Annotated in this window: 49 protein-coding genes (1 of these 49 running past the window's edge); 24 read left to right on the top strand and 25 right to left on the bottom strand. The window is 73.2% G+C overall.

Translation table 11 applies throughout. The annotated features are described in order from the left end of the window. A protein-coding gene (locus tag AB0M29_RS26165; protein ID WP_365386676.1) for a BTAD domain-containing putative transcriptional regulator crosses the window boundary here: on the bottom strand, positions 1–2,795 show its 5' portion. The gene continues 991 nt to the left of window position 1, outside the view; the window shows 2,795 of its 3,786 coding nt (coding positions 1–2,795); the start codon lies at positions 2,793–2,795; its stop codon lies off the left edge, out of view. Between the two features lie 196 nt (positions 2,796–2,991). On the opposite strand from AB0M29_RS26165, the gene AB0M29_RS26170 reads away from it, so the two are divergent. Further along, entirely contained in the window at positions 2,992–3,774 is a 783-nt protein-coding gene (locus AB0M29_RS26170; protein WP_365386678.1) for a site-2 protease family protein, read from the top strand. Here AB0M29_RS26170 and AB0M29_RS26175 read toward each other — a convergent pair. Together AB0M29_RS26175 and npdG are read right to left on the bottom strand one after the other, a co-directional pair. Beyond that, positions 3,771–3,983: a hypothetical protein gene (locus AB0M29_RS26175; protein WP_365386680.1), complete on the bottom strand. Its 213-nt coding sequence runs from the start codon at positions 3,981–3,983 to the stop codon at positions 3,771–3,773. The genes AB0M29_RS26170 and AB0M29_RS26175 overlap by 4 nt on opposite strands. Before the next feature lie 79 nt (positions 3,984–4,062). Next, positions 4,063–4,770, bottom strand: coding sequence for an NADPH-dependent F420 reductase (gene npdG / locus AB0M29_RS26180; protein WP_365386682.1), 708 nt, complete (start codon positions 4,768–4,770; stop codon positions 4,063–4,065). Positions 4,771–4,872: 102 nt separating this feature from the next. On the opposite strand from npdG, the gene AB0M29_RS26185 reads away from it, so the two are divergent. Both AB0M29_RS26185 and AB0M29_RS26190 read left to right on the top strand, forming a co-directional pair. Beyond that, positions 4,873–5,454, top strand: a complete 582-nt coding sequence (locus AB0M29_RS26185; protein ID WP_365386684.1) for a hypothetical protein — start codon at positions 4,873–4,875, stop codon at positions 5,452–5,454. Between the two features lie 268 nt (positions 5,455–5,722). Beyond that, entirely contained in the window at positions 5,723–6,976 is a 1,254-nt protein-coding gene (locus tag AB0M29_RS26190; protein WP_365386762.1) for an MFS transporter, read from the top strand. Positions 6,977–6,980: 4 nt separating this feature from the next. On the opposite strand, the gene AB0M29_RS26195 is transcribed toward AB0M29_RS26190, so the two are convergent. After that, on the bottom strand, positions 6,981–7,199 hold the full coding sequence (locus AB0M29_RS26195) for a hypothetical protein (RefSeq protein ID WP_365386686.1): 219 nt from the start codon (positions 7,197–7,199) through the stop codon (positions 6,981–6,983). Positions 7,200–7,279: 80 nt separating this feature from the next. Between AB0M29_RS26195 and map the strand changes: the two genes are divergently transcribed. Both map and AB0M29_RS26205 read left to right on the top strand, forming a co-directional pair. Next, positions 7,280–8,137: a type I methionyl aminopeptidase gene (gene map / locus AB0M29_RS26200; RefSeq protein WP_365386689.1), complete on the top strand. Its 858-nt coding sequence runs from the start codon at positions 7,280–7,282 to the stop codon at positions 8,135–8,137. An 81-nt stretch (positions 8,138–8,218) separates the two neighbouring features. Beyond that, complete coding sequence (locus AB0M29_RS26205) at positions 8,219–9,205, top strand: hypothetical protein (protein WP_365386690.1); 987 nt, start codon at positions 8,219–8,221, stop codon at positions 9,203–9,205. A 21-nt stretch (positions 9,206–9,226) separates the two neighbouring features. Here AB0M29_RS26205 and AB0M29_RS26210 read toward each other — a convergent pair whose 3' ends face one another. Beyond that, complete coding sequence (locus tag AB0M29_RS26210; protein ID WP_365386692.1) at positions 9,227–9,976, bottom strand: bifunctional DNA primase/polymerase; 750 nt, start codon at positions 9,974–9,976, stop codon at positions 9,227–9,229. 187 nt (positions 9,977–10,163) lie between these two features. Between AB0M29_RS26210 and AB0M29_RS26215 the strand changes: the two genes are divergently transcribed. From AB0M29_RS26215 to corA, 4 genes are all read left to right on the top strand, one after another. Further along, positions 10,164–10,832, top strand: coding sequence for a biliverdin-producing heme oxygenase (locus AB0M29_RS26215; protein ID WP_365386694.1), 669 nt, complete (start codon positions 10,164–10,166; stop codon positions 10,830–10,832). Between the two features lie 159 nt (positions 10,833–10,991). Beyond that, positions 10,992–11,897: a dimethylargininase gene (gene ddaH / locus AB0M29_RS26220; RefSeq protein ID WP_365386696.1), complete on the top strand. Its 906-nt coding sequence runs from the start codon at positions 10,992–10,994 to the stop codon at positions 11,895–11,897. Between the two features lie 10 nt (positions 11,898–11,907). Next, the gene (locus tag AB0M29_RS26225; protein WP_365386697.1) at positions 11,908–13,512 is read left to right on the top strand and encodes an NAD(P)/FAD-dependent oxidoreductase; all 1,605 of its coding nucleotides are present in this window, start codon (positions 11,908–11,910) and stop codon (positions 13,510–13,512) included. Next, complete coding sequence (gene corA, locus AB0M29_RS26230; RefSeq protein WP_365386699.1) at positions 13,509–14,618, top strand: magnesium/cobalt transporter CorA; 1,110 nt, start codon at positions 13,509–13,511, stop codon at positions 14,616–14,618. The genes AB0M29_RS26225 and corA overlap by 4 nt, the downstream gene beginning before the upstream one ends. A gap of 8 nt (positions 14,619–14,626) precedes the next feature. Here the strand turns inward: corA and AB0M29_RS26235 are convergent, their stop codons facing one another. Next, entirely contained in the window at positions 14,627–15,598 is a 972-nt protein-coding gene (locus tag AB0M29_RS26235; RefSeq protein ID WP_365386764.1) for a small ribosomal subunit Rsm22 family protein, read from the bottom strand. Between the two features lie 505 nt (positions 15,599–16,103). Here AB0M29_RS26235 and AB0M29_RS26240 point away from each other — a divergent pair. Continuing rightward, positions 16,104–17,507, top strand: a complete 1,404-nt coding sequence (locus AB0M29_RS26240) for a sugar transferase (protein WP_365386765.1) — start codon at positions 16,104–16,106, stop codon at positions 17,505–17,507. A gap of 7 nt (positions 17,508–17,514) precedes the next feature. Here AB0M29_RS26240 and AB0M29_RS26245 read toward each other — a convergent pair whose 3' ends face one another. After that, positions 17,515–18,504, bottom strand: coding sequence for a GDP-L-fucose synthase (locus AB0M29_RS26245; protein WP_365386701.1), 990 nt, complete (start codon positions 18,502–18,504; stop codon positions 17,515–17,517). A 64-nt stretch (positions 18,505–18,568) separates the two neighbouring features. On the opposite strand from AB0M29_RS26245, the gene gmd reads away from it, so the two are divergent. From gmd to AB0M29_RS26265, 4 genes are all read left to right on the top strand, one after another. Then, on the top strand, positions 18,569–19,582 hold the full coding sequence (gene gmd, locus AB0M29_RS26250; protein ID WP_365386703.1) for a GDP-mannose 4,6-dehydratase: 1,014 nt from the start codon (positions 18,569–18,571) through the stop codon (positions 19,580–19,582). A gap of 154 nt (positions 19,583–19,736) precedes the next feature. After that, entirely contained in the window at positions 19,737–21,956 is a 2,220-nt protein-coding gene (locus AB0M29_RS26255) for a LamG-like jellyroll fold domain-containing protein (protein WP_365386704.1), read from the top strand. After that, positions 21,953–22,714 carry a hypothetical protein gene (locus tag AB0M29_RS26260; protein ID WP_365386706.1) on the top strand — a complete coding sequence of 254 codons (762 nt, stop codon included), beginning with the start codon at positions 21,953–21,955 and terminating at the stop codon, positions 22,712–22,714. The genes AB0M29_RS26255 and AB0M29_RS26260 overlap by 4 nt, the downstream gene beginning before the upstream one ends. Continuing rightward, a complete protein-coding gene (locus AB0M29_RS26265; protein WP_365386709.1) occupies positions 22,711–23,535 on the top strand; it encodes a glycosyltransferase family 2 protein in 825 nt (274 codons plus the stop codon). Before AB0M29_RS26260 ends, AB0M29_RS26265 begins: the two co-directional genes overlap by 4 nt. A 24-nt stretch (positions 23,536–23,559) precedes the next feature. Here AB0M29_RS26265 and AB0M29_RS26270 read toward each other — a convergent pair whose 3' ends face one another. After that, positions 23,560–24,705: a glycosyltransferase gene (locus AB0M29_RS26270; RefSeq protein ID WP_365386711.1), complete on the bottom strand. Its 1,146-nt coding sequence runs from the start codon at positions 24,703–24,705 to the stop codon at positions 23,560–23,562. Between the two features lie 140 nt (positions 24,706–24,845). On the opposite strand from AB0M29_RS26270, the gene AB0M29_RS26275 reads away from it, so the two are divergent. Both AB0M29_RS26275 and AB0M29_RS26280 read left to right on the top strand, forming a co-directional pair. Beyond that, positions 24,846–25,337 carry a VOC family protein gene (locus AB0M29_RS26275; protein WP_365386713.1) on the top strand — a complete coding sequence of 164 codons (492 nt, stop codon included), beginning with the start codon at positions 24,846–24,848 and terminating at the stop codon, positions 25,335–25,337. Between the two features lie 60 nt (positions 25,338–25,397). Then, positions 25,398–26,906, top strand: a complete 1,509-nt coding sequence (locus AB0M29_RS26280) for an O-antigen polymerase (RefSeq protein ID WP_365386716.1) — start codon at positions 25,398–25,400, stop codon at positions 26,904–26,906. Here AB0M29_RS26280 and AB0M29_RS26285 read toward each other — a convergent pair. From AB0M29_RS26285 to AB0M29_RS26295, 3 genes are all read right to left on the bottom strand, one after another. Further along, positions 26,875–28,143: a hypothetical protein gene (locus AB0M29_RS26285; RefSeq protein WP_365386768.1), complete on the bottom strand. Its 1,269-nt coding sequence runs from the start codon at positions 28,141–28,143 to the stop codon at positions 26,875–26,877. The two genes, AB0M29_RS26280 and AB0M29_RS26285, sit on opposite strands and share 32 nt — an antisense overlap. A gap of 389 nt (positions 28,144–28,532) precedes the next feature. Beyond that, positions 28,533–30,215, bottom strand: coding sequence for a lipopolysaccharide biosynthesis protein (locus tag AB0M29_RS26290; RefSeq protein ID WP_365386717.1), 1,683 nt, complete (start codon positions 30,213–30,215; stop codon positions 28,533–28,535). Beyond that, a complete protein-coding gene (locus AB0M29_RS26295) occupies positions 30,212–31,471 on the bottom strand; it encodes a glycosyltransferase (RefSeq protein ID WP_365386770.1) in 1,260 nt (419 codons plus the stop codon). The genes AB0M29_RS26290 and AB0M29_RS26295 overlap by 4 nt, the downstream gene beginning before the upstream one ends. A 236-nt stretch (positions 31,472–31,707) precedes the next feature. Between AB0M29_RS26295 and AB0M29_RS26300 the strand changes: the two genes are divergently transcribed. Then, positions 31,708–32,154, top strand: coding sequence for an adenylyltransferase/cytidyltransferase family protein (locus tag AB0M29_RS26300; RefSeq protein ID WP_365386718.1), 447 nt, complete (start codon positions 31,708–31,710; stop codon positions 32,152–32,154). Here the strand turns inward: AB0M29_RS26300 and AB0M29_RS26305 are convergent. Further along, positions 32,132–32,806, bottom strand: a complete 675-nt coding sequence (locus AB0M29_RS26305) for a CDP-alcohol phosphatidyltransferase family protein (RefSeq protein ID WP_365386773.1) — start codon at positions 32,804–32,806, stop codon at positions 32,132–32,134. The two genes, AB0M29_RS26300 and AB0M29_RS26305, sit on opposite strands and share 23 nt — an antisense overlap. A gap of 217 nt (positions 32,807–33,023) precedes the next feature. Between AB0M29_RS26305 and AB0M29_RS26310 the strand changes: the two genes are divergently transcribed. Together AB0M29_RS26310 and AB0M29_RS26315 are read left to right on the top strand one after the other, a co-directional pair. Further along, positions 33,024–33,824 (top strand): polysaccharide deacetylase family protein, encoded by an 801-nt coding sequence (locus AB0M29_RS26310; protein ID WP_365386721.1) that lies wholly within the window; start codon positions 33,024–33,026, stop codon positions 33,822–33,824. After that, positions 33,824–35,005 (top strand): hypothetical protein, encoded by a 1,182-nt coding sequence (locus tag AB0M29_RS26315; protein WP_365386724.1) that lies wholly within the window; start codon positions 33,824–33,826, stop codon positions 35,003–35,005. The genes AB0M29_RS26310 and AB0M29_RS26315 overlap by 1 nt, the downstream gene beginning before the upstream one ends. A 4-nt stretch (positions 35,006–35,009) precedes the next feature. Here the strand turns inward: AB0M29_RS26315 and AB0M29_RS26320 are convergent, their stop codons facing one another. The 3 genes from AB0M29_RS26320 to AB0M29_RS26330 are packed head-to-tail and all read right to left on the bottom strand — an operon-like array spanning position 35,010 to position 37,514. Then, positions 35,010–36,095, bottom strand: a complete 1,086-nt coding sequence (locus AB0M29_RS26320) for a serine hydrolase domain-containing protein (protein WP_365386726.1) — start codon at positions 36,093–36,095, stop codon at positions 35,010–35,012. After that, positions 36,061–36,258 carry a hypothetical protein gene (locus AB0M29_RS26325; protein WP_365386728.1) on the bottom strand — a complete coding sequence of 66 codons (198 nt, stop codon included), beginning with the start codon at positions 36,256–36,258 and terminating at the stop codon, positions 36,061–36,063. The genes AB0M29_RS26320 and AB0M29_RS26325 overlap by 35 nt, the downstream gene beginning before the upstream one ends. 17 nt (positions 36,259–36,275) lie before the next feature. Then, positions 36,276–37,514, bottom strand: coding sequence for a multidrug effflux MFS transporter (locus tag AB0M29_RS26330; protein WP_365386776.1), 1,239 nt, complete (start codon positions 37,512–37,514; stop codon positions 36,276–36,278). A 135-nt stretch (positions 37,515–37,649) separates the two neighbouring features. Between AB0M29_RS26330 and AB0M29_RS26335 the strand changes: the two genes are divergently transcribed. Continuing rightward, on the top strand, positions 37,650–38,660 hold the full coding sequence (locus tag AB0M29_RS26335) for a Gfo/Idh/MocA family oxidoreductase (RefSeq protein ID WP_365386729.1): 1,011 nt from the start codon (positions 37,650–37,652) through the stop codon (positions 38,658–38,660). 39 nt (positions 38,661–38,699) lie between these two features. Here AB0M29_RS26335 and AB0M29_RS26340 read toward each other — a convergent pair whose 3' ends face one another. Next, complete coding sequence (locus tag AB0M29_RS26340) at positions 38,700–39,011, bottom strand: 4a-hydroxytetrahydrobiopterin dehydratase (RefSeq protein ID WP_365386731.1); 312 nt, start codon at positions 39,009–39,011, stop codon at positions 38,700–38,702. 64 nt (positions 39,012–39,075) lie between these two features. On the opposite strand from AB0M29_RS26340, the gene AB0M29_RS26345 reads away from it, so the two are divergent. After that, complete coding sequence (locus tag AB0M29_RS26345) at positions 39,076–39,858, top strand: SDR family oxidoreductase (RefSeq protein WP_365386732.1); 783 nt, start codon at positions 39,076–39,078, stop codon at positions 39,856–39,858. An 88-nt stretch (positions 39,859–39,946) separates the two neighbouring features. Then, the gene (locus tag AB0M29_RS26350) at positions 39,947–40,801 is read left to right on the top strand and encodes a PhzF family phenazine biosynthesis isomerase (RefSeq protein WP_365386735.1); all 855 of its coding nucleotides are present in this window, start codon (positions 39,947–39,949) and stop codon (positions 40,799–40,801) included. Between the two features lie 224 nt (positions 40,802–41,025). On the opposite strand, the gene AB0M29_RS26355 is transcribed toward AB0M29_RS26350, so the two are convergent. From AB0M29_RS26355 to AB0M29_RS26385, 7 genes are all read right to left on the bottom strand, one after another. Further along, positions 41,026–42,036 carry a hypothetical protein gene (locus AB0M29_RS26355; RefSeq protein WP_365386737.1) on the bottom strand — a complete coding sequence of 337 codons (1,011 nt, stop codon included), beginning with the start codon at positions 42,034–42,036 and terminating at the stop codon, positions 41,026–41,028. A 154-nt stretch (positions 42,037–42,190) separates the two neighbouring features. Further along, positions 42,191–43,033, bottom strand: coding sequence for a hypothetical protein (locus tag AB0M29_RS26360; RefSeq protein WP_365386739.1), 843 nt, complete (start codon positions 43,031–43,033; stop codon positions 42,191–42,193). Between the two features lie 50 nt (positions 43,034–43,083). Then, entirely contained in the window at positions 43,084–43,890 is an 807-nt protein-coding gene (locus tag AB0M29_RS26365; protein WP_365386741.1) for a Rieske (2Fe-2S) protein, read from the bottom strand. Beyond that, the gene (locus AB0M29_RS26370; RefSeq protein ID WP_365386742.1) at positions 43,890–44,642 is read right to left on the bottom strand and encodes an RNA polymerase sigma factor; all 753 of its coding nucleotides are present in this window, start codon (positions 44,640–44,642) and stop codon (positions 43,890–43,892) included. Before AB0M29_RS26370 ends, AB0M29_RS26365 begins: the two co-directional genes overlap by 1 nt. 119 nt (positions 44,643–44,761) lie before the next feature. Continuing rightward, on the bottom strand, positions 44,762–45,274 hold the full coding sequence (locus tag AB0M29_RS26375; protein ID WP_365386743.1) for a hypothetical protein: 513 nt from the start codon (positions 45,272–45,274) through the stop codon (positions 44,762–44,764). After that, positions 45,271–46,272, bottom strand: a complete 1,002-nt coding sequence (locus AB0M29_RS26380) for a metallophosphoesterase (protein WP_365386746.1) — start codon at positions 46,270–46,272, stop codon at positions 45,271–45,273. Before AB0M29_RS26380 ends, AB0M29_RS26375 begins: the two co-directional genes overlap by 4 nt. Beyond that, entirely contained in the window at positions 46,269–46,772 is a 504-nt protein-coding gene (locus tag AB0M29_RS26385; RefSeq protein WP_365386748.1) for a cupredoxin family copper-binding protein, read from the bottom strand. Before AB0M29_RS26385 ends, AB0M29_RS26380 begins: the two co-directional genes overlap by 4 nt. Positions 46,773–47,047: 275 nt before the next feature. On the opposite strand from AB0M29_RS26385, the gene AB0M29_RS26390 reads away from it, so the two are divergent. Together AB0M29_RS26390 and AB0M29_RS26395 are read left to right on the top strand one after the other, a co-directional pair. Further along, positions 47,048–47,473 carry a nucleoside deaminase gene (locus AB0M29_RS26390; RefSeq protein ID WP_365386778.1) on the top strand — a complete coding sequence of 142 codons (426 nt, stop codon included), beginning with the start codon at positions 47,048–47,050 and terminating at the stop codon, positions 47,471–47,473. A 38-nt stretch (positions 47,474–47,511) separates the two neighbouring features. Beyond that, positions 47,512–48,078, top strand: a complete 567-nt coding sequence (locus tag AB0M29_RS26395; RefSeq protein WP_365386749.1) for a histidine phosphatase family protein — start codon at positions 47,512–47,514, stop codon at positions 48,076–48,078. Between the two features lie 51 nt (positions 48,079–48,129). Here the strand turns inward: AB0M29_RS26395 and AB0M29_RS26400 are convergent, their stop codons facing one another. Beyond that, positions 48,130–48,702 (bottom strand): hypothetical protein, encoded by a 573-nt coding sequence (locus tag AB0M29_RS26400; RefSeq protein WP_365386751.1) that lies wholly within the window; start codon positions 48,700–48,702, stop codon positions 48,130–48,132. A gap of 144 nt (positions 48,703–48,846) precedes the next feature. Continuing rightward, positions 48,847–51,075 carry an RICIN domain-containing protein gene (locus AB0M29_RS26405; RefSeq protein WP_365386752.1) on the bottom strand — a complete coding sequence of 743 codons (2,229 nt, stop codon included), beginning with the start codon at positions 51,073–51,075 and terminating at the stop codon, positions 48,847–48,849. Between the last annotated feature and the right edge of the window lie 220 nt (positions 51,076–51,295).

A 51,295-nucleotide genomic window follows, 5' to 3' on the forward strand; every position in this document is an offset into this window, starting at 1 on the left:
TGGCGGCGGCAGCTCTCGACGGTGTCGTCCATCATCTCGTGCAGCCGGTCGAACTCCCCGGCGAAGAAGACACCGTAGGCGCGCAGGATGCCCGGGGTGCGGGCGGACTGCGGCAGATGCGGCGGGTAGGTGTCCATCAGCGCGCGGCCGACCTGCGCGAGCGACGGCTCCGTCCACCAGTCGTTCTCGCTCTCGAAGGCCGCGAGTTCCACCACGCGGGCCCAGCGGCGGGCCTCCAGCAGGCGTTCGCCCTCCAGCGGCGGCGGGTCGTCGAGCGGGCCCCGCTCCAGCGGCACCAGCGCGGACGGCTCGGCGAACGGGTCCGGACCCATCGCCGCCACCGTGCCGGGCCAGTAGCGGCGCTCCGAGGCGTAGTTGCGCACCTCCCAGAACCACGCGCAGCCCAGCACCAGGACCAGCGCCTCCTGCTCGTCGCCCGCGTCCACCGCCCGGCGCAGCGCTGCCCGCAGGTTCTCGTGCTCCCGCTCCAGCCGTTCCAGCCACACCAGTTGGCCCGCGCCGCGCAGCCGGGCGTCGGCGGCGCGGACGTACTCCCGGAAGTACGTCATGTGCCGCCGCTCGACCGCCGCGCGCTCCACCGACTCGTCCAGCCGCTCGGCGGCGTACTCGGCGATGGTCTCCAGCATCCGGTAGCGGACGCCGTCGCCGTCGATGTCGGCGAGCACCAGCGACTTGTCGACCAGCGAGGCGAGCAGCGGGGCGGCATCGGGCGCGTCGATCCGGTCGTCGGGGCCGGGAGCGGGAGCCAGGGTCACCGGGCGCGGGCCGGTCGCGGCCGCGCCGGTGGTGGCGGCCGAGTCGGCCATACCGGCCGCATGCGTCGTACCGGTCGCGCGAGCCGCACCGGCCGTATGCGTCGTACCGGTCGTGCGAGCCGTACCGCCCGTGCCAGCCGCACCGGCCGCGCCAGCCGCACCGGCGGCCTGGCCGGAGCGCGGCGAGCCGGGCGGGAAGGGCGCAAGCGGCGTGCCGGTGTCGGCGGCGACTGCCTCGACGGCTTCCAGGGTCCAACCGCCGCGGAAGACGGCCAGGCGGCGCAGCAGCACGCGCTCGGCGGGTTCCAGCAGGTCCCAGCTCCAGTCGACGACCGCGCGCAGGGTCTGCTGGCGGGGCAGCAGCGTACGACTGCCGCCGGTCAGCAGCCGGAAGCGGTCGTCGAGCCGGTCCGCGAGCTGGCGCGGCGACAGGCTGCGCAGCCGGGCCGCGGCCAGCTCGATGGCCAGCGGCAGTCCGTCCAGCCGGCGGCACAGCTCGGCGCAGGCCACCGGGTCCTCCTGCGGCGAGAAGCCGGGCCTGGCGGCCGCGCCCCGGTCGGCGAGCAGCCGCAGCGCGGTCGGGTCCGGCAGCGGGTCCAGCGGCCGTACCAACTCGCCCGGTACGCCCAGCGGTTCACGGCTGGTGGCGAGCACCGCGATGTCGGGGCACTCGGCGAGCAGCTGCTCGGCCAGGGCCGCGGCGGCGTCGATGACGTGCTCGCAGTTGTCCAGCACCAGCAGCAGCTTGCGGCCCACGCAGTAGTCGGCGAGCTGGCGTGCCGGGTCCTTGCCCTTGGTCTCCACCGCCATCGCCGACTCGGCGCCGCCGCCGGAGTGCAGCAGCGTCTCGCGCAGCCCGAGCGAGCTGATCACCGCCTCCGGCAGCGTCCGCGGGTCGCTGACCGGCGCCAGTTCCGCGTACCAGACGCCGTCCGGCCACTGACCGGCCAGCAGATCGCCGGTCTCCTGCGACAGCCGGGTCTTGCCCGTGCCGCCGGGGCCGGTGATCGTCACCAGCCGGGCGCGCTCCAGGTCGCCGCGGACCGCCGCGAGATCGGCCTCCCGGCCGACGAAACTGGTCAGCCGCGCCCGCCCGTTGCCGGGTGCGCGGGCGGGCGGCCGGTGGTCGCGGTGGCCGTCGCGGGCGGCGTCACGGTGTGCGCCGGGATCCGCGCCGTGGTGGCCGTGCCCGTCGGACAGGGCCGCGGCGGCGGGCGCGCCGGAGCCCGCCGCGGCCGCGTGCCGTCCCGGGCCGCCCGTCACCGCGGCCGACGGGTCCGCCGAAGTCGGCTGCCACGGGGCCGGGTTGAGCAGTTCGGCGTGCAGCGCGCGCAGTTCGGGGCTGGGGTCGGCGCCCAACTGGTCGGCGAGGTCGCGGCGGACGGCCTCGTAGGCGTGCAACGCGTCGGCGGTACGGCCCGCGGCGCGCAGGGCGCGGATGTGCAGGGCACGCAACGGCTCGTCGAGGGGGTGGGCGGCGGCGAGTTCGGCCAGCTCCGGCAGGATCTGCCCGGCCCGGCCCAGCGCCAACTCGGCGGTGAGCCGCAGCCGTTGGGCGTCGGTCCGCAGCGCCTCGCTGCGCACCGCGGCCGTACCGCGGTCGGGCAGGTCGGCCAGCGCCGGGCCGCGCCACAGCGCCAGCGCGTCGCCCAGCAGCCCCGCCGCCTTCACCGGGTCGCCGTCGGCCAGCGCCCGCGCCCCCTCGTCGGCGAGCCGCTCGAAACGGTAGAGGTCGACGTCGTCCTGGACCGCCTCCAGCCGGTAGCCGCCCTCGACCGAGCCGACCGCGTCATGACCGATGGCCCGCCGCAGCCGCCCGACCAGCGCCTGGAGGGCGCCCGTCGCCCCGGCGGGCGGGTCGCCGTCCCACACCTCGTCGATCAGCGCCTCGGCGCCGATCACCCGGCCGGGCCGCAGCGCGAGCGCGGTCAGCAGCGCGCGCAACCGTCCACCGGCGAGCGTGGCGGGCGTACCGTCGTCGCGCAGGGCCTGAGTGGTACCGAGGATCGTGTATCGCACCGCCCCATTCTTACGGAGCCGGGCCGCTCGCGGCGCCGTGGCCGCCGACGCGTGGAACCCGTTACCCGCGCCGGACGTTTTCCCGGCACGACCTGTGCCGTCGGCGTCCCTGATGGCATGATCGGGCGGCCGGTCCCGCCAGGGCCGTGACCGGACACCGCCGGGGTCACCCACACCATCCAGCAGGAGCCAGTACATGAGCGTCACACCGATCCGCAGGACCCGTCACGGGGACAGCAGGATCAGCCCGATATTCCTCGGCATCGTGGCGGTCATGGCCGTGTCCGGCTGGGCGGTGTGGACCGAGTTCGCCTCGGACCACGGATTCGCGGTGTTCCTGTTCGTGGTGTCCGGCTGGGTGGTCTCGCTGTGCCTGCACGAGTACGCGCACGCCCGCAGCGCCCTGCACAGCGGTGACATCTCGATCGGCGAGAAGGGCTATCTCACCCTCAACCCGCTGAAGTACACACACGCGCTGCTGTCGATCGTGCTGCCGGTGGTCTTCGTGATCATGGGCGGGATCGGCCTGCCCGGCGGCGCGGTCTTCATCGAGCGGGGCCGGATCCGCGGCCGCTGGCGGCACAGCCTGATCTCCGCCGCCGGTCCGCTGGTCAACCTGCTCTTCGCCGTACTGCTGATGCTGCCCTTCGCGCTGGGCGCGGTGGACACCTGGCCGACCGAGTTCCTGGCGGCGCTGGCCTTCCTGGCGATGCTCCAGGTGACGGCGGCGGTCCTCAACCTGCTGCCGGTGCCGGGGCTCGACGGCTACGGCATCGTCGAGCCGTGGCTGTCGTACCAGACGCGCCGCCAGGTGGAGCCGTTCGCCCAGTTCGGCCTGCTGGCCGTCTTCGGTGTGCTGTGGATCCCGTCGGTGAACGTGAAGTTCTTCGACGCCGTGTACACCGTGATGGGCTGGTTCCACGTGCCCGAGGACTACATCCGCTTCGGCTACACGCTCTTCCGGTTCTGGAAGAACTAACGGTCCGCGGTGGCCGGACCCTCGGCGGCGGCCGCGCGGGCCCGGGCGTCGATCCTGCCCTTGCGCACGTAGTACCAGCACATGTTGCTCGTCAGCCCGGCCAGCAGCACCCAGACGATGCCGAGCAGGCTGCCGTTGACGAAGGACACCACGGCGGCGGCGACCGAGAGCAGGCACACCGCGAAGGCGTAGAGGGCGAGGCGGGGCATGGGGGGTGGCTCCTGTCCTGACGCGGAAACGGTCGTCGTCCGGACATTGTCCCCCATGCCCCGGGGCCTTCCGTACGGCTCAGACGTCGGTGACGCGCAGGCCCGCGTGGGCCTTGTAGCGGCGGTTGACCGAGATCAGGTTGGCGACGAGGGACTCGACCTGGTGGGCGTTGCGCAGCCGCCCGGCGAAGACGCCGCGCATCCCGGGGATGCGGGCGGCGAGCGCCTGGACGATGTCGGTGTCGGCGCGGACCTCGCCGAGCACCATCACGTCGGTGTCGATCTCGGCGACCTCGGGGTCCTGCAGCAGCACCGCGGACAGGTGGTGGAAGGCGGCGGTGACGCGGGAGTCCGGCAGCAGGGCGGCGGCCTGCTGGGCGGCGCTGCCCTCCTCGGGCTTGAGCGCGTACGCGCCCTGCTTGTCGAAGCCCAGCGGGTTGACGCAGTCGACGACGAGCTTGCCCGCCAGCTCGTCGCGCAGGGACTCCAGGGTCTTGGCGTGGCCGTCCCACGGCACGGCGACGATCACGATGTCGCTGCGGCGGGCGCACTCGGCGTTGTCGGCGCCGTCCACGCCCAGGCCCAGCTCCGCGGCGGCGGTCTGCGCGCGCTCGGCGTTGCGGGAGCCGATGATGACCTTCTGGCCGGCCCTGGCCAGCCGGTAGGCGAGGCCGCGGCCCTGGTCGCCGGTGCCGCCGAGCACGCCCACCACCAGGCCGGACACGTCCGGCAGCTCCCACGGGTCCTTGGCGGGCGCCTTCGTCTTGTCGTCCTCAGGGGTAGTCATACCGGGGATCCTGCCAGGTCGGCGGGGTCCTTGGCAGCGCGCGGCGGTGTTCGACGGCGTTCGGTGGCGCGTATCACTCCGGGCGCGGGAGGATGCCGTGCCATGGACGCCTTACGGGTCGCGGTGCTGCGCGAGGTGCTGGCCGGTTCCGAGTGGCTGCGGGCCACCCGGGACTTCGGCGGGACGCTGCGCGCGGCGGTACGGCGGGGGTCCGGGGGGCTGCTGCTGGTGGGCACCGCGGAGTACGAGCCGTGGCATCTGGCGGCGCACCTCGACGAGGAGGCGGCCTGGAGCGGCCTGCCCGAGCTGGCCCCCACCCTCGTCCGGCACCGGGTGCCGCCCGGCGCCCCGCGCCACCTCGCCGTCGACGTCGCCCGCCTCACCGCCGCCGGCCGCGGCGAGACGCTCCTCGTCGTCGCTCCCGGCCCACCCGCCCCCGACCTCCTCGAACGTCTCGCCGACGCCCGCCGCGCCGGAGCCACCCTCCTCGCCCTCGACGCCTCCCCCGACGCCACCGACCTCCACTCCCTCACCCACACTGCCCTCACCATCGCCCCCACCGACCACCCCCTCACCTTCGATCTCGCCCAACACCTCATCTCCACCACCCCCACCACCCCCCCACCCCCCACCCGCCTCACCGACGTCACCACCCACTTCACGACACCCCCACCTCGCTGGTAGGCGGGCGGGGAGGGGGCGCCGCTGGCCGGGGCGGGGGGACCGGGATGTGGCGCCGAGCGGGAGCGGGGGCGGAGGGGGAGGGGGTCGGAATGCTGCCGGATATTTGTGGGCCGCCAGGCACGTAAATATCCGATTCCGACCCCCTCCCCCGGAGGCCCCGCGACCCACCGACCGGCCCGGCCGACGCCGAAAACGGGTTGCTGAGGTGCGCCGGAGGCGGGGAGCATGCGGGGCCGTGAGCGGTGTGGCGCGGCGGGTGTTGCCGGATATGGGTGCCTGGCGGAGTTCGGCGGACTTCCGGCGGCTGTGGCTGGCGGGGGTGGTCACGAACTTCGGCAGTTTTCTGACGTTCGTCGCGGTGCCGGTACAGCTCAAGGACCTGACCGGGTCGGCGGTGGCCGTCGGCGCGGTCGGCGCCGTGGAACTGGTGCCACTGATCGTCTTCGGGCTGTACGGCGGCGCCCTGGCCGACGCCATGGACCGCAAGCTGCTGATCAACGCCACCGAGGCGGCCCAGGGCCTGCTGGCGGCGGCACTGCTGGCCAACACGCTGCTGCCGCACCCGGCGGTGTGGCCGCTCTACGTGGTGGCCGCGCTGTCGAGCGCGCTGACCGGCCTGCAACGCCCGGCCCTGGACGCGATCGTGCCCCGCATCGTCCCCCGCGACCAGCTCGCCGCCGCCGCGGCGCTGAACTCCCTGCGCTGGCAGGTCGGCGCCATCGCGGGCCCGTCCGTGGCCGGCCTGGTGATCGCGTACGCCGGCCTCTCCTGGGCGTACGCCGCCGACACGGCGACCTTCGTGTTCTCCGTCGCCGTCGGCCTCGGCCTGCGCCGCTCCCCCGCCGCCCACGACGCGAAGCCGCCCTCCCTGCGCTCGATCGCGGAGGGCGCGGCGTACGCCTGGAGCCGCAAGGAACTGCTGGGCACGTACGTGATCGACCTGGCCGCGATGTTCTTCGCCTACCCGGCGGCGATCTTCCCGTTCCTCGCCGACGACCTGCACGCGCCCTGGTCACTAGGCCTGATGTACGCCGCCGGGTCGATCGGCTCGCTGGCGGTGAGTGTGACCAGCGGCTGGACCTCGCGGGTGCACCGGCACGGCCGGATGGTGGTGTACGCCGCGGTGGGCTGGGGGGTGGCGATGGCCGCGGCGGGCTGGGCGGACGAGATCTGGCTGGTGCTGCTCTGCCTGGCGGTGGCGGGCGGCTGCGACATGATCAGCGGCGTGGGGCGCTCCACGATGTGGAACCAGACGATCCCCGACGCCCTGCGCGGACGGCTCGCCGGGATCGAGCTGCTGTCGTACTCGGTGGGCCCGCAGCTCGGCCAGCTCCGCTCCGGCAGCGTGGCCGCGCTCGCGGGCGTCCGCGCCTCGGTCTGGTCGGGCGGCCTCGCCTGCGTCGCCGCCGTCGCGGCACTGGCCACGGCGCTCCCGAAGCTGATGTCCTACGACGCGCGGACCGCGCCCCCGACGGACCCCACCCCGAACCCGAGCCCCCTCACCGACCCCTCCGCCGTCTGACCGGTCAGTCGCCGGTCCTGTCGTTCCACCGCGGATCGGTGTCCCACTCGAGATTGCGGTCCGCGACCTTCTCCATCGCGTGCTCGGCCGCCTCCCGTGACGGGTACGGGCCGAAGCGGTCCTTGGAGGCGCACTCGGGCCCCTCCTCCGCCTTCTTGTGCTTGAGGCAGTAGAACCACTCGCCCGGTTTGCCCACCGGCTTCTTCACCCTGAACACCGCCATGATCGTCTCCCTGGTCGGGCGCCGCGAAAGCGGCTCCCTCCCGCCAGCTTGCCCGATCGGCCGCGGATACACTCGTCGGCATGTCTGGTCAGTCGCTGCTCGTCCCCGGCAAGCTCTCCCCCACCCGGCACGTACCGGCCGCGATCCCGCGTCCCGAGTACGTGGGAAAGCCGGCGCCGACGCCGTACACCGGGCCCGAGGTGCAGGACGCGGAGACCGTCGACCGGATGCGGATCGCCTCGCGGATCGCGGCCCAGGCGATGGAGGCGGCCGCCAAGGCCATCGCACCCGGTGTCACCACCGACGAGCTGGACCGGATCGCGCACGAGTACATGGTCGACCACCGGGCGTACCCCTCCGACCTCGGCTACCGCGGCTTCCCCAAGTCGCTGTGCACCTCGGTCAACGAGGTGATCTGCCACGGCATCCCCGATTCGACGGTCCTGCGTGACGGCGACATCGTGAACCTGGACGTGACGGCGTACATCCACGGTGTGCACGGCGACTGCAACGCCACGTACTTCGTCGGCGACGTGGACGAGGAGTCGCGGCTGCTGGTGGAGCGGACCCGCGAGTCGCTGGACCGGGCGATCAAGGCGGTACGGCCCGGGCGGCAGATCAATGTGATCGGCCGGGTCATCGAGTCGTACGCGAAGCGGTTCGGCTACGGCGTGGTGCGGGACTTCACCGGCCACGGCATCAACACCTCGTTCCACTCCGGGCTGATCGTGCCGCACTACGACGACCCGCGGGCCACGACGGTGATGCGCGAGGGAATGACCTTCACCATCGAGCCGATGCTCACCCTGGGCACCCACGAGTACGACATGTGGGAGGACGGCTGGACGGTGGTGACCAAGGACCGCAAGCGCACGGCGCAGTTCGAGCACACCATGGTCGTCACCGCGAGCGGAGCCGAGGTCCTCACGCTCCCGTGACCGCGGGCTCCCGGTAGGGTTGCGGCGTTTCCGCACCACTCCCCCGCGCCCCGCCGCCGGTACCGAAGGAGCCAACGCGCCATGAACCGCCGCACCTTGTGCCTCGGGGCCGCCGCGGCCGCGCTGACCCTGCCGCTGGCCGGCTGCGTGACGGTGCACGGCGAGCGCGCGGACATCCCGTCGGTGACGTCCGCGGAGGCCGCCCGGGCGCTCGCCCACTTCGCCTCGGTCAACAACGACGCGACGCGGGTGTACGACCCGGCGCTGATCACCCGGATCGAGGGCGGGCCGCTCGGCGCGATAGACGAGGCGGGCGTGCGGGCCAAGCACGCGAGCCATCCGGACGGGAACCCCGCCTTCTCGGCGCTGGCCTTCTCCGACGCGCACTTCGTGATCCCCCAGCAGCGCGGCTGGCCGAAGTTCTTCGTGGCGGACACCGCCACCAACCGCAGCGGGGACGCGCGCTGGCTGCTGGTATTCCGGCGGTTCGCCGCGGGCCAGCCGTGGAAGGCGGACTTCCTGGCGGTGGCGGCGAAGAACGAGGTGCCCGCCTTCGCCACCGACAAGGACGGCCACGCGGTGGCGCTGCCCGTGGCGGGCACCGATCTGCTGGTGCAGCCCGCGCAGTTGAGCGCCACCTACGCGTCGTATCTGCAGAAGGGCCCGGCGGCGACCCGGGTGTTCGCGAGCGGCGAGGCCACCTCGGCGCTGCGGGCGACCCGCGCGGCCCACACCCGCTCCTCGGTCTCGGTGACGCAGTACGCCGACCAGGCCGCGGGGGGCGGTGAGTTCACGCCGGTGGCGCTGCGGACCAAGGACGGCGGCGCGCTGGTCTTCTTCGCCTCGCACCACCAGTCCCGCGCCACCTACCGGGCGGGCTACCGGCTGACGGTCGACGCGGACACCAGGGCGCTGATGACCGGGACGCCGCAGACCTCGGTGACGCTCTCGCACACCGGCCAGGAGGCGGTGACGGTGCCCGCGGGCGCCGACGGGAGCGGTCTGGGCGGCGGCAAGGTCGTCTTCGTCAGCCGGCTGGTCGGGCTGGTGTCGGCGAAGGGCGAGTGACCGTACCCCAGGGGACGGGCCCTAGCGGCTCCAGGCCGGGGTCTCCGGCTCCGGCTCGTAGTCGAACTGGGCGCAGGCGTCGGTGAGGACGTCGAGCACCGGCAGCGGGTCGGGCAGCGGCAGGTCGGGGCCGAGGCCCGGGAGCCAGTCCACGCTGCTGCCGGACGGCAGCACGGCGGGCGGCAGCAGGACGTAGCTGCCCCGGCAGTGCCAGCGGATGCCGGGGTGCTCGTCGCGCGTCTCGGGGTTGCAGTCCAGCGCGCAGGGCCACCATTCGTCCTCGTCGGCGGGGGTGCCGCGGGTGGCGGTGAAGAAGAGCAGCCGGTCGGCGCCCTGGGCGGCGACCGGGCCGACGGTGGCGCCGTCGGCGGTGAGCCGTTCGAGCGCGAGGCGGCCGGCCTCGGCGGGGACGTCGAGCACGTCGTGGTTGATGCCGGTGGCGGTGATGAAGTTGGCCCGCGGCTGGCCGCGCAGCCACCGGTCGATCTTCTCCCGGTCGGTGCTCGCCTGGGTCTGCCAGGCGAGTGAGACCGGGTGGAGGCCGGGGATCGGACAGCCGATCCGGTCGCACGAACAGCCGAAACCCTCGGGATGAGCGGCGGGAGCGACGGGGAACGAGGCGGCGGCCGCCGCGTGGATCAGCTCGTCACGCAGGAGGTCGGCGGCGGCTGCCGCACGCGAGGCCCGGGTGGCGCGGGAGGCGCGGGCGGTGCCCGAAGCGCCCTCCGGACGGCGGCGCAACCAGTCGGACAACCTGCTCTTGCCTGCCATCGAGCTCCTTCCCTCGTCCCCACCCGTCCCGCTGACAACGGTACGCGGGTGGTGGAGGACATCCTCCCTCTTGCCAGGAATGAACACCCACCCGGGGTGGAAGTCTTCCCACGGGAGGGATTCCGACATTGTGTCGGCAACCGTGTACGCTCGCGTGCGCCCGCCGACCCCGCACACGGAGGTTCCGTTGGCCCCGACCCCTTCGACGACGGCCCCCTTCTCGGCCGTGATCCGCGCCGCCAGCCAGGACCGGCACCTGGAGGCCGAGAGCTCCGCCTTCATGGGCGACATGCTCGGCGGGCGGCTCGGCGTGGCGGCGTACGCGCGCTACACCGAGCAGCTCTGGTTCGTCTACCGGGCACTGGAGGACGGCGCCGCGCGGCTGGCGGGCGACCCGGTCGCGGGGCCGTTCCTCCGCCCCGAGCTGGCACGGGTGGCGGCGCTGGAGCGGGATCTGGGCCATCTGCTCGGCGCGGGCTGGCGGGCGCGCGCCACCGCGCTGCCGTCCACCGCGCGGTACGCCGCCCGCGTCACCGAGCTGGCCGCGAGCTGGCCCGCCGGATACGTGGCCCACCACTACACCCGCTACCTCGGCGACCTCTCCGGCGGCCAGGTGATCCGCGGCATCGCCGAGCGCACCTGGGGCTTCCGCGGGAAGGGCGACGGGGTGCGCTTCTACGTCTTCGAGGCCATCGCCAACCCGGCCGCCTTCAAGCGCGAGTACCGCGCGCTGCTGGACGGGCTGGCCGTCGACGGGCCGGAGAAGCGGCGGGTGGTGGACGAGTGCCGCAACGCCTTCGCGCTCAACACCGCCGTCTTCGCGGACCTGGGCGCCGCCTTCCCGCTGACCGGCTGAGAGCGGGGCCCGAGAGCGGGGCCTGAGAACGGGACCGCACCGGGGCCGCACCCGGTTCGCGGCGGGGTCCCCACCGGCGCCACCCAAGTCCGGGCACGAGCCCGCGCATAACCCGCGCGCGAAAGGCGTGTCGCGGCGCACAATGCAGCTGAAGACCCTGTGTCCTCCCGGCGGGCCGACCGTCCCCCGGGGGGACACGCGTCGTGCGAGTCAGGCACTCAACCACCCTCCGAGGAGCCCCCTTTGCGCATCGCGACACCCCGCCGGTACCTGATGTGCCCGCCGGCCCACTTCCGCGTCACGTACTCCATCAACCCGTGGATGGACCCCACCAAGCCGGTGGATCCGGCGCTCGCCCTCTTCCAGTGGGAGGACCTGCGCGACCGCTACCGGGCGCTCGGCCACACCGTGGAGATCCTCGACCCGGTCGCGGACCTGCCGGACATGGTCTTCGCCGCCAACGGCGCCACGGTCGTGGACGGCCTGGTGCTCGGCGCCAGGTTCGCCAACCCCGAGCGGGCCGCCGAGGCACCCGCGCACCTCGCCTGGTTCCGGGAGCACGGCTTCACCGACGCCCGCGAACCGGTGCACATCAACGAGGCCGAGGGCGACTTCGCCGTCACCTCGAACTGGATCCTGGCCGGGCAGGGCTTCCGCAGCAGCACCCTGTCCCACTCGGAGGCCCAGGAGTTCTTCGGCCGGCCGGTGATCGGGCTGGAGCTGACCGACCCGCGCTACTACCACCTGGACACGGCGCTGGCGGTGCTGGACGACACCCGCGAGGAGATCATGTACTACCCGGGCGCGTTCTCGCCCGGCAGCCGGTCCGTGCTGGCCCGGCTCTTCCCCGACGCGCTGCTGGCCACCGCGGAGGACGCCGCCGCGCTCGGCCTGAACGCGGTCAGTGACGGGCGCAACGTCCTGCTGCCGCTCACCGCGGGCGGCCTGCTCGCGCCGCTGCGGGAGCGCGGCTTCGAGCCCGTCCCGGTGGACATGTCCGAGCTGCACAAGGCAGGCGGCAGTGTGAAGTGCTGCACGATGGAGCTGCGCCCGCCCGCCACGTAGGGTGCGGCGCATGGTCAAACCAACGCGCGCTTCGTACGACGCCGTGATCGTCGGCGGCGGCCACAACGGACTGGTCGCCGCCGCCTACCTCGCCCGCGCGGGCCGCAGCGTCCTGCTGCTGGAGCGGCTGCCCGCGACAGGTGGCGCGGCGGTGTCCACCCGGGCCTTCGCCGGGGTGGACGCCCGGCTGTCCCGCTACTCGTACCTGGTCAGCCTGCTGCCCCGGCAGATCACCGACGAGCTGGGGCTGCGCTTCGCGGTCCGCCGCCGCCGGATCTCCTCGTACACCCCGCAGGGCGACACGGGGCTGCTGGTGGACGCCGGGGACGCGGGCCGCACCCGGGAACAGTTCGTCCGGCTGACCGGCTCCGACCGGGACTTCGACGCCTGGGAGCGGTTCTACGGGATGACGCAGCGGGTCGCCGAGCGGGTCTTCCCGACGCTGACCGGGCCGCTGCCGTCGCGGGCCGAGCTGGAGCGGACGGTGGCCGACAGCGCGGCCTGGGAGACGCTGTTCGAGCGGCCGCTGGGCGAGAGCGTCGAGGCGGCCTTCGCCGACGACCTGGTGCGCGGTGTGGTCCTCACCGACGCGCTGATCGGCACCTTCACCCATGCCCACGACCCGTCGCTGCGGCAGAACCGCTGCTTCCTCTACCACGTGATCGGCGGCGGCACCGGCGACTGGGACGTGCCGATCGGCGGCATGGGCGCCTTCACCGACGCGCTGGCGCAGGCGGCCCGCGCCGCGGGCGCGGAGATCGTCACCGGCGCCGAGGTGACCGCTGTGGCGGCGGACGGCGCCCGCGCGGAGGTCAGCTACGACGACGGCACGGGCTCCGCCACGGTCGGCGCCCGCCACGTCCTGGTGAACGCCGCGCCGCACACCCTGGCCGGGCTGCTCGGCGAGCCGCGGCCGGAGGCGGAGAAGCCCGAGGGCGCCCAGCTCAAGGTCAACATGCTGCTGCGCAGGCTGCCACGGCTGCGGGACAGCGCCGTCGACCCGCGCGAGGCGTTCGCCGGGACCTTCCACATCGCGGAGTCGTACCGGCAGCTCCAGACGGCGTACGAGCAGGCGGCGGCCGGGCGGCTGCCGGACGCCCCGCCGTCGGAGATCTACTGCCACAGCCTGACCGACCCGTCGATCCTCTCCCCCGAGCTGGCGGAGCAGGGCGTGCACACCCTGACCCTGTTCGGGCTGCACGCGCCCGCCCGGCTGTTCGCCGCGGATCCGGCCGGGGCGAAGGACGCGCTGCTGAAGGCGACGCTGGCGCAGCTCGACGCGGTGCTGGCCGAGCCGCTGGAGGACTGCCTGGCGCTCGACGCCGACGGCAGGCCGTGCCTGGAGGCGAAGTCGCCGCTCGACCTGGAGCGCGAGGTCGGCCTGCCCGGCGGCCACATCTTCCACCGCGACCTGTCCTGGCCGTACGAGGAGCCGCACGGCGGGACGGTTACGCAAGCGGAGGACGGGGCAGTGAGCTACGCCACAGGGCGCTGGGGTGTCGGCACCCCGTATGGGAACGTCTTCCTCTGCGGCGCGGGCGCGGTCCGCGGCGGCGGCGTCAGCGGCATCCCGGGGCACAACGCGGCCATGGCGGTACTGGAGAGCGAACGATGAGCACACGGACACACCACCGGCCGGTGATCGGCCGCCAGTGGCGGCGCGGCGGCGGCAAATGGCACACCCTCACCGAGGACGGCAAGGCCGAGCAGCCGCAGCGCTGCACGGCGGACGTCGTCGTCGACTGCGCGGTGTACACCGACGGCCGGCGGACCGCCTCGCTGCCGCCGCGCGAGGCGCTGGAGGAGGCCAGGAAGCAGCCGGGCGGCTTCGCCTGGATCGGGCTGCACGAGCCGGAGGCGGAGCATCTGGCGGAGATCGCCGAGGTGTTCGGGCTGCACCCGCTGGCGGTCGAGGACGCGGTGACCGCGCACCAGCGGCCGAAGCTGGAGCGGTACGGCGACACGCTCTTCCTGGTGATCAAGACCATCGTCTTCGTCGAGCACGAGAAGCTGACGGCGACCAGCGAGGTGGTCGACACCGGTGAGCTGATGATCTTCCTCGGCGCGGACTTCGTAGTGGTCGTACGGCACGGCAGCGCGCCGGGCCTGTCCAGGGTCCGCAGGTCCCTGGAGAGCCGCCCGGAGATGCTGGCGCACGGCCCGGCGGCCGTGCTGCACGCCATCACCGACCAGGTGGTCGACGACTACCTGGACGTGGCCGACGCGGTCGAGCTGGACGTGGACGAGCTGGAGTCGGACGTCTTCTCGGCCTCGCACGGCGACGACGCCGAGCGGATCTACCAGCTCAAGCGGGAGCTCATCGAGTTCAAGCGGGCGGTGCACCCGATGGCCCGCCCGCTGCAGCGGCTCAGCGAGGAGCCCGACCAGCTGATCGGAGCCGAGGTCGGCCGCTACCTGCGCGACGTCGCCGACCACCTCACCCAGGTCCGCGAGCGCCTCGCGGGCTACGGCGAGCTGGTGGACGGCCTGCTGGCGGCGAATCTCAGCCAACTCGCGGTCCAGCAGAACGTCGACATGCGCCGCATCAGCGCGGGCGCCGCGATCCTCGCCATCCCCACGATGATCGCCGGCTTCTACGGCATGAACTTCCGCCACATGCCCGAACTGGGCTGGTCCTTCGGCTACCCCCTGATGCTGGGCGTCACCGCGACCCTGTCGGTGCTCTGCTACCGCGCCTTCCGCCGCTACGGCTGGCTGTAGAAGGGGGGTTATCCCTCCCAGGTGTCGCCCCAGTTGGTGTCGCGGGCCGCGCGGTAGCGGTCGCCGTGGCGTTTGGTGACGGTCTCGCGGGTGAGGGCGTTGTCGGGGGTGCACAGGTCGAGGAGGACCTGGCCCTTGCGGATCTGGGGGTGGCGGACGACGCGGGCGGGAGCCGGGGCGGCCGGGAAGCGGGCGGCGGCGACGTAACTGAACTTCTCGTCCTCGTAGTTCAGCGAGCCGCCCTTGACCTGGCGGTGCAGCGAGCTGCGCGGCACCCGGGCGGCGAAGTGGCACCAGTCGGTGCCGGTGACCGGGCAGGTCCCGTCGTGCGGGCACGGGGCGAGGACGGTGTACCCGGCGGCGAGCAGCCGGGTACGGGCCTCGATGATCCGGGCGTAGCCGTCGGGGGTGCCGGGCTCGGCGACCACCACCGCGCCGAGCGCCGCTCCGGCCGCCGCGTCGACCAGCGACACCCGGTCGGCGGCGGTCAGTTCGCCGAGCACGTACGAAATGGTGACCAGATCGGCGGCGGGCAGCCGGGGCGCGCCGCCGAGCGGCGCCCGCATCCATCGCGCGCCGCGTACGGCGGGTGCCCCGGCGCCGCGGGCCAGCTCCCGGCCGAGGTCCAGCGCGGGCTGCGCCCAGTCGAGGACGGTGCTGTCGTACGCCGCGTCCGGCCACGCGTCGGCCACCGCCCAGGTGGCCGCTCCGGTGCCGCCGCCGAGGTCGAGATGCGTGCCCGGAGTCCACTCCGGAGCCCGCAAGCGGAATGCCGCAAGTGCCGTACGGAAAGCGGCATAGGTGGCGGGCATACGGTACGCGGCATAGGCCGCGACGTCCGCCGCGTCACGCAGGATGGGCGCCGCGGTCGGTGTCGTACCGCGGTAGGTCTCGATCAGCCGGTCGACGGCCGCGGCCGCCCGGCTCGGCGCGGTGGCGGCGAGTTGCCCGGACAGGGCGCCGCGCAGGTCATCGGGGATGTGGACTGTGGACACAAGCGACCACTGTAAAGGCGTCGGCCAGCGTAGCCGCCCCGTTACACCCTGTGGCCATCTTCGCGCCATAGGCGTGTTAACTCGGTCATAACATCGGCTCGACTATGCGTAAACCGCAGCGCAGAACCACCCTTTTGGCCTAGCGTTCGCTGATATCACGGGCGCACTACCACTTGGGGAAGTGGTAGACCGCCCAGTCGGTCGCGATGTGCCTGGGGGGTCCATGCGGCGTGTCGGAGAAAACCCGGCAATACCGGTAGTACCGAGAAGCACGGAGGCGAGACCCGAGCGGAGCACGGCTCCGCACGCTCACAGCGCAAAGGCATCGGGGGCCACCGGTGCCTTCCGTGTGCCCGGAACCCATACGGTCTCCGGAACCCCGTCCGTCGCCGGGAACCACCCAGCTCCCGGCGGCCGTCCCGTATCCGGAACCCAACCCGCGCCGCCCGCCGCCCACGGCAGGCACGCCACGCACGGCGGACACGGCGCCCTGAGCGACAAGGCGCGGTGGTACCTGCCGTTCGCCCTCGCCGTCGACCTGCTCGGGATCGCGGTCCCGGTCGCACTGGTCTTCCGCTCCACCGGCCAGCCGCACCCGCTGGTCTGCGCGGTGGCCGCGGCGATCGCCTGGATCGCCGTGCGGGCGTCCCGGCACCGCTACGGCGCCGACACCCTGGGCGAGTCGCAGGGCGCCTCGCCCGTGCTCTCCGACTGGCTGGTGCTGCTCGGCGTGCTCGCCGTGGCCAGGGCCGCCTTCGACGAGATCTCGGAACCGTCCGTGGCGCTCGCCGCGCTGACCGCCGCACCGGTGCTGACCGTGGTCTGCCACAAGGTCACCCACCGCCATCTCGTCCGCGCGCGCCGGGAGGCCCAGGCGGTCCGCCGGGTACTGGTGATCGGCGAACCGAGCGCCGCCGACCATGTCGTGGGCCATCTGGCGGCCAGGACCGAACACGCCTACGTGGTGGTCGGGGTGGTGCCGGTGGGCAGCGCCAAGCTGGAGTGCGGGGCGCCGGTCAGCGCGCGGCTGCGCTCCGTCGACCCGGAAGGGCTGTCCGAGGACGCCGGGATCGTGCTGCGCGCGGCCCGCGACCTGGGCGCCGAACTCGTCCTGGTGGCCCCGGGACCGCGGCTGTCGGCCGAGCGGCTGCGCCGGCTGTCCTGGTCGCTGCACGACGCGGGTCTGCCGCTCGCGGTGCTGCCCGGCCTGATCGACGTGGCGGTCCGCCGGGTGCAGCTGGACGCGCCCGCGGGGCTCACCATGCTGCACATCGCCCCGCCCACCCGGCACGGCCTCCAGGTGGCCCTCAAATCGGCCCTGGACCGTACCGGCGCCGCACTCGGACTGCTGCTGCTCGCCCCGGTGTTCGCGCTGGTGGCCCTCGCCATCCGGTGCACCACCCCGGGTCCCGCCTTCCACAAGCAGATCCGCTACGGCCAGAACTGCGAGCCGTTCACCATGTGGAAGTTCCGCACCATGGTGGTGGACGCGGAGGCCCGCAAGGCCGAGTTGACCGGTGCCAACGAGAACGACGGCCTGATGTTCAAGATGCGCCGCGACCCCCGGGTCACCCGGATCGGCTTCTGGCTGCGCCGCGCCTCGCTCGACGAACTCCCGCAACTGTTCAACGTGCTGCGCGGCGAGATGTCCATGGTCGGCCCGCGCCCGCCGCTGCCCGACGAGGTCGCGCAGTACGACGAGATCGAGGTGCGGCGGCTGTCGGTCAAGCCGGGCATCACCGGGCTGTGGCAGGTCAGCGGCCGCTCCGAGCTGTCCTGGGACGAGACCCTCGCACTGGATCTGCGCTACGTCGACAACTGGTCGTTCACGGGTGACGTGGACGTGATGGCCCGCACCCTGCGCGCCGTGGTGGACGGGCGCGGGGCGTACTGATGGTTTCCTACGAGTGAGTGGTGATACCGGCGCGATCGGCCGCGGCCTCACCGGCCTCGGCTCCGGCTTCCGCGCGCCACTGCGTGTAGACCGCCTCGATACCGTCCCGCAGCGCGATCCGCGGCTTCCAGCCGAGCGCCTGCAGCCGGGAGACGTCGAGCAGTTTGCGCGGGGTGCCGTCGGGCTTGCCGGTGTCCCAGCCGATCGCGCCGCGGTAGCCGACGACGTCCCGTACGGTCTCGGCGAGTTCGCGGATGGTGAGGTCCTCGCCGCAGCCGACGTTCACCGGCTCGTCGCCGTCGTAGGCCCGCAGCAGCAGCGCGCAGGCCGCGGCGAGGTCGTCCACGTGCAGGAACTCGCGGCGCGGTGTGCCGCTGCCCCACAGGGTCAGCTCCGGCACACCGTCCCGCGCCGCCTCGTGGAAGCGCCGGATCAGCGCGGGCAGCACATGCGAGGTCGCGAGGTCGAAGTTGTCGCCCGGACCGTAGAGATTGGTCGGCATGGCGGAGATGTACGAGGCGCCGTACTGCCTGCGGTAGGACTGGATCTGCACGATCCCGGCGATCTTGGCCAGCGCGTACGCCTCGTTGGTGGGCTCCAGCGGGCCGGTGAGCAGCGCGTCCTCGCGGATCGGCTGGGGCGCCAGCTTCGGGTAGATGCAGGAGGAGCCGAGGAAGAGCAGCCGGGCGACGCCCGCCTCGTGGGCTCCGGCGATGACGCTGAGCTGGATCCTGAGGTTGTCCTCCAGGAACTGCACCGGCTGGGTCGAGTTGGCCATGATGCCGCCGACCTTGGCCGCGGCCAGCACCACCGCGTCCGGCCTGGCGTCCCGCAGATACGCTGCGGTGGCGGCCGCGTCGCGCAGATCCAGCTCGGCGCGCCCGCGGGTGAGCACCTGGTACCCGTCGGAGGTGAGCCGGCGGGCCACCGCGGAACCGACCAGACCGCGGTGCCCGGCGACGAAGATCCTGGCGCCGGTCTGGAGTAGCTCAGTCATGAATGGCATTGTGCCAGGACACATCTACGCACTACAGCGCAACCAGAACAGTGGGGGGAATCGCGTGGGCAAGATCGCGCTCATCACCGGCGTCACCGGTCAGGACGGTTCGTACCTGGCCGAGCTGCTGCTGGCCAAGGGCTACACCGTGCACGGCATCGTGCGCCGCTCGTCGACCTTCAACACCGAGCGGATCGACCACATCTACCAGGATCCGCAGGAGCAGAATCGTTCCTTCGTGCTGCACCACGCGGATCTGGCCGACGGTGTCGCCCTGGTGAACCTGCTGCGCGACCTGCAGCCCGACGAGGTCTACAACCTGGGCGCCCAGTCGCACGTCAGGGTCTCCTTCGACGCGCCGCTCTACACCGGCGACGTCACGGGGCTGTCCACCCTGCGGCTGCTGGAGGCGGTCAGGGCCAGCGGCAGCACCGCGCGCATCTACCAGGCGTCGTCCTCGGAGATGTTCGGCGCCGCCCCGCCGCCGCAGAACGAGCGCACCCCGTTCCACCCGCGCAGCCCGTACGGCTGCGCCAAGGTCTTCGGCTACTGGGCGACGGTGAACTACCGCGAGGCGTACGGGATGTACGCCGTCAACGGCATCCTGTTCAACCACGAGTCGCCGCGCCGCGGTGAGACCTTCGTGACCCGCAAGATCACCCGGGCCATCGCCCGTATCCAGGCGGGCCTGCAGGACCGGCTCTACCTGGGCAACCTGGACGCGGTACGCGACTGGGGCTACGCGCCGGAGTACGTGGACGCGATGTGGCGGATGCTGCAGCGCGACGAGCCCGAGGACTACGTGGTGGCCACCGGGGAGGCGGCCACCGTACGGCAGTTCGTCGAGGTCGCCTTCGCGCACGCGGGCCTGGACTGGGCCGAGCACGTCCGCTACGACCCCAAGTACGAGCGGCCCAGCGAGGTGGACGCGCTGATCGGCGACGCGAGCAAGGCGCGCGACCTGCTCGGCTGGGAGGCGCAGGTCAAGGTGGCCGAACTCGCCAGGATCATGGTCGACGCGGACATTCGTCAGGTCGCGGACCAACTGGCGGGGGCGAACGTCCGCATCGACCGCTGACCCGTGCGGTGGCGCCGGCGGCCGGGCCGCCGGACCGCCGCTCTCCGTTTTCGACAAAAGGGCAGACCGGGGGGCGTGGATACGCCTAATCTGCCCGTCATCACGACGGCGGAAGTGACCCGTCGCGAATCATCAGGTGCCTGGGGGGCAACTCATGCGTAAATTGCCGGTGTTCTCGGCTGCCATCGCTCTGGCGGCCGCGACGCTGGGGGTGATGGCGTCGCCGTCGGCGACCGCACTCCAACCACCCGTCGGTCTCACGGCGGACAATCTCAGCACCTACCAGACCAACGGGGTCGTCTGGGCGATGGCCCAGTCGGGGGGCACGGTCTTCACCGCGGGAACGTTCTCGGCGATCCGGCCCGCGGGGGCGGCCGCCGGAACCAGCGAGACGCCGGTGGCCAACTTCGCGGCCTTCGACGCCGCGACGGGCGCGCCGACCGGCTGCAACCTCAGCTTCACCGTCGGCTCCGCCAACGCCACCGTACGGGCGCTCGCGGTCTCTCCCGACGGCCGCACGCTCTACGCGGGCGGCTTCTTCAGCCAGGTCAACGGCGTGAGCGCGAACAGCCTCGCGGCCATCGACATCGCCACCTGCACACCCATCGCGTCGTTCCACCCCGCGGTCACCGCGACGGTGCGGACCATCGCCGCGAGCGCCGGCGCGGTGTACTTCGGCGGTGACGTCACCGCGGTCAACGGCCAGGCCAGGGGCCGGTACGCGGCCGTCGCCACCGACGGCACGCTGCTGCCGTGGGCACCGGACGCCGACGAGCCGGGCCGGGCGCTGGCGCTGACACCCAACGGCCAGGACGCCATCCTCGGCGGCGACTTCGACACCGTCGACGGTGTCGCCTCGCACTCGCTGGCCGTCGTCGACACCACCACGGGCGCACTGGTCAAGGCGTACCCGCCCGGCTTCATCGACCCGACCTCGGTCACCAAGACCATCGTGGTGGACCCGGCGAGCAACAGCTTCTACACCGGCAACGAGGGCACCGGCGGCGGGGTCTTCGACGGCCGGATCGCCTTCAGCCTCACCGACTTCCAGCAGATCTGGCGGGACACCTGCCTGGGCGCCACCCAGACGGTGGCGGTCTACCGGACGGTGCTCTACAGCGGCAGCCACGCGCACGACTGCTCCAGCATGGGCGAGTACCCGGACTCGGTGCGCAAGCACCTGCTCGCGGAGTCGGTCACCGACCCGCACCTGCTGTCCTGGTTCCCCGACACCAACGACGGCATCGGCGAGAAGATCGGCCCGCGGGTGATGGCGCTGGCCTCCTCCGGCGGCACCGACTACCTGTGGGTGGGCGGCGAGTTCACCACCGTCAACGGCGTCGCCCAGCAGGGCCTGACCCGCTTCGCCAGCGGCCCCGACACCGGCGCGCCCTCGCTGCCGCAGACCTCGGTGACCAGCATCGGCCCGGGTTCGGTGAAGGTGAGCTGGCAGTCCAGCACCGACCTCGACGACGGCCTGCTGACCTACCGGGTCTACCGCAACGGCGGCACCACGCCCGTCTATACCACCACCGGCAGCTCGCTGCCGTGGGTGCGCCCGCAGCTCACCTACACCGACACCAATGTCACGCCCGGCGTGAAGTACACCTACCGGGTGTCGGCGAGCGACGGCACCAACACCAGCGCCCTGTCGCCCAACGCCTCGGTCACCGTCCCCGCGACCGCGGAGGCGTACCCGACGCAGGTGCTCGCCGACGGCGCCGGCCTGTACTGGCGGTACGACGCGGCCTCCGGCTCGTACAACGCGGACTCCTCCCCCGGTGACGACAGCGGCATCAGCGTCGGCGGCCCGCTGCACGGCGTCACTCCCGGCGCGGTGCCCGGCTCGAAGGCGTACACCTTCGACGGCTCCTCGCAGTGGACCTACAGCGACCGGCTGCACCCGACGCCGAGCACGTACAGCATCGAGACGTGGTTCAGGACGACCACCACCACGGGCGGCAAGATCATCGGCTTCGGCAGCAACTCCACGCATGTGAGCGGCAACTACGACAAGCACGTCTACATGACGGACGCGGGCCGGCTGATCTTCGGCGTCTACACCGGCGCCACCCGCATCGTCACCACCCCGGGCACCTACAACGACGGCGGCTGGCACCACGTGGTGGCCACCCAGGGCGCGGACGGCATGAAGCTGTACGTGGACGGGGTGCTGCGGGCGTCCGACGCGTCGGTCACCACCAGCCAGAACTACCAGGGCTACTGGCACGTCGGCTGGGACAACCTCAACGGCTGGCCGTCGGCGCCGTCCAGCGCGTTCTTCGCCGGGTCCGTCGACGAGACCGCGGTCTACCCGTCGGTGCTGTCCGCCGCCCAGGTCGCACAGCACTACGCGCTCGGGAGCGCCGGGTGAGGCTCGCCTCGCGCGGGGCACGCCGCGGCCGCCGTACGGCCACCGCCACCGCCGTCCTCGTGACGGCGGCGGCGGTGCTGCTCGGCGGCTGCGGCGGCGGAAGCGGCGGCGCCAGCGGCGGGGCGGGCACACCGCACGGCCCCGGCGCCACGGTGTCCGCCCCTGCGTCCCCGGGCGCCGCGCCGAACGGCGGCACCGAGGCGCCCGGTTCGGCCGCCGACGCGCCGAAGGTGCCGGACGCGCAGCTCACCCCGCCCGGCGGCGGCCACTTCAGCGCCGTCCAGAAGTCGTATCTGTCCGGCCGGGTACCCAAGGGCACCGATCCGGCGGCGGTGCTCGAAGGCGGCCAGGAGATCTGCGACCGGCTGGCGCGTACCGCGCGGACCGACAAGGACGCGGCGGCGAGCGCCGTCGTGACCGGGGACATCAGCATGGCGGGCGCGGCGCCGGCCGTCGCCGCCCTCTGCCCGGCGCAGCAGCCGGTGATCGACGCCGCCGCCCACGGCTTCGCCGACGGCGGCTTCACGGTGGCGGCGAAGGCCGTGCCGGGCACCTCCGTGGCGCCGGGCGTCTACCGCGCGCCGCACCCGTCGCCGTCCTGCACCTGGCGGGTCACCGGCGCGAGCGGCGCCGTCCTGTCCTCGGGCCGGTCCACGGGCACCAACGGCGCCACGGCCCAGCTGACCGTCACCGCCGCCGCGCGCGGCGTCACTTCCAGCGGGTGCTACGCCTGGCTGGCGTCCGGAGGGACCCGATGAGCACACTCCCCATCGTCGTGGCGATACCGACCAAGAACGAGGCGGAGAACATCGCCCGTACGGTGTCGTCGGTCATCGACCACGTCCAGGCCGTGGTGGTCGTCGACTCGGCGAGCACCGACGACACCTGCAAGATCGCCGCCGGGCTCGGCGCCGAGGTGGTCGAGTACGCCTGGGACGGCAAGTACCCCAAGAAGAAGCAGTGGTGCCTGGACCATGTGCGGCCGGAGATCCCGTGGCTGCTCTTCCTCGACGGCGACGAGACACCCAGCCCGGAGCTGCTGGCCGAGCTGCGGACCGCCTTCGCGGCCGGGCCGCCGTCGGTGGCGGCCTTCGACATCCCGCTGGGCTACTGGTTCGCCGGGCGGCGGCTGCGGCACGGCTACACCATCGTCAAGCGGGCGCTGCTGGACCGCACCCGCTGCCACTTCCCCGAGGTCGGCGACCTCGACGCGCCGGGCATGGGCGAGCAGGAGGGCCACTACCAGCCGGTCGCCCCGTCGGCGGCCCGGCTGCGCTCCCCCATCGAGCACGAGGACCTGGACCCGGTGCGCACCTGGTTCGAGCGGCACAACCGCTACTCGGACTGGGAGGCGTGGCTGGAGCTCAACCCGGCGGTCAAGGAGGAGATCCGGCAGGTCAAGACGCGCCAGGGCCAGCTCTTCCACAAGGCGCCGTTCAAGCCGCTGGTGTCGTTCGCGTACGCCTACGTCTACAAGCGCGGCTTCCTCGACGGGCGGGCGGGCTTCGACTACGCGCTCGCGATGAGCTTCTACCGCTGGCAGATCGGGCTCAAGACGCGCGAGCAGCGGCCGTCCTGAGCCCGTTCCCCGGAGCCGGGGGTGTCACCGTGCGCGGGTGACGCCCCCGTACACCTGCATCAGGGTGTCCACGACCGCGCCGATGGAGAAGCGGTCGCGGATCAGGTGCCAGGCGGCGTCCGACGCCTCCTCGTTGGCGGCCGGGTCGAGCAGTTCCAGGATGGCCTGGCCGACCAGCGGGCCGTTGTCCGCGTCGGGGTCGCTGTCGGTGAGCCGTCCGGCGCCCGCCGCCTCGACCTCGGGCGACAGCCCGCCGGTCCGGGTCACCACCACCGGCAGCCCGACCGACATCGCCTCCAGGATCGACACCGCGAACGGCTCGACGACGGACGGCAGCACGTAGACGTCGGACCGGCGGAGCTGTTCCAGCACCTCGTCGTGCCCGAGCGCGCCCACGCACTCCAGCGCGTCGGACACCCCCAGCTCCCGCGCCAGCTCCCGCATCGGTCCGGTCAGCCCGCCGGTGTCGGGCCCGGCCAGGACGAAGCGCGCGTCGGGGTACTTGGCCAGCACGGTCGGGATCGCGCCCACGAAGTCCTCGGGCCGCTTGCGCTCCTGCACCCGGGCCAGATAGAGCACGGTCGGCGGGCGGTCCTCGCGCTTGGGGCGGCGGTACTGCAGCGTCACGCCGTTGACCAGCCGGTGGAAGGTGTCCAGCGGGGTGTCGGGCACCACGGCCTGGACCCCCTCGCGTTCCATCTGCGTCAGGTGCAGGATCGCGTCCGCTCTGCGCAGCACGCGCTTCATGCCGAGGACGTCCACGGCCTTGGCGAACACCTTCTCGGTCGGGTCGATCATGCCGTGCGTCTGGACCACCAGCGGCACCCCGGCCTCCAGCGCGATCAGCGCGAACGGCAGGGTGATCAGGTCGCGCATCAGGTGGACATGGACCACGTCCGCCGACTTCACCATCCGCCGGGCGCGGGCCAGCAGCCCCGGCGAGGTGATCCCGCTGACCTCGAACGGCAGCACCTGGCGCGCCTGGTGGACGAAGGCGGGGACGCCCTCCACCTCGGTCGGCAGCGGTCCGGTGAAGCCGTTGCCCAGCGTCACGATCCGTGCGTCCACGCCCTTGGCGCGCAGACCCTTGGACAGATTGAGCGCCACCCGCGTAGGACCGCCGAAGTCGTTCGTCGGCGTGTGCAAGGTGACCACGTGCAGAACCCTCACAACCGCATTCCCCTCCCCTTGAGGCGCCCCCCGGCACCATCCGCGCAGCTTATCGGGACCTGGCCGGGACCGATGAGTTTCGCGCCCGGGAGCGGTCTGCACCCGTGTACACCACCTACCAGTCACCTGTGGAGGCGACGATGGCGACCAACGGATTCACCACCTGCCTGTGGTTCGACGGACAGGCCGAGGAGGCCGCGGACTACTACGTGTCGGTGTTCAAGGACACCGGCTCCGAGCGGGGCAGGCTCAGCCGTGTCACCGAGGCCGGGCCCGGCGAGCCCGGCTCGGTCCTCGCGGTGGAGTTCACCGCCAACGGGCAGCGCTTCCTGGCGCTCAACGGCGGCCCGCAGTTCACCTTCAACGAGTCCGTCTCCTTCCAGATCCACTGCGCCGACCAGGCCGAGGTCGACCACTACTGGCGCACCCTCACCGAGGGCGGCGGCGAGGAGAGCGTCTGCGGCTGGCTGAAGGACCGCTACGGCGTCTCCTGGCAGGTCATCCCCGAGGCGATCATGGACCTCATGGTCAACGGCTCCGACCGGGAGGCGGCCGCGCGCGCCACCACGGCGATGCTGTCGATGCGCAAGCTCGACATCGCCGCGCTGCAGAAGGCGTACGACGGCGGCTGACCGCGGGCCCGGCGCCGACGGCGAGGTCATAGACTCTCGCCAGGGGAAAGGGGCGGGGCGATGGCGGTCGAGGTGCCGGGAGACATACGCGCCGGGACGGCGGACAGCGCGCTGCCGCCGGTCGCGCCCTCCGGGCCGAGTGTGCCGCGGGCCGCGCTGTCCCGGGCGCTCGCCGTACCGCTGGTGGTCGCGCTCGTCGGCTTCCTGCCCGCCTATGTGACCGCCCAGCCGGGCACCGGCGTGCGGGACGCGGCGTACTGGCTGCAGCTCACCCTGACCGTGTACGCGGGCGGCCGGCTGTCCGCGATGGTGCTCACCCGGCGCCGCCGCCTCATCCAGGGCGCCTTCTGGCTGTTCGTGTACGTGGCGATGGGCGTGGCCCCGCTCGCCCAGGACGTGATCGGGCAGGTGCCGACCCCGGTGGTCGGCGACCGGTCGGACACCACGACGGCCGTCACGCTGATCCTGGTCGGCTGTGTCGCCTTCGACGTGGGGGCGCTGCTGGCCAGGCACCGCCCCTCGGCGCGGACGCGCAGGGCAAGGCCGCCCGCCTCGGTGTCGCGGCGCAGGCTGTGGCTGCTGATCGCGGTGGCGTATCTGGGCAGCGCGCTGTGCATCGTCAAACTCGGCGGCCCCGCCGTCTTCTTCACCAGCAGGCAGAGCATCAGCGCGTCGGTGCAGGCCAGCGGGCTCACCGGCAGCAGCGGCGACAGCCATGTCGGCTCGGCGTTCATCCGCGGCTTCGGCACCGTACCGGCGCTGCTGGCGCTGCTGTTCCTGGTCCGCTGGATGGTCACCTCGCGCGTCGCCCGCCGCAGGCCGACGGCGATCGCCGCGCTCGCGGGTCTCGTGGTGGTCAACCTGATCGTCAACAACCCGATCTCCAACCCGCGGTACTGGTTCCTGACCGTGGTCTTCTCGCTGCTGTTCACCGCCTTCCCGCGCAGCCCGGTGCTGTACCGCGCGGCGCTGGTGACGGGCGTGATCGGGGCGCTGCTGCTCTTCCCGTTCCTCGACCGGTTCCGCTACGACTCCGGCGGCTACCACCCGGTGCAGACCACCTCGGTGCTGGAGCCGCTGACGCTCAAGGACTACGACCAGGTGGGGATGTTCGCCAACACCCTCACCTTCGTGCACTCCGGCGCGGGCCACTCCGACGGACGGCAGCTCGCCGCGGACGTCTTCTTCTTCGTGCCGCGCTCGGTCTGGCACGGCAAACCGCTGGACTCCGGGGTGCAGGTCGGCCAGTGGATGGGCATGACCAACACCAACCTGTCGTCACCCCTGTGGGCCGAACTCTGGCTGGACTTCGGCCCGGTGGGCATGACCGGCGGGTTCCTGCTGCTCGGCTACGCCTGTGCCCGCGCGGACCGCAGATACGCGCAGCGCACCCTGGAGGACGGCCGTCCCGGCACCGTGATGGCCGTGGTGATCCCGCTGGTCTCCGGCTACTCCTTCATCCTGCTGCGCGGCCCGCTGCTCCAGGCGTCGGGCCGGATCGGCATCGCGGCGGTGTGCCTGGCGCTGGTGACCACCTTCAGCGAGGACCGGCGGAAGATCCTGCGGTGACGCCCTCCTCGGCGGCGCCGGGCGCCTGCTGACCCGCGCCGGCCCCCGTCCCGCGCCGGACCGCGGCGATCCGCAGCCACAGCGCGGTCGCCTTGAGGGCGGAGCCGAGGAAGAGGCCCCAGGCGGCGCCGAGCACGCCGTCCGCCGCGTAGCCGACGAGCATGAAGACCACGGACGCCAGCGAGAAGACGACCTGGATCGGCAGGGTCGCCCGGGGGCGCAGCACCCGCAGCGTGAGCAGCGCGCTGGTGCCCAGCGCGATCCCCGCGTACTGGCTGCCCGAGGCGGGCAGCAGCGCCGAGGAGGACGCCCAGGTGGCGCCGAGGAGCTGACGGCCGACGTGGTCGGGCAGCAGCATCAGCACCACCGTCCACGCGACGGCGACCCAGGCCAGCGCGATACCGAGCACGGCGGTCGCGCGGACCTTGTCGTCGGTGCCGCGGACCCGGTTGAGCAGCGGCGGGCCGAAGGCGGTGGCCGAGTTGAACAGCACGTTCATCGGGCCGAAGAGCGTGGTGGCGCCGCGCAGCGCGCCGACGGCCAGCGGGGCGGCGAAGAGCCCGAGGCCGACCACCGCGAGCTGGCTGGTGGCGTTGCCGACGCCGAACTCGATGACGAAACGCTGCCCGAGGTGGCCGCGGCGGACGTACGCGCGCAGGTCGACGGGCGCGTGCCGCACCTTGGGCCACAGCAGCGCGGCCCCCACCAGCAGCGCGGGCACCGCGGAGATCCCCCACACGGCGACCAGGCGTACGGCCCCTGCCCCGTGCGGCTGCACGGCCAACGCCGGTACGGCCACGGCCAGTCGTACGGTGTCGGCGGCCAGTGCGTAGTGCGGCAGGCGCAGGGCGGAGAAGCAGTAGCGCATGCCGTCCTGGGTGAGCACGATCGGCAGCACCAGGCCCAGCACGGCGAGCCCGCCCGCCGTCCCCCCGGGGACGAAGGACAGCGCCCCGGCCATGCAGAGCCCGATCACCGTCGACGCCACCGCGGTGAAGGTCGCCGCGGACCGGCACGCCGCCCGTACCCGGCCCTCTCCGCGCTCCAGCACCAGCGCCTGTCCCACGTAGGACACACCGATGCCGAGCAGCACCGTGAAGACCATGTAGACCATCGAGAAGACCGCGAACCCGGCGGCGGTCGACAGCCGGGCGGCCACGACCAGCACGATGATGTTCGTGAACGCGGCGACGCCCTGGTCGGCGACGGAACTGGCGATGGCCGCCTTCGCCCCCAGGCCCCCGGTGGGCGGGGGTTCGGCGGGGCGGCCGGGGTCGTCCGGCGCGTCCTCGGCGGCGGAACCGCTGTCGTCCGGACCCTCCTCGTCGGAAGCGGTGTCGCCGAATCCGGCGAACCGGCCTCCGATGTAGAGGGTGAGGGTGTCCGCGTCGAGGCTGGCCGCGGCGTCCACCCGGGCCCGGGCGTAGCGGTACTCGACCACCGGGTCATGGCCGGTGGCCGCGGCGTCGCGCGCCGGCGCGCCGGTGTCCGGTGCCGGGGTGTCGGGCGTGGTGTCGATGGGCGTGGTGTCGATGGTCCGTGGGCCTGGGGGTCGTGGGGCGATGGGCGGCGGGACGGCCCCGGGGGCCGCGGCAGGAAGGGGTGAGGGCCGCGGGGCGGGGCCGGTCAAGGGACCGGGTGACGCTCCGGGGCGGGGAGAGGGGCGGCGGTGGAGGAGGCGGCCGGAAGGTCGGTGGGGTCGAAGGCCGCGGGCGGCGCGGTGTCGCCCGAGCCGCGGCGGCGCAGACCGAAGCGGCGGCGTCCGCCCGGCTCCGCGGCGTGCAGCACCACGCCGAGCACGGCGCCACCGGCGGCGTGCACGAGTTCGCGTACCCGTACGAGATCGGCCCGGTGCACCGCGCGCGGGTCGCAGACCACGACCACACCGTCCACCCGGTCGGCCAGCGCCAGCGCGTCCGCGTAGGCCAGCACGGCGGGCGCCAGCACCACCACGGCGGCGCCCGGCTCGTCGGCCTCGGCGAACAGCCGGGTGGCCGGGGCGGAGGTCAGCGCGCGGGCCACATTGCGCACCCGGCGCCCGGGGACGAGGTCGAAGGAGCCCGCCTCGCCCGCGTCGATGGGCAGTTGCAGCCCGGCGGGCCAGCCGCCGTCGCCCAGGCCGGGCGAGCGGGCCCAGCCGGGCCGGGCGCCGTCGGCGGTCCGCAGCCGGGCCGTCAGTGACGGGGTGCGCAGATCGGCCTCGACCAGGAGCACCTCCATGCCCATCTCGGCGAAGGACGCGGACAGGTTGACGGCGACGGCCGCCGCGGTCTCGCTGGAGCCGCGCGGTGCGACCACCAGGAGCCGCCGCCGGTCGGCGAATCTCTTGTCGTGGGCGAGCCGGAAGCCCACCGAGCGGTACTCCTCGGCGAGCCGCCCGCCGCCCTGCCCCTCGGCGAGCAGCGGCAGCGGCCCGCTGCCCTTCCCGCCGCGCCGGGCACGCGGCAGCGTACCGAGCACGGGCGCGCCGAGCGTGCGCGTCACCTCGCCCTCGGAGCGGACGGTGGGGTCGAAGACCAGCCGCACCCAGGCGGCGAGCAGCCCGAGCGCGATGCCGACGCCGCCGCCGAGGCCCAGCATCATCGCCAGTCCGGGGCCGGACGGCGCGGTGGGCTCCACACCGGGCTTGATGACGAAGCCCGGGTTGGTGTCCAGCGCCTTCAGGCCGCCGATCTCGCCGTCGAGTTCGGAGATGCGGCCCAGCAGGTTGGTCTGCACCGACACCAGGGTGCCGACGACCTGCGGGTCGGTGGCCCGCTGGATCTGCTTGAGCAGGTCGTTGCGCTGCTTGACCACCGGGCTGAGCTGCGACTGGTAGCCCGAGATCATCCGGGCGATGATCCCCTTGGTCTGCGCCTCGCGGTAGTTGAGATACGCCTTGGTGAAGGCGTTGACCCCGGTGGCGGCGTCCGACGCGCTGCCCGCGCTGCACGTGAAGCGCAGCACCAGCGTGTTCGGCGGGTTGGTCACCTGGACGCACTTCTGCAGCGACTCGACCGGCCGTCCGGCGATCGCCGCGGCGGCCTTGGCGACGGTGCTGCTGACCGCGGTCTGCCGCTCGGAGCCGATGTTGATGCCCTTGTCGGCGGTGGCGCCGGTCGCGAAGGGGTCGACGGTGGCGGCCCGTACCAGCACCTCGCTGGTCGCGGAGTAGGTGTCCGCGCCGGTGAGGCCGACCCAGGCGCCGCCCAGCAGGCCGACCAGCAGGCCCGCCGCGAGCAGACCGCGGTAGCGGACGAGCTGCCGGAACTGGTCGCGGAGCAGATCCGGTTCGTCGGTCGCCTCGTCCGCGCGCGTCGTGTCGCTCACTTGCCCACTGCCCCCTCGGTCTGTCTGCCGCCCCGGGTGCCCCCGGTCGCGCCGCGCGGCCCGGCGTCCAGCGCCTCGGCGAGCAGCGCGTCGATCCGCGCGAGACCCGCCTCCCGGCTGAGATGCGCGTCCGCGTACTCCGGGCCGCACGCCCCCAGCGCGTCGGCCCTCCCAGGATCATCTGCCAGCGCGCGCACGGCGTCCAGCAGAGCGCGCGGATCCTCCGGTGTGACCACCACTCCGGCGCGCGAGCGGGCGACTTCCTGCGCGGTGCCGCCGTCGGCGGCGACGGAGGCGACCACCGGCCGCCCGGCGGCGAAGTAGGAGGTGAGCTTGGAGGGGATGCTCATGTCCAGCACGGAGGCGCGCTGGGTGACGGCCAGCGCGTCGGCCGCGGCGAGCACGTCGGGGAACTCCTCGTCGTCCGCGGGCGGCGCGAAGTCGAGGTTGGGCAGGCCGCCCGCGAGGCCGCGCAGTTCCTCGCGCTGGTTGCCGTCGCCCATCAGCACCACCCGCAGCTCGGGGTCGAGTCTGGCCGCCTCCACGAGCACTTCCAGGCCCTGCTTGAGGCCCATGTTGCCGGAGTGCAGCAGCACCGTCTGGCCCGGCCGCCAGCCGAGCCGGGCGCGCATCTCGTCCCGCGGCCGCGAGGGGCGGCGTACGTGCGACCAGTTGGGCACCAGCCGGATCCGGTCCTCGGGCACGCCCATCGCGGCGACCTTGGCCAGGAAGGTCTCGTGGATGACGCCGACGAGGGTGGCCCGGCGCAACGCGTACGCCTCGATCGCGCCCGCCACCGAGGCCACCCGGGCGCCGCCGCGGATACCGCTCTGCGCGGCCGCCGCGCCCATCAGGTCCTGCACGACGGGGATGTACGGCACGCCGTGGCGCCGGGCCAGCCGGGCGCCGAGCACGCCGCCGGCCAGGCTGGGCATCTGCGCGACGACGGCGTCGGGGCGTTCCATCGCGGGCGGTGCGAGCAGGCCGTGGCCGAGCACCGTGGCCTCGAACAGCGCGCGCCTGACGGCGGTCTGCCGCGGCGGCACGGTGTGCCTGCGCCGGTGGACCCGCACCCCGCCGCGCTCCTCGGTGGTCCGCCACACCCCGGCGTACCCCGTGTCGAGCTTCCACGACGGGTAGTGCGGCATGCCCGCCAGCACATGCACCTCGTCGCCGGCTTCCGCCCAGTGCTCGGCGATCTGCGTCGCGTACGGGCCGATCCCGGCGTGTTCGGGCGCGTAGTTGGTGGAGACCAGCAGCAGACGGCGGCGCGCGCCGGACTCAGCCACCACAGACGTGTTCCTTCCCCCCAGAGTTGAACAGGTGCATACCCTAGTCGTTCACCCGAACGGCACCGACAGGGCCACTGGTCGTCGCTCTTCGGCAAACGTCGGCACCCTCGCGACGCCTGCCGTTATCGTGTGAGACTCTGCAGCGCTGGGGAGCGTTGTACGCGAGTAGTACGCAAGTTGTACGGCTGGGGGGTCGTCGCATGGCACATCGGGTCGGTTACGCGCCGGGGGTCTACGACCTCTTCCACGTCGGCCACCTCAACATCCTTCGGCATGCCCGCAGCCAGTGCGACTATCTGGTGGCGGGCGTCGTCTCGGACGAGATGGCCGCGCTCGCCAAGGGCCGCCGTCCTGTGGTGCCGCTGGTGGAGCGGCTGGAGATCGTCCGCAGCGTGCGGTTCGTGGACGCCGCGTTCGTGGAGACGGTGCCGGACAAGCTGGAGACCTGGCAGCAGGTCAGGTTCGACGTGCTGTTCAAGGGCGACGACTGGCGCGGCACCGACAAGGGGCTGCGGCTGGAGCGGGACTTCGCCGCCGTCGGGGTGGAGATCGTGTACTTCCCGTACACCGTGCACACCTCCAGCACCCAGCTGCGCCGGGCGCTGGACACGCTCGCCGAGCCGGTCACACCCTCCGAAGCGCTCTGAACCACTTGGTGAGGAACGCGGCGAGGAACACCGCGTGCGCCGCGAAGAGCAGCAGATAGCCGGTGCGGAAGGCGCGCTCGCTGCCCAGCAGCAGGAAGACCAGGCAGAAGACGCCGTAGTCGACGGGCAGCAGGGCGGCGGCGCGCAGCCGTGACGGGGCGGGCGCGGCGGCGCCCGGCGTCTTCGGGGTGAGCTTGTCGGTCAGCAGCCCGCCGAAGAAGATCAGCACCGCGGCGAGCTGGAAGCCGAGCGGCAGCAGCAGCCAGCCGTCCGACGGCAGGGGGAAGTGCCGGTAGAAGGTGATGAGGACGGCCGCGTGCACCGCGGTGATCTTCGCGCAGTCGACGACATGGTCGAGCCACTCCCCCGCCGGTCCGCCCGCGCGCAGCAGCCGGGCGAGCTGCCCGTCGGCGGAGTCGAAGGCGAAGCCGACGGCCAGGCCCGCCCAGACCGCGACGGCCAGCGGCCACGACGGGCGGCAGACCGCGAGGGCGGCGATGGCGGCCCCGCTGAAGGCGGCGCTGACCAGGGTCACCTGATTGGGGGTGAGGTGGAGCCGGTACGCGGCCGCCGCCAGCACCCGGCCGACGGGCCGGTTGACGTACCGGGAGTAGAGCGAGACCCCCTTGGCGGTCTTCTGTGCGGCGCGCAGTTCCCCGAGCGCGGCGGTGAAGCCCGCCGGGCGCCCCGGTGCGGCCGCCACTACCGTCCTTGCCACGCAGCCCCCCACGCAGTTCCCTGGCGGCGCCGCCGCGCGGCGCCGTGTGGGGACCCATGATGACAGGCGGCTTCGCGGGGCGGCGCACCCGTGGCACAACGGGCCTGCCACCTCCCAGAGATCGGGACATTACGCCTTAAAGTGATCCGTGATGTCCATCTCCCGCCGCACCCTTCTCCAGGTGACCGCCGCCTCCGCCTCCGGGTCGCTGCTGGCCGGTTGCGCCGACGGCCACCCCTCGGGCGTCGCGCCCGCCACGTCCGAGGACGCCACCGGATCGCCGGGCACGGCCGACCGCGCGGCCTCCCCCGCCGCGTCCGCGCCGCCCGGTCCGCCCCCGCTGCGCCCGGGGCTGCCGGCGCAGATCGCGCACGGTCCGCGCGACCGCCCGCAGCTCGCCCTGACCTTCCACGGCCAGGGCGAACCGGCCCTGGCCACCGCCCTGCTGGCCGAGGCCGAGCGGGCGGGCGCCCGGGTGACGGTGCTGGCCGTCGGCAGCTGGCTCGACACCTACCCGCAGCTCGCCCGGCGCGTGCTGGACGGCGGCCACGAACTGGGCAACCACACCCAGACGCACGCCGACATCGACGCGATGGACGCCGCCGCGGCCACCGCCGAGATCGAGGGCTGCGCGCGGCGGCTGCGCCGGCTGACCGGCTCGCAGGGCCGCTGGTTCCGTCCCTCCCGCACCCGGAACGCCACCCCGCTGGTGGTGAGCCTGGCGAGACGGGCGGGCTACCCGCACCTGCTGTCGTACGACGTGGACCCGCTCGACTACACCGACCCGGGGGCCGCGAAGGTACGGGCCGCCGTCGCCGCCGCCGCGGGCCCCGGCTCGGTGGTCTCCCTGCACTTCGGGCACGCGGGCACCGTCGCGGCGCTGCCCGGAATCCTCGACGACCTGCACCGCCGCGGTCTGCGCGCGGTCACGACCTCGGAGCTGCTGACCTGATGCGACGCACCCTGAACTCCGTTCTCCCCGTCGCGGTTGCCGCTGTCGCCGCCGCTCTGACCGCCGGCTGCGGTGCCGGGGGCAGCCACGCCGCACCGGCCCACACGACCGCGAAGGCGACGATCAGGGCCGCCCGGGCGCAGGTCCCGCAGGGCCTGCCCGGCATGCCGCCGCCGCTCGACCCGAAGGACGTCTACGCCGCGGACCGCCCCAACGCGCTCTCCCCGGTGGTACGGAACTTCCCGTCACGGGTGTACGTGCCCAACACCAACTCGAACACCGTCACGATCATCGACCCGGCGACGTACAAGATCATCAAGACCATCCCGGTCGGCACCCAGCCGCAGCACGTGGTGCCGTCGTGGGACCTGAAGACGCTGTGGGTCAACAACGACCGGGGCAACACCCTGACCCCGATCGACCCGGCCACCGGCAAGGTCGGCAGGACGATCCCGGTGCACGACCCGTACAACCTCTACTTCACGCCGGACGGCAAGTACGCGGTGGTGATGGCCTCGCTCGACCGGCAGCTCGTCTTCCGCGACGCGCACACCATGGCCGTCAAGAAGGCGCTGCCGGTGAGCTGCTACGGCGTCAACCACGCCGACTTCTCCACCGACGGCAGGTACTTCATCGTCTCCTGCGAGTTCTCCGGTGAGCTGCTGAAGGTCGACACCGCGAAGATGGAGGTCGTCGCGCAGCAGAAGCTGCCCTTCAACGGCGCGATGCCGCAGGACGTGAAGATGTCCCCCGACGGCAAGGTCTGGTACATCGCCGACATGGTGGCCGACGGCGTCTGGACGATGAACGGCGACACCTTCTCCAAGCCGGTGCTGATGCGCACCGGCAAGGGCGCCCACGGCCTGTACGTCTCGCGCGACTCGAAGTACATGTACATCTCCAACCGCGAGGAGGGCTCCGTCTCGGTGCTCGACTTCGCCACCGGCAAGCTCGTCAAGAAGTGGCACATCCGCGGCGGCGGCAGCCCCGACATGGGCGGCGTCTCGGCCGACGGCCGGGTGCTGTGGCTGTCGGGGCGCTACGACGCGGAGGTCTACGCCCTGGACACCACCACCGGCGCCACGCTGGCCAAGATCCCGGTCGGCTCGGGCCCGCACGGTCTTGCCGTCTACCCGCAGCCCGGCCGCTACTCGCTCGGCCACACCGGGATCTTCCGCTAGACCGTCACGCTCCGGCGGGCAGTGCCCGGGCCAGCCGGGTCGCGGCGGCGGCGCGGGGGGCGCTGCCCTCCCGCCAGGTCCGCGACGGGTGGACGGAGTTGGTGAGCAGCACCAGGAAGCTGTCGCTCGCCGGGTCCAGCACCAGGCTGGTCCCGGTGAACCCGGTGTGCCCGACCGCGCCCCGGCCCGCCAACTCGCCCATGAACGACGGCTGATCCACCTCGAAGCCGGGCCACGGCCCGCCCTCGTCCAGCAGCGCGCGGCACAGCAGTGCCAGGTCCCACGCGGTGGAGAACAGCCCGGCGTGACCGCTGACGCCGGCCATCGCGTACGCGTTCTCGTCGTGCACCACCCCGTGCACCATGCCGCGGTCCAGCCGCCCCCAGGGCCGCCGCTGGTCCTCGGTCGCGGCGATCCGCGGCAGCATTCCCGGCGGCGGGTTGAAGCAGGTGTCGGTCATCCCGTACGGGCCGGTGATGTCCGATCTGACCAGGTCGTCGAGGAGCCGTCCGGTGGCCCGCTCCAGCGCGTACTGCGCGGCGATCAGGTTGAGGTCGGAGTAGATCCGCGCGGTGCCCGGCGGGTGCAGCGGCGCCTCGTCCCACAGCAGCGCGGCGCGGGCGGCGGCCGTCGGCTGGTCGTAGAAGGGCGCCTCCGCGCGCAGCCCCGAGGTGTGGTCGAGGAGCTGGCGCACGGTGACCGCCTCCTTGCCCGCGGCGGCGAACTCGGGGATGTACGACGCGACGGCGGCGTCCAGGTCGAGATGGGCGGCGGCGAGCCGGGCGGTGAAGAGCTTGGTCAGCGACGCCAGGTCGAAGACGGTGTCGGGCCGGGCGGGCACCCACCGCTCGGGCGGCAGCTCGCGGCCGCGGTCGGCGTCCTCGTCGTAGCCCTCGTAGCGGACGGCCCAGCCCAGGGCCTCGTGCAGCGCGACGGTACGGCCCCGTCCGGCCAGCACGACGGCGCCCGCACACCACGGGTGCCCGGGCGCCGGGCGCACGAACCCCGCCAGCTCGGGGACGATCCGGCTCAGCTCGGCGGTGTCGAGACCCGCCTCAGGGCAGGTACCTCTCGACAGCGGCGGCGCCATGTTCCTCCAGTGTCTTGCGGGCCTTCTCGATCAGCTCGGGGCTGGGGTCCCGGCCGGACAGCATGACCAGGTCCTCGGGGTCGACCACGCCTTCCGCCCCCGTGTGCAGCGCACTGTCGGCGGTCTTGAACCCCCACGTGCGCTCGTCCGCGGTATCGGACATCGCTTCCTCCTGATGGCCTACGGTCCCTCCACGGTACGTCGCCAGGGCCGACAGAGCCCGACGAAGCACGCCACGGCGACAAGTGCGCAGGTCAGCTGGGTTACGGCCATGGGTACGGCGGTGCCGTCACCGGCGATGCCGGCCAGCGGCGAGGCGATCGCGCCGACCAGGAAGGAGGAGGTGCCGAGCAGCGCGGAGGCGGAGCCCGCGGCGTTCCGGGTGCGCATCAGGGCCAGCGCGTTGGTGTTGGGCAGCAGCACGCCCATCGCCGACATCAGCACGAAGAGGGCGGTGGCGACGGCGGGCAGCCCGGCCCGCCCGAACACCCCGGTGGTCAGCGCCACCAGCGCGGCGGCCGCCAGGGTGACCACGACGAGCCCGGCGCCGAGCACCTTGTCCATGCTGACCCGGCCGATCAGCACCCGGCCGTTGAACTGGCCCATCGCGACCAGTCCGACCGAGTTGACGCCGAACAGCAGCGAGAAGGTCTGCGGCGAGGCCCCGTAGATGTCCTGGATCACGAACGACGACGCGGAGACATAGGTGAACAGGGTGGCGAAGGCGAAGCTGCCCGCGAGGGTGTAGCCGGTGAAGACCCGGTCGGCCAGCAGTCCGCGCATCGCCCCGAAGGTCTGCGCCATGCCGCCGCCGCGCCGGCTCTCCGGCGGCAGCGTCTCGCTCAGCCAGCGCCACACCACCAGGGTGAGCAGCAGGCCGATCACGGTGAGGACGGCGAAGACGCCGCGCCAGTCGGTGAGGCGCAGGATCTGGCCGCCGATGACCGGGGCGATGATCGGCGCGACCCCGGAGACCAGCATCAGGGTGGAGAAGAACCGCGCCATCTCCACCCCGTCGTACAGGTCGCGGACCACCGCGCGGGCGATCACTATCCCGGCGGCCCCCGCCAGGCCCTGGACCAGCCGGAAGGCGATCAGCAGCTCCGCGGACGGCGCGAAGGCGCACACCGCGGTGGCCAGGACGTAGACCGCCATACCGGTGAGCAGCGGGCGGCGGCGCCCCCAGCGGTCGCTGAGCGGGCCGACGACGAGCTGGCCGAGGGCCATGCCCAGCAGACAGGCGGTGAGCGTGAGCTGTACGGTCGCCGCGGGACTGTGCAGCGCGTCGGTGACCTGCGGCAGAGCGGGCAGGTACATGTCCATGGAGAGCGGCGGCAGCGCGGTGAGGCCGCCCAGGACCAGGATGACGAGCAGTCCGGCGCGGCGTCGCGTGGCGACGGTGTGCGGGGAGGGAGCGATGGTCGTGCTGTCGGTGGTGTGCGCGGGTGTGTCCGCCCCGGCGTCCTGCACGGCACTCTCCCTCATAAGTAGTTGAATTGCTCGCCTATTCTTTCAGCGATCGCCTACCGCCGGGACCGATATGAGGGCTGACCGATGAGTGACGGCACACAGACCATCCGCTGGGGCATCCTGGCGACCGGCGGGATAGCCGCCACCTTCACCGAGGCGCTGCTGACCATGCCGGACGCGGAGGTCGTGGCCGTCGGCTCGCGCACCCTCGACGGCGCGAAGGCGTTCGCCGAGCGCTACGGCATCCCCCGGGCCTACGGGAGCTGGGCCGAGCTGGCGGCGGACGACGGTGTCGACGTGGTCTACGTGGCCACCCCGCACTCCGCGCACCGCGCCGCCGCCGGGCTCTGCCTGGAGGCGGGCCGCGCGGTGCTGTGCGAGAAGGCGTTCACGATCAACTCCCGCGAGGCGCACGAGCTGGTGGACCTCGCCCGCGACCGCGGCCTGTTCCTGATGGAGGCCATGTGGACGTACTGCAACCCGCTGGTACGCCATCTGCTCGCGCTGATCGCCGAGGGCGTCATCGGTGAGGTGCGGGACGTCTCGGCCGCCTTCGGGTTCGCCGGGGAGTTCCCGCCCAGCCACCGGCTGCGCGACCCCGCGCAGGGCGGCGGCGCGCTGCTGGACCTCGGCGTCTACCCGGTCTCCTTCGCCCAGCTGCTGCTCGGCGAGCCGGACGCGATCCAGGCGTGGGCGCATCTGACACCCGAACGGGTGGACGACAACACCGGCATCGTCCTCGGCTGGAACGACGGCGCCGTGGCCACGCTGAGCTGCTCCATCACCGCCGACACCGGCGCCCCGGCGACCATCACCGGCACCACCGGGCGGATCGAGATCGCCGAGGGCTTCTTCCACCCCGAGCGCTTCACGATCCACCGCCAGGGCGAGACCCCGGTGACCGTCCGGCTGTCCGAGGTCACCTCCGACCACGACCGCGGCACCCTGCGGCACGAGGCCGCCGAGGTGATGCGGGCGCTGCGCGCGGGCGAGACGGAGTCCCCGCTGGTGCCGCTGGCGGGCACCCTGTCGGTGATGCGCACCCTGGACGCGGTCCGCGAGCGGATCGGCGTCACCTATCCGGGCGTCGACTGAACGGCGGGGCCCGTACGCCTCGCGGGCGGCCTTTATGGGTCAGGCCGCGCCGTGGCCCGCCGAGACCGCCTCGATCCTGGCGGCGAGGGTGAAGTCCTTCTCCGTCAGCCTGGCCCCGGCGGCGTGGGTGGTGATGGCGACGGTCAGGGTGTCGTAGCCGAGGGTCAGATCGGAGTGGTGGTCGAGTTCCGCCTGGATCCCGGCGATGTGCAGGGCGAAGATCGCCGCCGGCAGATGCGCCAGCCGGTAGGTGCGGGTGAGCGTCGTGTCGTCGTTCGTGAGGGACCAGCCGGGGAGTTCGGCGAGCCGGTCCTCGATCTCCTTGCGGGACAGCGGGTCGGCATAGGCCATCGAGGTGCCTCCTGGTGCGGGGCGGACGGTGGGCTCATCGTCGCACCGCATACCCTGCGGTGCCATGAGCGAGAACGAGCGGGTCGGACGGGTCGCGGTCGTCACGGGAGCGGGTTCCGGCATCGGCCGGGCCGTCGCGGTGGAGCTGGCCGCCGCCGGATGGACGGTGGCGCTGGCCGGTCGGCGGCCCGGACCGCTGGAGGAGACCGCGGCGCTGGCGGCGGACGCGGCCGCCGCCCCGGCCGGGGGCGGCGCCTTCGCCGTACCGTCGGATGTCACCCGGCCGGAGGACGTCACCCGGCTGTTCGCCGCGGCCGGCGAGCGCACCGGGCGGCTGGACCTGCTCTTCAACAACGCCGGGATGTTCGGCCCCGCCGTACCGCTGGAGGAGTTGTCGTACGAGCAGTGGCGGCTCGTCGTCGACGTCAACCTCAACGGCGCCTTCCTGTGCGCGCAGGCGGCCTTCCGGATGATGAAGGGGCAGGACCCGCGGGGCGGCCGGATCATCAACAACGGCTCGATCTCCGCGCACACCCCGCGCCCGCAGAGCGTGGCGTACACCGCGACCAAGCACGCCATGACCGGCCTGACGAAGTCGCTGTCGCTGGACGGGCGCCCGTACGGGATCGCCTGCGGGCAGATCGACATCGGCAACGCGGCCACCGAGATGACGGCGCGGATGCGCACCGGCACCGCGCAGGCCGACGGCACGACGGCCGTCGAGCCGGTGATGGACGTCCGGGACGTCGCCCGGACCGTGCGCCACATGGCGGAGCTGCCCCTGGAGGCCAACGTGCAGTTCGCGACGGTGATGGCGACGGCGATGCCGTACATCGGGCGGGGCTAAGCCCTTGGGGCGGGCGGCCCTAGGGGGGTGCCCGGGGGCGGGCGGGGTGGTGGGAATACGGGGCCGATCGGGGCGGGTTGGACCGGGCATGACGACGAACCCGCTTCCCGAAGTCCTGCGGTACACCGCCTTTTCCGCCGACCCCGAGGGCGGCAACCCCGCCGGTGTGGTCCTCGACGCGGCCGGACTCGACGAGGCGGCGATGCTCGCCATCGCGGCGGAGGTGGGCTACTCGGAGACGGCGTTCGTGACGGCCGCCGACGGCCGCGACCTCACCGTGCGGTACTTCAGCCCCAAGGCAGAGGTGTCGTTCTGCGGCCACGCCACCGTCGCCGCCGCGGTGGCGATCGCCGAGCGCACCGGGCCCGGTGACCTGCTCTTCCGTACTCCGGCGGGCGAGGTCCCGGTGACCGTCGCCGCGGGCCCCACCGGCACCCTGCGGGCCACGCTCACCAGCGTGGAACCGCACATCGAGGACGCGACGCCCGACACCCTCGCCGAGGCGCTCGCCGCGCTGGGCTGGTCGGCGGGCGACCTCGACCCGGCCTTCCCGCCGCGGATCGCCTACGCGGGCGCCCGCCATCTCGTCCTCGCCGCCGCGAGCCGTGCGCGGCTGGCCGACCTGGACTACGACTTCGAGCGGCTGGCGGCGCTCATGACCGCGCTCGACCTCACCACCGTGCAACTCGTGTGGCGCGAGAGCCCGTCGGTCTACCACGTCCGTGACCCGTTCCCCGTCGGCGGTGTGGTCGAGGACCCCGCGACCGGCGCCGCCGCGCTAGCCTTCGGCGCCTACCTCCGCGACCTCGGCCTTGCCACCGCCCCCGCCACCCTCACCCTCCACCAGGGCGACGACCTCGGCCGCCCGGGCGTCCTCACGGTCGAGCTCAGCGCGGGGGACCCGCGCGTGCGGGTGAGTGGGGAGGCGACGGTTATCGCCTGAAGGTCGCCCTTTCGGGCGCGCGCGTCACCACCGGGCCCGGAGGGGCGGATCGGTCGCTCCCGGGCTTCCGGGCCCGGTGGGGGCTGATCGCGCAGTTCCCCGCGCCCCTACGGGGCACGGTCCTCCGCGGCGGGTGCCTGCCGTCACCCCCGGCCCCAGAGGGGCGGATCGGTCGCTCCCGGGCCCCCGGCCGGACCGGGCTGGTCGCGCAGTTCTCCGCGCCCCTACGGGGCACGGTCCTCCGGTGTGGCGGGGTCGCGCGGTGTGTACGGGGGGTGGGTCGTGAGGTCGGTGTCGGCGTCCTTCCAGCGGTGGCGGAGGGTGGTCGCGACGCGGCGTGACCAGGTGGTGAGGTGCGGGAGGGCGCGGTGGGTGGTGGCGGTGCGGGCGGCTGATTCCAGGGTGGAGACCATCTGCGGGCGGCTGGGGTCGCCGGGTGGGCGGGCGTCGAGCGTGGTCAGGCGGTGGAGCCGCTCGACCGCGGTCGCCATGCACGCCGCGGCCAGGCCGTCGCCGAACAGCCGGTCGTCCGCCGCCTGCGGGACCGTACGGGCGAGGGCCCGCCGGTAGTGGTCCTGGGCGCCGGACGCGACGGGGTCGCCCACGGTGAGCCAGCCGGGGCCGGGCACGTGGAGGCAGGCGGCGCTGGTGAGCGCGTGCCGGTAGCCCGCGAACTCGAAGTCGATGAGCCGCCCTTCGCCCGCCGCGACCAGGAAGTTGTTCGCCTCGGGGTCGCCGTTGGTCAGCGCCAGGAAGGGGCCGGGGTCGGCCAGTTGGTCGAGCACCGCCGTCCATTCGGCCGCGGCGGCACCCGGCATCGCGGCGCCGAAGTCCGCGGCGAGCCGTACCGTCTCCCGCCAGGAGCCGAAGACCGCGCCCTCGCGGTCGGCCCGCGGGTCGACGGGCCCGAGCGCGCGCCGCCGGGCGTAGTAGCGGTCCGCGTGCCCCGCGGTGGCGGCGTTCAACTCCCCCAGCGCCGCGGCGAACGCCATGAGCGCGGCGGGCGGCGGGACGGCACCGTCGCGGCGCAGCACCTGGTCGAGCGCGACCCGCGGCGCCAGGTCCTCCAGTACCAGCACATGCGGCCGGGGCGCACTCGCCAGCACACGCGGTGCCAGCGCCACCCCGAGATCGTCGGCCAGGAACCGAAGTGCGGCCTCCTCGGTCAGCGTCTGCCGCGGGTCAGCCCGCGCCGCCGTGTCACGCAGCCACTTCACGACGACGGAGGTCGGCACGCCGGTCCCCTGCGCCGCGTCCACGGACGCCCGCAACACCGCCCAGGGCGCCAGCCGTTCGCACCGCGTCACCGTGACGGGTACCCCGAAGGCCCCGGTCAGCAGCCCCGCGACAGCGGCCGGACCGGGGACGGCCGGGTCGGGGGCGGGACCGTCAATGACTTCCCGCCGACGACATGAGCGTCATCAAGTGACGCATCGTCGTGGGCAGTTGCGGCGCGAGCGCCGTAGTGTCGGCGACAGGGGGAAGGGGCCGCGACCCGTCGGCGGAGGCCGTGCCGGTGTCCTGCCATTCGTTGCCGCCCTGGAGCGTCAGGGTGAAGACGGCGCCGCCGTGGCGCACGCTCAGCGACTGCCGGGTGGCGCTGCTGCTCAGATACGCGCTGTCGCCGATCCCGGGATACGGGCGCGTGGTCCCGCCGTCGTCCGCGGTGGTGACGAGTCCGGCGCCGTCCTGCTGGGCCGGGGCCAGGGTGGAGAGCACCGCCTTCGTGGTGTCCTCGAACTCGGCGCGGGGATCGGTCTTCTTGTGCAGGTCGAGGGTGAAAGTGACGGTGTACGTGGTCTGCCAGTGGTCGTTGGCGGGCCGGTAGCCGACCATGTCGCACGAGACATGGTCGAGGGCCGGCCCCCTGCTGACCGAGGCCGGGAGGGCGAGGAAGCCCTGCGCGGCGAGCGCGTCGGTGAGCGGCTGCAGGTTCTGGCCGGTGCACGGGTTGTCGGTGATGTGGTAGCCGTGCAGGTCGGGGGCGGCGGTGTGACCGTAGCCGGTGCCCTGGAGCACGGCGACCCAGGCCACGGAGGCCGCGGCGACCCCGCCGACCGCCCATGTCCACGGCCGGCGGCCCACGGGCCCGGAGGGGGTGGCCAGTTGGTCGCCGAGCCCCGGCTCCAGCCCCGCGTCCGGGCCGGGTTCGTGACCCGCTTCCGCTCCCGGCTCCGGGCCCCGCTCGGGTTCCGGCTCCCCGCCCGAGGACAGCTCCGGCTCAGTGATCACTTCCGCTCCCACCTGTCACGTAGGCGCTTACTCTACGGACGGGGTGAGGGTCACACCGTGCCCGGGTCGGTGGGACGGTGGTCGGTGGGGCCGCCTTCGGCCAAGGGGTGGTCGGCCGGGCCATAGACCTGGATCTGGCCCTGGTGTTCGCGGACCGCGAGCCGGGGCAGTGGCGGCAGCGGGTGGTGGGAGCGGAAGTTGTGCAGGGGCGCGCCCTCCAGGGCGAAGGTGGCGCCGTGGCAGGGGCAGACCAGGGTGGTGCGGGCGTCGTCGAGCCCGAGTCGGCATGCCTGGTGGGTGCAGACCGCCGACACCGCGCGCAGCCTGCCTCCGGTGCGGTGCACGACGCCGACCACGGCGCCGAGGTCGAAGTCCCGTACCGCGCCCTCGGGGAGGTCGGCGGCGGCCACGACGGTCTGCCACGCACCGGTCGTCGGCATGATCTCGCCGCCCCCGGCGCCGTCCGCTGCGGCGGGCGCGTCCGAGGACGAACTCGGGCCCAGGCAGCGGTCGGTGGCGAATCCGGCGGTGAAGGCGGAGGCCGCCACCGCGCCCGCCCGCAGGAACCGGCGGCGGCCCGGTGTGAGCGTCACGTTCCACGGCCGTACGACCGCGGGAGCTGCCGCGGGCTGCTCCGACTCCCGCTCCGCGGCGGCCTGTTGGGCGGCGATCCGGCCGCGCAGCTCGTCGATGAACTCCTGCCGCGGCCGGTCCGCGCCGGGGCGCGCGGCCACCAGCTCGATGGCCGTCCGCACCACGGCCACGTCCTCCTCGGTGGGGTCGAAGGCCCGGGACTTGCGGCGGCGCAGCAGTCGGTCCACGAAACGGTCGGCTCCCCGGCCCCTCGCACCTCTCATCACGCCTCCCCTCCTTCTCCGCGGTCGCCCCGCGCCCGCCGGTCGTGCTGATCCTGTCCGACCTCGTCGTCCGAGCGGGCCGGTGGGGCCTGATCGCCTCCTTCGGGCCGGAGCCCGGCCGCCCGGCGCAGTGCCCGGTGCTGGAGCACCTTCGCGTTGGCGACGCTGATGTCCAGTTCGGCCGCCGCCTCGCGGATCGAGTATCCCCGCAGGAACCGCAGGGTCAGGATCCGGCGGTAGCGGTCGGAGAGCCCCTGCAGTATCCGGCCCGCGCGCTCGGGGGCGTCCCCGGGTGGCGGCGGTGCGCCCGGTTCCGGGAAGTCCTCCAGGCCGCCCTCGCCCAGGTCGATGACGGTGACCTGGCGGCCCAGGGTGCGCTGCCAGTGGCCCGCGAGCACCGTGCGGGCGGTGGCCAGCAGATACGCGCGGACCTCGCCGACGGTCGCGGTGGGCCGCAGCGACGGCAGCGCGGTCAGGAAGACCTGCGAGGTCAGGTCCTCGCTGTCCTGCCGGTTGCCGACCTTGCCGAACATCAGCCGGTAGATCCGGTCGACGTTGTCGGCGTAGATCGCCTCCCAGTCCGGGTAGGCGGCGGTCGGCAGCCGCCGCGGCCGTGCGCCGACGGCGGCCTCCGCCGGGGACCCCCCCGTTCTCCTCAGGTCCCCGGCGGCCCCCGGGGCCGCGGCCGAATGCGGCTCCCCGGTGGTCGTCGGCGCGCCCGCCGCCGCGCTCCTACGCGAGGCCGTGTTCACACCACGCCTCCGCGTCCAGGGCGCTCTGCGTGCGGTCATGCCTCATCCTGAATGCCATTGCTCGCCCGTCGCCAGAGGGGGTGGTCACCGATGCACACATGGAGGAATAGCCACCCGGGTTACACCCGGCGCCAGCCCCGCGCCGCCCACCCCGCGCGTTCCTCGGCCCGCGCGGCCCGTTCGGTGCGCGCGGTGACGGCGCCGTACACCCACAGGGCGGCCAGCAGGACGAGCGTGGCGGACTCGGCGAGCACGCTGAGCAGGGCCTGCGGGTGCGGCTGGAAGCCGTGTTCGGTGAACCCGAAGACGCCGACGGTGCGGGAGGCGACGAAGCCGGTGAGCGCTCCGGCCGCCGTCCCGGCCGCCACCAGCCGCAGCACCGGCGGCCCGCCGAGCAGCAGCAGCGCGGCGACCGCGAAGGAGACGCTGGCCTGGAGCAGGAACATCACGCCGACGTCATGGATGAAGCGGTAGCCGTCGACGTAGAGCTTGGCGTGCAGATAGCCGCTCTCGGTGAGGGTGGCGGCGGTCGCCACGCGCAGCGCGGGGGCGACGAGCCGCCCGCTCATGGCGCGATCGCCGCTCACGCGTGCGCTGTTCGTCCGGTCACCGCTCGTGCGTGCGCCGCTCATGCCAGCCTCACGTCCTTGACGGCGAGCGCCTGGCCGCCGACGCGGTAGTCGACCGTACGGATGCCCAGCGCGTCCTTGAGCCGTCCGGCGGGCAGCACCTGCGGGGTCGGCGCCGGGCCCTGGCCGGGCTTGGGCAGCGGATAGGCGGTGGTGGTCGCCGAGTGGAAGGTGATGTTGCCCTCGGTCTTGGTGAAGAGCTGGTGCACATGGCCGTTGAGGCAGGTGACCGAGGAGAAACGCCGTAGCAGCGCGATGACCTGCATCGCGTCGTCGGTGCTCCACCCCCACTTGGGGTACATCGCGAACAGCGGGATGTGGCTGAAGACCACCACCGGGGTGTCGGACTTCACGGCCGCCAAGTCCCTGCGGACGAAGGCGATCTGGTCGACGCCCAGGTGCCCGAGCTTCTCCAGGCTCAGGGTGTTGACCAGTGCGAGGAAGTGCACGCCGTGGGTGTCGAAGCTGTACCAGCCGTCGCCCGAGGTGTTGCGGCCGAACGCCTGCCGGTACGCGCGGCCGTTGTCGCTCACCGAGTCGTGTTCGCCCGGCACCGTGAAGACCCGGTCGGTACGGGCGGCGGTGAGCATCTGCTTGACCTGGTCGAACTGTTCGGGCGTGGACAGATGCGTCAGGTCGCCGGTGTGCATGACGAAGTCGGGCCGGAATCCCAGGGAGTTGATCTGGGTGATCGCCTCGGTGAAGGAGCCGGTGACATCGGTGTTGGCCGGGCCGGTGAAGCCGATGTGGCTGTCGGAGACCTGGACGAAGCGCAGCGCGTTCGGGTCTGCGGCCGTACGTGCCGCCGAGGCCGCCGCGGCGCTGTCGTGGTCGTGCGCGACATGGCTGATCACCTCGCCGCCCGCGACAGTGAGCACCACCGCGCCGCCGAACCATCCGGCGTGCCGCACGAGTTGACGACGCGTCATGCCGTGCTCGGTCTGCTCCGGCTGCCCGTCCCCCGACGCCGGCCCGCCGGACGTCGAGCGCGCCCCCGTCACGCGGTCACCGTCACGGTGGCGGTCATGAACGGGTGGATGGTGCACAGGTAGTCGTACGTGCCGGGCTTGGTGAACGTATAGCTGAAGGTGCCGCCGGTCCCCAGCGCCGCCGACTTCAGCGGGCCGCCGGAGCCAGTGCTCGTCACGGTGTGCGCGTCGGTGTCCTGGTTGGTCCAGGTCACCGTGGTGCCCACCTTGACCACCAACTTCCCCGGCGCGAAAGCGAAGTTCTTGATCGCCACCGTGTCACCGGCCACGGGCGCGGACGGTGCTCCGGTGACGGGCGCGGTCATCGTCATGCCCGGCATCGTGCTGGTCGCCGGGCTCCCCTTCCCGGCGTCACCCGGCACACCCGCCAGGCTCTGCCCCGCGCCCGGCCGCAGCGAGGGGTCGGCCCCGGCGGCCGAGTGCGACGAGCCGCAGGCGGTCAGCAGCGTGAGCGCGCCGAGCACGACGAGGCTCAGCCCGGCCCCGGCGCGCGGTTTGATACGCGGATGCATGGTGGTCTCTCTCCTGGCTTCCGGCCCGCCGCCCCCGGCGGACTCCGTGCGGCGCCGGTCGGCCCTTGCGCGACCGGCGTTCACCGAAGAGATAGGAGGGGGCGTTACACCCGCACACCCGCCGGTCGTCGTCGGCGCGGCCGCGAGTCTCCCCTCGGCGTACGGCGGTGCGCGTTGCGAGGGCGCGCGGCCGCGCGGAGAGTGGGGGTATGACGCGACCGACGGCGGCCGAGGGATCCGGCCAGGACCCGGGTTCCGGCCCCGACCCCCAACTCATGCTGACCGTGGCACTCGCGGAGGCCCGTACTGGGCTCGCCGAGGGCGGGATCCCGATCGGCGCGGCGCTGTTCGGGCCCGAGGGCGAACTGCTGGGCCGGGGCCGTAACCGCAGGGTGCAGGACGGCGATCCGTCGGCCCACGGCGAGACGTCGGCGTTCCGGGCCGCCGGGCGGCTGCGCGGCTACGGGCGGACGACCATGGTGACGACGCTCTCGCCGTGCTGGTACTGCTCGGGCCTGGTACGGCAGTTCGGCATCGGCCATGTGGTGATCGGCGAGGCGCGGACCTTCGAGGGCGGCCACGCGTGGCTGGCCGAGCACGGGGTACGGGTGACGCTGCTGGACGACGCCGAGTGTGTCGCGCTCATGACGGATTTCATCGCCGCTTCCCCCGAACTCTGGTTCGAGGACATCGGGCGGTAACCACCCCGCAGGCTGGGCATGTGCAGGACACTGGGAGCATGACCGCTGCCGAGCCCGTCCGTCTGATCGTCCTGCGTCACGCGAAGTCCGCGTGGCCGGACATGGACGACCACGAACGCCCGCTCGCCCCCCGCGGCCACCGGGACGCCCCGGCCGCCGGACGACTCCTGCGCGAGCTGGGCCGGCTCCCCGACTTCGTGGTCTGCTCCACCGCGCGGCGGGCCCGCGAGACCTGGGAGTCGGCCACCTCCGCCTGCGGCTGCGCGGCCCCGGTGGTGTTCGACCCCAGGATCTACGACGCGAGCGCCGCCGAACTCCTCGACGTCGTACGCGAAACCCCGCCGCGGGTACGGAACCTGCTGCTCATCGGCCACCAGCCGGGCCTGCAGAACCTGGTACTCGGCCTGGCCGACGACCGCCCGGCCGACCGCACCACCGCCACCGCCACCGCCACCGCCACGGATCCCGACGCGCTGTCCCGCGCCCGCGAGAAGTTCCCCACCTCCGCCTTCGCGATCCTGGAACTCCCCGCCCCCTGGTCCGCCCTCGCCCCGGGCGCCGCCGCCCTCACCCACTTCGCCGTCCCCCGCGGCCGCCGCCTCTGATCCCCGTCCCACCGGCCGGGGCGCCTTCCCCACTCTCCCGTCCCGGCGGAGTCAGTGGCTCAGCACGTTCGCGGCCACGATGAACAGGCCGATCAGGACGTCCATCCCCCCGACGCGGCAGGCCGCGGGCCAGTTCTGGCCCGCCACTCGCGCCGCCCACAGCCCCCATCCGAACAGCGCCGCGGTGTTGATGACCAGGGCGACGTCGACCCCGCTCGGCTCGCTCCACCACCCGGCTGCGGCGCCCAGCAGCGCCGCGACCGTCGGCACCGCGGCCAAAACCAGCGGCCACTCGGTGAGCACCGACCGCAGGACCTCGACGGTGACCTTCTTCTGGCCGGCCTCCGCGCCCTCCTCCCCCGCCGTCCAGTGCGCGACGGCGTGCGCGTAGCCGTGCGCCGCGGCCGCCGCGAGGACGGCCACCAGAATCCACAGCGCGTCGTAGCCGGGGTCCTGCTGCTCGCCGTCGTGATCCAGCGCAGACGCCAGCGCGCTGGCCAGCACCGTCCCGTAGACACCCCCGAACAGCAGCCGCTGCAGGTGCCTCCTCGGCCAGGTGGCAGTCACGCCACGGCCGCCCGAGTCGCCCCGCTCGTCCGGCACGCTGTCCCGCTCGTCCGCCAAAATGCCGCCTTCCCACCGGAACACACCGTTTGCGCACGATGAAACCGTATGCGGCGGTGTCCGCCGCGTCGGCACGCGGAGCACCGGACCTTCGGAGGTCGTCCGAAGGCCCGGTGCCGTCAGGGGGTGGTCGTCGGCGAGCGGCTAGCCGATCGTCCACCTCTGGAGTGCGGAGCCGGTGTCGGCCTGCTGGGTGACCAGGGCGCCGTCGGTGGTGGAGGCGGTGGTGAGCAGCAGTCCGCTCTTCACGGAGGCGACGGTGTAGGCGCCGCCGGACTGCTGGGTGACGGTCCAGTGCTGGTTGGTGCCCGTGGTGCAGGTCCACTGGATGACCTGGGCGCCCGCCGTGGTGGAGCCGCCGCTGACGTCGGCACACAGTCCCGACTGGGCGTTCTTGAGCTGGTAGGAGCCGTCGGCCTGCTGGGTGAACTGCCAGCTCTGGTTGGTGCCGCCGTTGGCGGTCCAGGTGATGAGCTGAGTTCCGGCGGTGGTGCTGTGGTTGGGGTCGTCGAGGGCCTTGCCGCTGGTGGTGAGCGTGTGGGTGCCGTTGAGGTTGCCGGACGAGGTGCCGACCGCGGTCATGGTCAGGGTCTGTTCTGCGGCGCTGCGGGTGCCGCCGACGCTGTTGCCGGTGGAGTTGGTCCAGGAGCGGGCCGGGGTGGTCTCGGCCAGGCGTCCACTGGTGGCGGACAGCCCGACGACCAGGCCGCTGTAGCGGTTGACCAGCTTGTACGTGCCGTCCGCCGTACCACTGGTGGTGGTGCCGGGGACGATGAACCACTGCTGCCCGACGGTCGGTCCGCCCGCCGGGGCGGCGGTCACGGTCGGCGCGGTGCCCCAGGCGCGGGTGGCGGAGGAGGTGGCGGCCACACCGAGCAGCTGGCCGGTGGAGGCGTTGGCGATCCGGTACGAGCCGTCGCCGTCGGCCGTGAACGACCAGGCGTCGAGACCGGTCCCCGAGGCGGTGGCCAGCGAGGTGGTGGCGGAGCTGCCAGAGACCTGGGCCAGGACGCGGCCGTTGCCGCCCGCGATCTGGTACGTCTTCGCCGGGTCGAACGGCGCCGCGGCGGGTGCCGAGGAGTTGATGGTGACGTTGACGTACTCCGAGGAGGATCCGCCGGAGCAGCCGAAGGAGCAGTAGGTGCGGAAGTCCTTGCCGACGATGGTGGAGCTGGTCTTGTTCGCACTGTCGAGGAACATCCGGTACCAGGACGCCGTGTGGTAGCTGCCGGTGTCGCCGAGCAGGGTCCACTTCTGCGTGGCGAGGTTGTCGGTGGCGTAGTACTGCTGCGGCGCGTTGCCCGACTGGTCGACCGCCTGCGGTTCGCCGATGTACAGGCCCAGATAGGCGTTGTACGTGACATCCATGACGAACAGCGGTGAGGTCGGCGGGGTCTTGCCCGCGGCGACCTGCTGGTCGACGGTGCCGGTGCTGGCCGGGCTGTACTCCTGCGAGGTGGGCGTGTAGCCGGTGGTGCTGCCGGAGCCCACCGGCACCATGTTGCTTTCCTTGCCGCCGACTCCGGGCTGCGTCCAGGCGCCGTCGTACCACTTCTGCCAGGTGCCGGCCGCCATCTTGCCCGACATCGGGGCGCGGGCGGCGTGTTCGTAGAACGCCTTCCAGCCGCCGTTCTTGTCCACCAGGCGGGCGCCGTAGAAGACGTAGAAGTACCCCGAGGCGGTGTCGGCGAACAGCCGCTGGTCACCGTCGCCGTAGTAGTAGGTCTGCTGGGGGAAGGCGGTGGTGTCGCCGCGGGTGGTGGAGTACGGGGAGGTGATCGCGTGGTTCTTGATCGTCCACGTCCTGCCCTGGTCGGTGGAGACCGCGTAGTCGATCGCGTCGTAGTGCAGCCCGTCGCCGAAGGGCTGCGGGGTGAACTCGTTGTGGACCAGCCCGTACCAGTCGCCGGTGTCCGGGTCGACCCACACCCCTGACAGGTCGCAGTAGTTGCGCTGCGCGTAACCCGACCCGGCCGGTGCGTTGCTGGAGGTCAGGCCGGTGGGGCTGTTGTTGCACCGCCACGTGGTGTCGTTGTTCTTGTCGTTGGCGTTCGCCGGGTTCACCGCGTCACTGATACCGCTGCGGGTGGCACCGTCCAGGTTCGCGCCGGAGTAGAACGTCCACGCCCGCCCGTCGGACGCGCCGTAGAGGGAGTGCGCCTCCTGGAAGTAGAACGTGCCGTCCTTGTCGGTGTACGGGTTCGGCGGGGTGTCGTCCGGATGCGTCCACGATCCCTTCGCCCCCACCGTGACCGAGTACGAAGCGGCCGCCGGGGCCGCCGAAGCCCCGGGCACCACCGCCAGCGCACCGGCCACCACCGCCAACGCGGCAGCGGCGACGACACCGAGAAGTCTGACCCGAGGAGGTGACATGGGGGGATCCGCCTTCGACTAGGAAACGCGATCGTGGTGGACCGGCGTGCCGACCGGCCCATGACCTCGGGGTGCGCGCTAAGTGCTCACAGATGCTCAATATGAATGAGAAGCAAACAGTTTCGCTCACCCCTGATGGTGGAACATGGTGGGACTCGTCGGCGGCCGTGTCAACCAAGACGACACAAGACCGGTCGGGCCGGGCTGAACGCCCGGCCCG

Origin of the sequence: Streptomyces sp. NPDC051976, from assembly GCF_040680795.1 — a bacterium.
Lineage (GTDB): Bacteria > Actinomycetota > Actinomycetes > Streptomycetales > Streptomycetaceae > Actinacidiphila.

Excerpts from the sequence above, each read along its gene's own strand:
- AB0M29_RS26185 (WP_365386684.1), top strand. The coding sequence starts at position 4,873 with ATGGACGCCTTACGGGTCGCGGTGCTGCGCGAGGTGCTGGCCGGTTCC.
- AB0M29_RS26385 (WP_365386748.1), bottom strand. The coding sequence starts at position 46,772 with ATGCATCCGCGTATCAAACCGCGCGCCGGGGCCGGGCTGAGCCTCGTC.
- AB0M29_RS26405 (WP_365386752.1), bottom strand. The coding sequence starts at position 51,075 with ATGTCACCTCCTCGGGTCAGACTTCTCGGTGTCGTCGCCGCTGCCGCG.
- AB0M29_RS26205 (WP_365386690.1), top strand. The coding sequence starts at position 8,219 with ATGAACCGCCGCACCTTGTGCCTCGGGGCCGCCGCGGCCGCGCTGACC.
- corA (WP_365386699.1), top strand. The coding sequence starts at position 13,509 with ATGAGCACACGGACACACCACCGGCCGGTGATCGGCCGCCAGTGGCGG.
- AB0M29_RS26335 (WP_365386729.1), top strand. The coding sequence starts at position 37,650 with ATGAGTGACGGCACACAGACCATCCGCTGGGGCATCCTGGCGACCGGC.
- AB0M29_RS26255 (WP_365386704.1), top strand. The coding sequence starts at position 19,737 with ATGCGTAAATTGCCGGTGTTCTCGGCTGCCATCGCTCTGGCGGCCGCG.
- AB0M29_RS26365 (WP_365386741.1), bottom strand. The coding sequence starts at position 43,890 with ATGAGAGGTGCGAGGGGCCGGGGAGCCGACCGTTTCGTGGACCGACTG.
- AB0M29_RS26315 (WP_365386724.1), top strand. The coding sequence starts at position 33,824 with ATGCGACGCACCCTGAACTCCGTTCTCCCCGTCGCGGTTGCCGCTGTC.
- AB0M29_RS26310 (WP_365386721.1), top strand. The coding sequence starts at position 33,024 with ATGTCCATCTCCCGCCGCACCCTTCTCCAGGTGACCGCCGCCTCCGCC.
- AB0M29_RS26195 (WP_365386686.1), bottom strand. The coding sequence starts at position 7,199 with ATGGCGGTGTTCAGGGTGAAGAAGCCGGTGGGCAAACCGGGCGAGTGG.
- AB0M29_RS26210 (WP_365386692.1), bottom strand. The coding sequence starts at position 9,976 with ATGGCAGGCAAGAGCAGGTTGTCCGACTGGTTGCGCCGCCGTCCGGAG.
- map (WP_365386689.1), top strand. The coding sequence starts at position 7,280 with ATGTCTGGTCAGTCGCTGCTCGTCCCCGGCAAGCTCTCCCCCACCCGG.
- AB0M29_RS26390 (WP_365386778.1), top strand. The coding sequence starts at position 47,048 with ATGCTGACCGTGGCACTCGCGGAGGCCCGTACTGGGCTCGCCGAGGGC.
- AB0M29_RS26345 (WP_365386732.1), top strand. The coding sequence starts at position 39,076 with ATGAGCGAGAACGAGCGGGTCGGACGGGTCGCGGTCGTCACGGGAGCG.
- AB0M29_RS26350 (WP_365386735.1), top strand. The coding sequence starts at position 39,947 with ATGACGACGAACCCGCTTCCCGAAGTCCTGCGGTACACCGCCTTTTCC.
- AB0M29_RS26395 (WP_365386749.1), top strand. The coding sequence starts at position 47,512 with ATGACCGCTGCCGAGCCCGTCCGTCTGATCGTCCTGCGTCACGCGAAG.
- AB0M29_RS26320 (WP_365386726.1), bottom strand. The coding sequence starts at position 36,095 with ATGGCGCCGCCGCTGTCGAGAGGTACCTGCCCTGAGGCGGGTCTCGAC.
- AB0M29_RS26190 (WP_365386762.1), top strand. The coding sequence starts at position 5,723 with ATGGGTGCCTGGCGGAGTTCGGCGGACTTCCGGCGGCTGTGGCTGGCG.
- AB0M29_RS26280 (WP_365386716.1), top strand. The coding sequence starts at position 25,398 with ATGGCGGTCGAGGTGCCGGGAGACATACGCGCCGGGACGGCGGACAGC.
- AB0M29_RS26340 (WP_365386731.1), bottom strand. The coding sequence starts at position 39,011 with ATGGCCTATGCCGACCCGCTGTCCCGCAAGGAGATCGAGGACCGGCTC.
- AB0M29_RS26175 (WP_365386680.1), bottom strand. The coding sequence starts at position 3,983 with ATGCCCCGCCTCGCCCTCTACGCCTTCGCGGTGTGCCTGCTCTCGGTC.
- AB0M29_RS26300 (WP_365386718.1), top strand. The coding sequence starts at position 31,708 with ATGGCACATCGGGTCGGTTACGCGCCGGGGGTCTACGACCTCTTCCAC.
- npdG (WP_365386682.1), bottom strand. The coding sequence starts at position 4,770 with ATGACTACCCCTGAGGACGACAAGACGAAGGCGCCCGCCAAGGACCCG.
- AB0M29_RS26245 (WP_365386701.1), bottom strand. The coding sequence starts at position 18,504 with ATGACTGAGCTACTCCAGACCGGCGCCAGGATCTTCGTCGCCGGGCAC.
- AB0M29_RS26325 (WP_365386728.1), bottom strand. The coding sequence starts at position 36,258 with ATGTCCGATACCGCGGACGAGCGCACGTGGGGGTTCAAGACCGCCGAC.
- AB0M29_RS26375 (WP_365386743.1), bottom strand. The coding sequence starts at position 45,274 with ATGAGCGGCGCACGCACGAGCGGTGACCGGACGAACAGCGCACGCGTG.
- AB0M29_RS26225 (WP_365386697.1), top strand. The coding sequence starts at position 11,908 with ATGGTCAAACCAACGCGCGCTTCGTACGACGCCGTGATCGTCGGCGGC.
- AB0M29_RS26265 (WP_365386709.1), top strand. The coding sequence starts at position 22,711 with ATGAGCACACTCCCCATCGTCGTGGCGATACCGACCAAGAACGAGGCG.
- AB0M29_RS26275 (WP_365386713.1), top strand. The coding sequence starts at position 24,846 with ATGGCGACCAACGGATTCACCACCTGCCTGTGGTTCGACGGACAGGCC.
- AB0M29_RS26170 (WP_365386678.1), top strand. The coding sequence starts at position 2,992 with ATGAGCGTCACACCGATCCGCAGGACCCGTCACGGGGACAGCAGGATC.